At 31.0% G+C, this 57,671-nt stretch carries 48 protein-coding genes, 2 tRNA genes and 1 riboswitch (1 of these 51 running past the window's edge); of the genes, 27 read left to right on the top strand and 23 right to left on the bottom strand.

The window, feature by feature from the left end:
* The 5 genes from V9L04_RS01765 to V9L04_RS01785 form a co-directional block, all read left to right on the top strand.
* Positions 1-539, top strand: partial view of a DUF502 domain-containing protein gene (locus V9L04_RS01765; RefSeq protein ID WP_338792343.1) — the 3' portion only. It extends 64 nt beyond the left edge of the window; 539 of the gene's 603 nt are visible here — the last part of the coding sequence; the start codon falls outside the window, past its left edge; it ends in the stop codon at positions 537-539.
* A 93-nt stretch (positions 540-632) separates the two neighbouring features.
* Positions 633-1,208, top strand: a complete 576-nt coding sequence (locus V9L04_RS01770; protein WP_338792344.1) for a MarC family protein — start codon at positions 633-635, stop codon at positions 1,206-1,208.
* Between the two features lie 21 nt (positions 1,209-1,229).
* Complete coding sequence (locus tag V9L04_RS01775; protein WP_338792345.1) at positions 1,230-1,844, top strand: DUF3575 domain-containing protein; 615 nt, start codon at positions 1,230-1,232, stop codon at positions 1,842-1,844.
* Positions 1,845-2,195: 351 nt separating this feature from the next.
* Entirely contained in the window at positions 2,196-2,819 is a 624-nt protein-coding gene (locus V9L04_RS01780) for a hypothetical protein (protein WP_338792346.1), read from the top strand.
* Between the two features lie 115 nt (positions 2,820-2,934).
* Positions 2,935-4,587 (top strand): hypothetical protein, encoded by a 1,653-nt coding sequence (locus V9L04_RS01785; RefSeq protein WP_338792347.1) that lies wholly within the window; start codon positions 2,935-2,937, stop codon positions 4,585-4,587.
* A gap of 61 nt (positions 4,588-4,648) precedes the next feature.
* Here V9L04_RS01785 and V9L04_RS01790 read toward each other — a convergent pair whose 3' ends face one another.
* The 3 genes from V9L04_RS01790 to V9L04_RS01800 form a co-directional block, all read right to left on the bottom strand.
* Complete coding sequence (locus V9L04_RS01790; protein WP_338791486.1) at positions 4,649-5,737, bottom strand: IS4 family transposase; 1,089 nt, start codon at positions 5,735-5,737, stop codon at positions 4,649-4,651.
* Between the two features lie 112 nt (positions 5,738-5,849).
* A complete protein-coding gene (locus V9L04_RS01795) occupies positions 5,850-6,251 on the bottom strand; it encodes a thioredoxin family protein (protein ID WP_338792348.1) in 402 nt (133 codons plus the stop codon).
* Positions 6,252-6,382: 131 nt separating this feature from the next.
* Entirely contained in the window at positions 6,383-7,036 is a 654-nt protein-coding gene (locus tag V9L04_RS01800) for a phosphoribosylanthranilate isomerase (RefSeq protein WP_338792349.1), read from the bottom strand.
* A 240-nt stretch (positions 7,037-7,276) separates the two neighbouring features.
* Positions 7,277-7,414, top strand: a riboswitch (TPP riboswitch).
* A 111-nt stretch (positions 7,415-7,525) separates the two neighbouring features.
* Here V9L04_RS01800 and V9L04_RS01805 point away from each other — a divergent pair.
* The 4 genes from V9L04_RS01805 to V9L04_RS01820 all read left to right on the top strand — a co-directional run bounded on the left by V9L04_RS01805 (position 7,526) and on the right by V9L04_RS01820 (position 11,943).
* On the top strand, positions 7,526-9,955 hold the full coding sequence (locus V9L04_RS01805; RefSeq protein ID WP_338792350.1) for a TonB-dependent receptor: 2,430 nt from the start codon (positions 7,526-7,528) through the stop codon (positions 9,953-9,955).
* 248 nt (positions 9,956-10,203) lie between these two features.
* Positions 10,204-10,728 (top strand): hypothetical protein, encoded by a 525-nt coding sequence (locus V9L04_RS01810; protein WP_338792351.1) that lies wholly within the window; start codon positions 10,204-10,206, stop codon positions 10,726-10,728.
* Positions 10,729-10,743: 15 nt separating this feature from the next.
* Complete coding sequence (locus tag V9L04_RS01815; protein WP_338792352.1) at positions 10,744-11,481, top strand: metallophosphoesterase family protein; 738 nt, start codon at positions 10,744-10,746, stop codon at positions 11,479-11,481.
* A 6-nt stretch (positions 11,482-11,487) separates the two neighbouring features.
* A complete protein-coding gene (locus V9L04_RS01820; protein WP_338792353.1) occupies positions 11,488-11,943 on the top strand; it encodes a GNAT family N-acetyltransferase in 456 nt (151 codons plus the stop codon).
* 2 nt (positions 11,944-11,945) lie between these two features.
* On the opposite strand, the gene V9L04_RS01825 is transcribed toward V9L04_RS01820, so the two are convergent.
* Positions 11,946-13,004, bottom strand: a complete 1,059-nt coding sequence (locus tag V9L04_RS01825; protein WP_338792354.1) for a glycosyltransferase family 2 protein — start codon at positions 13,002-13,004, stop codon at positions 11,946-11,948.
* Positions 13,005-13,179: 175 nt separating this feature from the next.
* Here V9L04_RS01825 and V9L04_RS01830 point away from each other — a divergent pair, with 175 nt between their 5' ends.
* The 3 genes from V9L04_RS01830 (at position 13,180) to V9L04_RS01840 (ending at position 18,138) form a co-directional block, all read left to right on the top strand.
* Positions 13,180-15,078: a tetratricopeptide repeat protein gene (locus V9L04_RS01830; protein ID WP_338792355.1), complete on the top strand. Its 1,899-nt coding sequence runs from the start codon at positions 13,180-13,182 to the stop codon at positions 15,076-15,078.
* Between the two features lie 67 nt (positions 15,079-15,145).
* Entirely contained in the window at positions 15,146-16,480 is a 1,335-nt protein-coding gene (locus V9L04_RS01835; protein ID WP_338792356.1) for a DUF58 domain-containing protein, read from the top strand.
* 203 nt (positions 16,481-16,683) lie between these two features.
* Positions 16,684-18,138, top strand: a complete 1,455-nt coding sequence (locus tag V9L04_RS01840) for a sodium:solute symporter family protein (protein WP_338792357.1) — start codon at positions 16,684-16,686, stop codon at positions 18,136-18,138.
* A gap of 65 nt (positions 18,139-18,203) precedes the next feature.
* Here V9L04_RS01840 and V9L04_RS01845 read toward each other — a convergent pair whose 3' ends face one another.
* The 8 genes from V9L04_RS01845 to V9L04_RS01880 form a co-directional block, all read right to left on the bottom strand.
* A complete protein-coding gene (locus tag V9L04_RS01845) occupies positions 18,204-18,620 on the bottom strand; it encodes a hypothetical protein (RefSeq protein WP_338792358.1) in 417 nt (138 codons plus the stop codon).
* Between the two features lie 36 nt (positions 18,621-18,656).
* Positions 18,657-19,175, bottom strand: a complete 519-nt coding sequence (locus V9L04_RS01850) for a hypothetical protein (protein WP_338792359.1) — start codon at positions 19,173-19,175, stop codon at positions 18,657-18,659.
* Between the two features lie 3 nt (positions 19,176-19,178).
* Positions 19,179-19,664, bottom strand: a complete 486-nt coding sequence (locus tag V9L04_RS01855; RefSeq protein WP_338792360.1) for a hypothetical protein — start codon at positions 19,662-19,664, stop codon at positions 19,179-19,181.
* A 156-nt stretch (positions 19,665-19,820) separates the two neighbouring features.
* Positions 19,821-22,280, bottom strand: coding sequence for a thiamine pyrophosphate-dependent enzyme (locus V9L04_RS01860; RefSeq protein ID WP_338792361.1), 2,460 nt, complete (start codon positions 22,278-22,280; stop codon positions 19,821-19,823).
* 633 nt (positions 22,281-22,913) lie between these two features.
* Positions 22,914-24,935, bottom strand: coding sequence for a DUF3857 domain-containing protein (locus V9L04_RS01865; RefSeq protein ID WP_338792362.1), 2,022 nt, complete (start codon positions 24,933-24,935; stop codon positions 22,914-22,916).
* A gap of 155 nt (positions 24,936-25,090) precedes the next feature.
* Complete coding sequence (locus V9L04_RS01870) at positions 25,091-25,789, bottom strand: CBS domain-containing protein (protein WP_338792363.1); 699 nt, start codon at positions 25,787-25,789, stop codon at positions 25,091-25,093.
* A 310-nt stretch (positions 25,790-26,099) separates the two neighbouring features.
* Positions 26,100-26,882 carry an alpha/beta hydrolase gene (locus tag V9L04_RS01875; protein ID WP_338794181.1) on the bottom strand — a complete coding sequence of 261 codons (783 nt, stop codon included), beginning with the start codon at positions 26,880-26,882 and terminating at the stop codon, positions 26,100-26,102.
* A 211-nt stretch (positions 26,883-27,093) separates the two neighbouring features.
* Positions 27,094-27,780, bottom strand: coding sequence for a zinc metallopeptidase (locus V9L04_RS01880; protein ID WP_338792364.1), 687 nt, complete (start codon positions 27,778-27,780; stop codon positions 27,094-27,096).
* A 314-nt stretch (positions 27,781-28,094) separates the two neighbouring features.
* Here V9L04_RS01880 and kbl point away from each other — a divergent pair, with 314 nt between their 5' ends.
* The 10 genes from kbl to V9L04_RS01930 all read left to right on the top strand — a co-directional run bounded on the left by kbl (position 28,095) and on the right by V9L04_RS01930 (position 44,496).
* Positions 28,095-29,291: a glycine C-acetyltransferase gene (gene kbl, locus V9L04_RS01885; protein WP_338792365.1), complete on the top strand. Its 1,197-nt coding sequence runs from the start codon at positions 28,095-28,097 to the stop codon at positions 29,289-29,291.
* 251 nt (positions 29,292-29,542) lie between these two features.
* Positions 29,543-32,617 carry a COR domain-containing protein gene (locus V9L04_RS01890; protein ID WP_338792366.1) on the top strand — a complete coding sequence of 1,025 codons (3,075 nt, stop codon included), beginning with the start codon at positions 29,543-29,545 and terminating at the stop codon, positions 32,615-32,617.
* 538 nt (positions 32,618-33,155) lie between these two features.
* Positions 33,156-35,009: a fasciclin domain-containing protein gene (locus V9L04_RS01895; protein WP_338792367.1), complete on the top strand. Its 1,854-nt coding sequence runs from the start codon at positions 33,156-33,158 to the stop codon at positions 35,007-35,009.
* Positions 35,010-35,242: 233 nt separating this feature from the next.
* Complete coding sequence (locus V9L04_RS01900; RefSeq protein ID WP_338792368.1) at positions 35,243-36,274, top strand: DNA cytosine methyltransferase; 1,032 nt, start codon at positions 35,243-35,245, stop codon at positions 36,272-36,274.
* Positions 36,271-37,113: an NgoPII family restriction endonuclease gene (locus V9L04_RS01905; protein ID WP_338792369.1), complete on the top strand. Its 843-nt coding sequence runs from the start codon at positions 36,271-36,273 to the stop codon at positions 37,111-37,113. Before V9L04_RS01900 ends, V9L04_RS01905 begins: the two co-directional genes overlap by 4 nt.
* Before the next feature lie 237 nt (positions 37,114-37,350).
* A complete protein-coding gene (locus V9L04_RS01910) occupies positions 37,351-38,466 on the top strand; it encodes a DUF4837 family protein (RefSeq protein WP_338792370.1) in 1,116 nt (371 codons plus the stop codon).
* 378 nt (positions 38,467-38,844) lie between these two features.
* Positions 38,845-39,597 carry a DUF434 domain-containing protein gene (locus V9L04_RS01915; protein ID WP_338792371.1) on the top strand — a complete coding sequence of 251 codons (753 nt, stop codon included), beginning with the start codon at positions 38,845-38,847 and terminating at the stop codon, positions 39,595-39,597.
* A gap of 254 nt (positions 39,598-39,851) precedes the next feature.
* On the top strand, positions 39,852-41,135 hold the full coding sequence (locus tag V9L04_RS01920; protein WP_338792372.1) for a GlmU family protein: 1,284 nt from the start codon (positions 39,852-39,854) through the stop codon (positions 41,133-41,135).
* 103 nt (positions 41,136-41,238) lie between these two features.
* Positions 41,239-42,549 (top strand): DEAD/DEAH box helicase, encoded by a 1,311-nt coding sequence (locus V9L04_RS01925; protein ID WP_338792373.1) that lies wholly within the window; start codon positions 41,239-41,241, stop codon positions 42,547-42,549.
* A gap of 372 nt (positions 42,550-42,921) precedes the next feature.
* Positions 42,922-44,496 (top strand): PglZ domain-containing protein, encoded by a 1,575-nt coding sequence (locus V9L04_RS01930; protein WP_338792374.1) that lies wholly within the window; start codon positions 42,922-42,924, stop codon positions 44,494-44,496.
* Positions 44,497-44,762: 266 nt separating this feature from the next.
* Here V9L04_RS01930 and V9L04_RS01935 read toward each other — a convergent pair.
* Positions 44,763-44,835, bottom strand: a tRNA-Gly gene (locus V9L04_RS01935).
* 225 nt (positions 44,836-45,060) lie between these two features.
* Between V9L04_RS01935 and V9L04_RS01940 the strand changes: the two genes are divergently transcribed.
* Entirely contained in the window at positions 45,061-45,681 is a 621-nt protein-coding gene (locus V9L04_RS01940; protein WP_338792375.1) for a hypothetical protein, read from the top strand.
* Positions 45,682-45,691: 10 nt separating this feature from the next.
* Here the strand turns inward: V9L04_RS01940 and V9L04_RS01945 are convergent, their stop codons facing one another.
* From V9L04_RS01945 to pyrH, 6 genes are all read right to left on the bottom strand, one after another.
* Entirely contained in the window at positions 45,692-46,198 is a 507-nt protein-coding gene (locus V9L04_RS01945; RefSeq protein WP_338792376.1) for a GNAT family N-acetyltransferase, read from the bottom strand.
* A 100-nt stretch (positions 46,199-46,298) separates the two neighbouring features.
* Positions 46,299-47,039 (bottom strand): protein-tyrosine-phosphatase, encoded by a 741-nt coding sequence (locus V9L04_RS01950; RefSeq protein WP_338792377.1) that lies wholly within the window; start codon positions 47,037-47,039, stop codon positions 46,299-46,301.
* Positions 47,040-47,127: 88 nt separating this feature from the next.
* Positions 47,128-48,039 (bottom strand): arsenite methyltransferase, encoded by a 912-nt coding sequence (locus V9L04_RS01955; protein WP_338792378.1) that lies wholly within the window; start codon positions 48,037-48,039, stop codon positions 47,128-47,130.
* 101 nt (positions 48,040-48,140) lie between these two features.
* Entirely contained in the window at positions 48,141-48,479 is a 339-nt protein-coding gene (locus V9L04_RS01960) for a metalloregulator ArsR/SmtB family transcription factor (RefSeq protein ID WP_338792379.1), read from the bottom strand.
* Positions 48,480-48,583: 104 nt separating this feature from the next.
* On the bottom strand, positions 48,584-48,940 hold the full coding sequence (locus V9L04_RS01965; protein ID WP_338792380.1) for a hypothetical protein: 357 nt from the start codon (positions 48,938-48,940) through the stop codon (positions 48,584-48,586).
* A 96-nt stretch (positions 48,941-49,036) separates the two neighbouring features.
* Positions 49,037-49,774, bottom strand: coding sequence for a UMP kinase (gene pyrH, locus V9L04_RS01970; RefSeq protein ID WP_338792381.1), 738 nt, complete (start codon positions 49,772-49,774; stop codon positions 49,037-49,039).
* Positions 49,775-50,216: 442 nt separating this feature from the next.
* Between pyrH and V9L04_RS01975 the strand changes: the two genes are divergently transcribed.
* Positions 50,217-50,852, top strand: coding sequence for a methyltransferase domain-containing protein (locus tag V9L04_RS01975; RefSeq protein WP_338792382.1), 636 nt, complete (start codon positions 50,217-50,219; stop codon positions 50,850-50,852).
* Positions 50,853-50,994: 142 nt separating this feature from the next.
* Positions 50,995-51,144, top strand: coding sequence for a hypothetical protein (locus V9L04_RS01980; RefSeq protein ID WP_338792384.1), 150 nt, complete (start codon positions 50,995-50,997; stop codon positions 51,142-51,144).
* Between the two features lie 237 nt (positions 51,145-51,381).
* Here the strand turns inward: V9L04_RS01980 and V9L04_RS01985 are convergent, their stop codons facing one another.
* Positions 51,382-52,323, bottom strand: coding sequence for a DUF368 domain-containing protein (locus V9L04_RS01985; RefSeq protein ID WP_338792385.1), 942 nt, complete (start codon positions 52,321-52,323; stop codon positions 51,382-51,384).
* A 217-nt stretch (positions 52,324-52,540) separates the two neighbouring features.
* Entirely contained in the window at positions 52,541-53,737 is a 1,197-nt protein-coding gene (locus V9L04_RS01990) for a peptidoglycan DD-metalloendopeptidase family protein (RefSeq protein WP_338792386.1), read from the bottom strand.
* A 662-nt stretch (positions 53,738-54,399) separates the two neighbouring features.
* Between V9L04_RS01990 and V9L04_RS01995 the strand changes: the two genes are divergently transcribed.
* Positions 54,400-55,776: a tetratricopeptide repeat protein gene (locus V9L04_RS01995; RefSeq protein WP_338792387.1), complete on the top strand. Its 1,377-nt coding sequence runs from the start codon at positions 54,400-54,402 to the stop codon at positions 55,774-55,776.
* Positions 55,777-55,888: 112 nt separating this feature from the next.
* Here V9L04_RS01995 and V9L04_RS02000 read toward each other — a convergent pair whose 3' ends face one another.
* Positions 55,889-56,497, bottom strand: coding sequence for a GNAT family N-acetyltransferase (locus V9L04_RS02000; protein WP_338792388.1), 609 nt, complete (start codon positions 56,495-56,497; stop codon positions 55,889-55,891).
* A gap of 131 nt (positions 56,498-56,628) precedes the next feature.
* Positions 56,629-57,045, bottom strand: a complete 417-nt coding sequence (locus tag V9L04_RS02005) for a response regulator (protein ID WP_338792389.1) — start codon at positions 57,043-57,045, stop codon at positions 56,629-56,631.
* 460 nt (positions 57,046-57,505) lie between these two features.
* Between V9L04_RS02005 and V9L04_RS02010 the strand changes: the two genes are divergently transcribed.
* Positions 57,506-57,579, top strand: a tRNA-Ile gene (locus V9L04_RS02010).
* Positions 57,580-57,671: the final 92 nt, after the last annotated feature.

The raw sequence follows: 57,671 nt of genomic DNA on the forward strand, positions 1-57,671 counted from the left end.
TAGCAGGAACAATATATGTCGTAATTTCTTTTTTAGAGTGGGTAGATTCTCTACTCACTTTTAGTACTTGGGGAGTGGGTATTATAGTTATTTTAGTAACTCTTACTTTTATTGGTTACCTGACCTCTCTTTTTATAGCAAAATCATTTTTTGAGTGGTTCGAAAGAATACTTTTGCGCCTTCCTATGGTTGGACTTATTTATACTTCTATTAAAGATTTGATGGCTGCCTTTGTAGGAGAAGAGAAAAAATTTAGTAAATCAGTATTAGTAAAGCTCAATGCTGAAAATGAAATTTATAGACTTGGTTTTATTACAGCAGAAGATTTATCACTACTCAAAATCAATGATTTAATTGGTGTTTATTTTCCTCACTCTTATAATATTTCAGGTAATTTGTATTTGGTAGCTGCTAAAAACATTACTCCTATTGATTATGATAATTCGGCTGACTTAATGAAATTTATTGCTTCTGGTGGTGTTTCAGAGCTTGCAATAACACAAAACAACGATAAAGAATTTGGAGAAGACCTACTGTAGAACTATAACTTGTCAGTTATGAATTAACTAAATTTTGTTCTTCTTTATCACTACTACTACTTATTTATTTCTCAATTTTCATTTCCCAAAAATATGGAATTCAATTTTAAAGACATTGCTTCTGTGTCTCTTATTTTATTTTCAGTCATCGATATTTTAGGTTCAATTCCTATTATTATTGATTTACGTCAGAAAAACGGTGGAGAACTAAGAGCCTTACAAGCAACAGTGGTTTCAGGTATTTTGATGGTTGCTTTTTTGTTTGTTGGACAAGAAATTTTACAACTTTTTGGTCTTGATGTGGCATCTTTTGCTATTGCAGGTGGTCTAATCATGTTTCTAATTGGTTTGGAAATGGTATTAGGAGTTGATTTTTTTAAAACTGACCCAGAAGTAAGTCATTCTACTGTTGTTCCATTGGCTTTTCCACTTATTGCAGGTGCAGGAACAATGACAACACTAATTTCACTACGTGCCGAATATTCACAAGCAAGTGTTTTGATTAGTATTATGATTAATCTGATTGTTATTTATGCTGTTTTACGTGGCTCTAAATGGATTGATAAAAAGTTAGGAGCAACAGGAAAAGCAGTTTTGCGAAAAGTTTTTGGCATTATTCTTCTAGCTATTGCGATAAAACTTATCAAAACCAATATTGTAATTGGATAATTCCATTCTAAAACAAATAATATGAAAAAACTATTTTTTCTAACTCTGCTTTGCTTTTCATTTTTTGAAATGAGCTTTGCACAACAAGCTATCATAAAGACAAATCCATTTAATCCCATCTTGGGACGTTATACGCTGGGTTTAGAAGTAGCTATTACAGAACACTCTTCGTTGAGTTTGTTGGTAAGTCGTTCGAATCTAAGTTTTAATAAATTTAAATATGAGACAAGCAATGGTTCAGAAGTAGGAGGAGATTTAGAACTTACAAGTTGGGGATTTATGCCTGAATATAGATATTATTTTAGTGAGCAAGCATTAAAGGGATTCTATGTAGGTTCGTATGCTAATTATGCTCGTATGAATTTGGATATTTCAGTCAATGGTGGCACAGCAGAAACAAGTGGAAGTGCCAATGGAAAATTTAATAATTATGGCTTGGGAATTATGACAGGCTATAATTTTTTGATACAAGACCATTTTTCAATTGATGTTTTTGGTGGTTTGGGAGGCTTTTGGTATAACCTAAGTAAAATCAATATACGATATCAAAATGATGATGTAGTAGAAGAAAAAATACCTGTTCCTATTGCTGGACTTTTTCCACGTATAGGTGTGAATTTGGGTTATGCTTTCTAAATCTATCTACTTCACTACTTTAATAGATTAATTAATAATCAGCCTATCTTCTTCTTTTTTAACAAAAGTTATTGTTTTTTTTCGTAATTTTCGGCTGTTATTAAGTTTTTCCTTAAAAAACTACTAAGTAATAAATCATTATAAAGCCAAATCTTTTAATTCAGAATCAAGCAATAAAAAACATAGGAATAATGAAGACCTGTTAAAGCAGTGAAGCTAATTAAAAATTATAACTATCATTGCAATTTATTAGCTATCAATAAATTGCAAATTTGAAAGTAGTAGTTTATTTAATTTCTATTCCATATCTTTTCAAAAATTAATTTACCCTCAAACGAAATTCCCTATTTTATGAAATTAAATTCTTTATACTCGTATTTTCTTGTTTTTTCTCTACTCTTATCTATCGGAATGTTTTCTTCTTGTGCTAGTACAGAAACTACGACAGAAGAAAATACCGAAGAAACTACTACTGATGAAACAGTAAACACTGACCAAGAATCTCCAACAAAATTTGCTAATCTTGATGAAATGATTATGGATTTAGGAGACTATAGTACAGACAATAATACTTACGAGAAAATGTCGGATACACAAATTCGTATTTCTCCTGCAGTTCCTGCCAGTGCTGATGATGCTCAGATTCAAGATATTGTAAAAGCAAGTATGGTTTCTATGGCAATGCGTGCTTTCATCCACACTGATGTAACAGAAGTAAGTATTAAAGTTATTCCTCAAAAAGCATCTATGAATCCTGAAGATGCAAAAATGATGGAAAAATATATGCAAGAAGGTACTATCACTCGCCAAAAAGCAGAAGAAGTAGCCAAACAATATGCAGGAACAGATCTAAACTCTCTTGTAGGTAATAAAATTGGAGACCTTTTTCGTGCTGATATGCCGAATGATAATTTAGAGAAACTGAGAGGAAGTGAAAACTTAAATGCTGTATTTTCGGCTCTTACAGGAAAATAAAGCATAAAATAAGTTATAATTTTTTAGCTTATTGAATTACAGACTATTTTAGTAAAAATTAAAAAGCATATTCTATCAAAGGAATATGCTTTTTTGATATACATTTTTTATTTTGATGAATAATTACAAAACTCATTTTTGGCTCATTGCTGCCTTTATTTTTCTATTCTTGCTTCGTTTTTTTCGGTTGTCAGAATTAGGCTTACATGATTATGATGCTGTAACTAATTTTTTAGCTGCAAAACAACTAGTAGAAGGTAATTTTTCGATGCTCTTTCATCACGCAGCACCCTTTTTACACATTTTTGACGCATTCTTTTACTTTGTATTTCAAAACAATTCAACTTCTTTTATTTTTATAGTTTATGGAGAAGCAATTTTACAAATTAGTGCGATTCTGTTTTTGTGTTCGATACTAAAAAAAGACTGGAAATTTTCAGCTACGGCTGCATTTTTCTTAGCTATTTTTGTAGGAAGTTCGCCTTTATTGGTTTACTCTGGTCGTTGTTTGACAATTGATAATGGCAGTTTAGTTTTTTTGGTTCTCACTTTGAATCAACTTCAAAAACTTATCTTTAAAGAAGTAACTAATCTGAAATATACAAAACTAATTCATTTGAGTATTTATTTTGCTATTGCTTTCGGTTTTAATTACAAGTCTATTTTGATTCTGCCTTTCATTTTTGGTTATTTATTCTATCAAAACTCTATTCTTAATTTCATAAAAAAAATAATTGTTTTTGGCGTAATAAATATTCTTTTTGTAGGTTTTTGGACTTTAATTGGACAACTTCTTTTAGGAAAATGGACAGCTTATCTAGGAAACTTATATTACTTAATTTTTGAAGCACACCAACGAGAAGTTACAGGCGAATCTTGGATAGAATTTGATTTGCTTTACTACTTCAAATATACTTTCTTTTTTGAAAATCCTTTAATTTGGATAGGAATGGGAATGGTTATTTTTTCTATCATCAAGAAATTTTTGAAACGAAAAGAAAGCATAACCAAAGAAAACACCAATGCTCTTTCCTTTGATTGGAAAGAATTAATCAATCAAAAAATTATTTTTTGGCTTTTATTTTTGGCTTCTATTGCCCTTCCAACACTATTTTTAGAAAAAGCTCCTCGTATCTGGATTTTGGTTTTGCTGCTTGCTTATGCTCTTTCTGCTTGGGCATTTTTGTTTGGCGAACTTCTCAATAAATCTGGTAAATGGTTACTTTTTTTAGGGATATTTTATAACTGTTGGCTCGTAATGGCTCATATTTACTCCTATTCTGCAACTTCTTATAATGAAGCAACAATGTATATAAAAGAAAATTTGGTTACCAATGAGTTAGATAAAACAGAAAAAATCTACTTGAAAGGAACACTGCAACCTATCCCATTTTTAGAGAAAGCGAAGATTAATTATTTTATCTTACCTCAAGATTTTGATACAGATTCTACCATTAACAATAAAAATATATTAAATAGTATAGATTCTATTTTTTATATCTTGACAGATGATTATTGTGTTTTGGCTAATGATTGTTTGGAAGCAGAAAGCATAATGAAAGATAAAAAAATCAAATATTCAATCAGAAATCAGTATGCTCAAAAATATCAACTTTTGAAAGAATGGAAAGAACCCACCCTTTCAGAACCTTTTTTATACGTCGAACATAGTCAGTATTTAGGTTTGAATTTTTCTGAAAGTTATGATTTGTGGCAAAAACAAGCACAAGACACTACTACCATTCGATTGTATAAAATCTTTAGATAGATTTTTCAATTTGCATAAAAAAAGTATTCATCATAAAGATGAATACTTTTAGTAAGGAGACTCACTCCATTGACAAAACTTTAATTTTCTGATTGAATTTAGTTTCTTTACTCATTGGATTATTGAGTATTTTTTTGATTTCTAGTAATCCATATCGGAAAAAAGAGTATTCATTATATCCATTTGAACAGACTCTTATTTTCGTTTTTTTATGTTTCCACTCCCCTACTTTGTAACACCAAACAAATGCAATAGAACAAAGAGCAAGTAATTTAGCTATTTTCTCTGGTTCTGTCAATTTTGTATTTTCTAGCTTAAAACCTTGTGTTTTTAGTGCTTTAAACAGCGTTTCTATTTCCCAACGTTGTTTATAAATTTCAAAAGCGTTTTCTAAAAAAACAGGTGAAGCTAGATAAATATATCCTTTTTGTGTTCTGCTTACAGATAAATATACTTCTACACCATTGACTATAAAAACACCCTCTAAATGATACGTTTCTGAAATAGCCAGTCCTCTACACCATGCTGCAATTGACTTTGTTTTACCTTTTCTAGTCGCTTTAAAATTAGACTTTAGTCGCATTACAAAATCAAAGTTTTTTCCTGATAAATAAGTAAACCATTTTTGACCTACAAACTCTCTATCTGCTACAATAGAAGAAATAGATAGGTTAGGAAAAATAGATAAAAAACGTTCTATTAATTCGATGCGTTCTTCAGTAGAAGAGTTTCCTTTTTTTGGAAAAACAGACCAAATAAGAGGCACTGAAACATTCTTATAAGCTGCTGAAAGTAACAAAATATTTATATTTTTTTTACCCACTTTCCAATTGGAACGGTCAAGACATAAAACAATATCCTTCCACTTATCAATACCTTGTAAAGAAACAATTAAACGAGTAATTGCCTTAAAATCAAGGTTATAGTGATTTAAAAAGCGTTCAATACGACGTAAAGAGGAGCTGCATTCTACATTCCGTTCAAAAGCTGTAGCAATTTGAATCAACCCTCCTAATCCTACTTTTATAACAGCTATTACAAAAAGACCTATAAATTGAACTCGTGCAAAATGAAACTCTGTTAAATGAGAAGATAAAACAGTAACTAATTTTGTAACTTTACCACTAGAAGCATACTTTGCTTTTGCCATAATTGAGAAAATTTTGTGAGAAAAATTTTGTAAGAAACTCAATTATGGCTTTTTTTTATCTCGTTTCAAAATCTTTTGTCAGAGGACTGAGGTAAGGAGAATAGATTTTTTTTTAGTTTAGATATTTTTCAAAAGAAGCTTTTATTTCTTCTTCGCTATCTTTTCCACTAATTTTAACTAATTCTTCTTTTGTTTCAGCATCAATTAATACTAAAAAGCCTGTGCCTTTATTTTTTTCTAATACAGATTTTACTTCTTTTTCAACTGCAAAAGCTTCAGTAGCTTTTTTAGTTTCTTTGTCTGTAAAATCAAATTCAATAAATTCTACATTTGACAAATCTACATCACCTTTTATACTTTCTATTTTATCAGAAAGCTTGACACAATACGGACACCAATCAGCATGAAATACAACAGCAATTACTTTTTTAGATGAGGCTGCTTCTGTACTTTGAGCATTAGCCAAAAAAGTTACAAAAAATAAAGCGATAAGGGTTAAAAAATACTTTTTCATAGTTGGTTTGAAATTTAAATAAATAATTAGAACACATTGATTATCTATTTATACCCAAATCAAAAAAATATCACCCAAGTATTTCTTATTTCTTTATTAAAAAACATTAATTAAAATCTGTTCTGTAAAATCTACTTTCTCATTGAGGTTATAAACTCTTCCAATAGAGCAGCATTCTTTTGAGCAGGAGCAGTTTCGAACTTGCTATTTACATCAAAACCAATACATTTATGATGAATATAGCCTTTTAGTTTTTCGACATCTTGTAGAGAAATTCCACCACTAAGCATAAAAGGAGTTTCTAAGTCATACATTTTGAGCGCATCCCAGTCAAATTTATGTCCACTTCCACCATAATTTGGCGTTTGAGTATCAAATAAAAAATAATCTACAAATTCTTCATACAGACTCATATAAGCCAACGAAATTCCTTCTTTTCCTACTGAAAAAACTTTAATAATTTTGAATCCTTTTTCTTTTAATTTTTGACAAAAAGCAGGAGATTCATTTCCATGGAGTTGTACAAAATCTAATTTCCAATTCTGAGCAATTCTTTCAACTTCAGCATCAGGAGACTCAACAAAAACACCTACTCGTTTGATAGAAGTAGGTAAATTTTTTGGAAGTAATTTATCTACTTGTTCTGTACTCAAATCTGATTGACGTACGTAACGCTTCGAACGAGGATAAAAAATGAATCCTAAAAAATCAGGACAAAGAGAAGCTATTTGCTCAATATTTTGAGCATCACGCATTCCACAAACTTTTATGAGAGGAAAAGACATTTTTTAATAATTAAAACTGTATAGTGTGAGTAGGCAATTTTTTATTTTGTTAGACAAACTAACAGCGTATTTTGTTTGACTAGTATTGGAAAAATGCTATAAAAAAGTTACATACTACTAAACTACAAATTTTTGATGGAAAAATAAAATATTTTCTATAAGCTAACCCATTATAAAATAACATACAAGAGACTCTACAAGTATTTTATTTGCAATACTAAAAAAAAATCGCTTACCTTTGCGCTGCGAAAGGGGTGCTAACAATTTTTCCAAAATAAAAAATAGGAAAATTAGAAGCTGAGATTATACCCTATACAAAATTTTGTAGATGAACCTGAACTTGGTAATGCAAGCGTAGGGATTCGCTCCTCCATTTTATATTTTGGTCTTCGAAACCCTAAGGGTCTTTGAAGTCCCTTAGGGTTTATTCTCCTATCTCCTTTCCGTTTTAATTTTTCTACCAAAAAACACTAAAACAAAACGGAAATTATGAAAAATCTATATTTGATTTTTTCTCTTCTCATTTCTTTATCACTTTCTAATTTTTCTTTTGGTCAATCTGCTAAAAATACAGATACATATTCTATTACAGGAACTGTAAAAGATACAAAAGGAGAAAATCTTATTGGTGCAACTGTATTATTAAATTTCAATAATGGAAGTTTCAGCAAAGGAACAATTACCAATCTGAATGGAGAGTTTATTCTTACAAACCTGTCTTCTGAAATAGGAGAATACACATTAAAAGTTTCTTATATCGGTTATCAAACCATAGAAAAAACAATTGACCTCAATGCAAATACAGTGTTTGATATTGTCTTACTAGATGGAAACACACTTTCCCAAATCATCATTAAATCCTACAGAGAATACCCTGTAACACTTACAGAACTTAATGAAGAACAATTAGAAAAACGTAATTTAGGACAAGACTTGCCAATTTTATTACAATATACACCTTCGGTTGTCAGTACGTCTGATGCTGGTGCAGGTGTGGGGTATACAGGAATGCGAGTTCGTGGAAGTGATGCCACTCGTACGAACGTAACTGTAAACGGAATTCCTTTGAATGATGCAGAATCACAAGGAACTTTTTGGGTAAATATGCCTGATTTTGCTAGTTCTGCTAGTTCAGTTCAGATTCAAAGAGGTGTCGGAACTTCTGTAAATGGCGCAGGTGCTTTTGGTGCATCTGTAAATATTGCAACACAAGAACCACAAGACGAAGCAGGAGCAGAAATTAGTAATTCTTTCGGTTCTTTTAATACTTTTCGTCATAATGTTCAGTTTCACACAGGACTTTTAAAAGACAGAATCAAATTTTCGGGTCGTCTTTCAAAAATTACTTCTGATGGATTTATCGATAAAGCGTTTTCAGATTTAAAATCGTTTTTTGTTTCTGGAGTTTATCAAAATAAAGTAGGAACAAGTATTAAACTCAATATTTTTGGAGGAAGAGAACAAACTTTTCAAGCATGGAATGGCGTTCCTCAAGAAATTTTAGAAGAAGGAAATCGTACTTACAATGAATTGGCTGGTTATGATAACGAAACGGATAATTATGGACAAGACCATTACCAATTTATTTTTGACCAAAAAATTAATAAAAATTTGACGGCAAATGTAGCACTTCACTACACTAAAGGAAAAGGATATTATGAGCAATTCAAATCTAATGAAGATTTTTCTGATTATGGTTTAGAAGAGATTGTAATTAATGATTCTGTTACAATAAATACTACGGATTTGATTCGTCGTCGTTGGTTAGATAACGATTTTTATGGAACTGTTTTCAATCTAAACTATGAAAGTAGTGCAACAAAAGGAAATGAATCGGTTTTGACTGCCATTGTTGGAGGTGGATATAATGTATATGAAGGTGGGCATTTTGGAGAAATTATTTGGGCAAAATATGCTTCAAATAGCAGTATTAGAGATAGATATTATGAAAATGATGCTACTAAAAAAGATTTTAATCTTTTCGGAAAAGTAAATTATCAAGCCTTTGAAAATCTTTTTGTTTTTGCTGACCTTCAAATCAGAACTATTGATTACGACTTTTTAGGTTTTGATAATGATTTGAGTAATGTAGAACAAAATGCTAATCTTTCGTTTTTCAATCCAAAGTTTGGCTTGACTTACAAACTAGACAATCATCGTTTTTATGGTTCTTGGGCAAGGGCTAATCGTGAGCCAAATCGTGATGATTTTACAGAATCTACGCCTGCTACTCGTCCGAAAGCTGAGCGTTTGGATAATATAGAAATTGGTTGGAATGGTCGTTTTGAGAAACTTTCTTTGTCAGCCAATTATTACTTAATGAATTATACTGACCAACTTATCTTAACTGGTCAAGTAAATGATGTCGGTTCTTATACTCGTCAAAATGTAGATAAAAGTTATCGTACAGGAGTGGAAATTGTGGCAGATTATCAGTTTAGTCAAAAATTTTCTTGGTCGGCAAATGCTACTTTTAGTCAAAATAAAATCAAGGATTTTACAGAATATTTAGATGATTATGACAATGGAGGACAGCAGGAAAACAAATATGGAGAAACAGATATTGCTTTTTCGCCTTCAGTTATTGCTGCAAATACGTTCTCTTTCCGTCCTTCGACTGGTTTTTCAATTAATCTTTTGTCAAAATATGTAGGTGAGCAATTTTTGGATAACACAAGTACAAACACAAGAAAACTAGATGCTTATTTTGTAAATGATTTACAACTGATTTATAATTTTTCTTATAAATTCTTCAAAAATATAGAATTGAATTTACTTGTAAATAATATTTTGAGTGAAGAATACGAAAGCAATGGTTATACGTTTGGGTACATTGCAGGAGGTGAAACTACTCGTCAGAATTATTTTTATCCACAAGCTGGACGTAATTTCTTGGTGGGCTTGAAACTTAATTTCTAAATAAGTCATTGTTTTTTGTCGTTGGTGAGATACCGACAAAGGCAGAGGTACAAGTAGTTTAAGGAAATACGGTTTGTTCGATTTTTTGGTCGGATAAATCGTATTTTTGTTTTTATTCAACTTTTTTCCCTCAAAGACGGTGAAACCTCGTTGACGGTTGAAAAATAGAACAAAATAAACCGTCGTTGAGACTCAAATGAAATCGTCAACGAGGGTTTATAAAATTGTTTTCATATTAAAACCAAAACATGAAAAACCAAATTCTAGCATTTTGTATACTTCTTCTATTTGTTTCTTGCACTGAAAAGTCACAAGAAAGTCAATCTGAAGTGAGTTTGACAGACATAAATCAAGTAAAAAACGAGGAAGAAAAATCTGACTCGCTCAGTTTGACAGGAATAAAAGAGATTCCTATTGAAGTTTTTGAAAAAACTTGGCTCACTTATCTGTCTGTTATTGGACAAGATTGTTGTTTAGCAGGAGTTGAATGTCTAGCTATTAGAGAAATTCCAAAAGAAATTGAAAATTTAAAAAACTTAGAAACTCTATCATTAACTTTGAATTATATTAGAGAACTTCCAACAGAAATTTTAGAACTAAAAAGCCTTAAAACTCTTGATTTAACAGATAATACTAATTTTTCTGATATAGAAACAGTTAGTAAAATGAAATGGCTAGAAGAATTTTACTGTTATGGTTGTCATCTTTCTAAAGAGGAAGTTGAATATCTAAAAGAACAACTTCCTAATTGTAAAATTGGAGCTAATTATTAGAACTACATTCAAAATATGCCACTATTCCCAATAAAAATATTCAACAATACAAATCAAACTAAAGGAAGAAGATTAGTCATTCCAGATATTCATGGTTGTTCTCTTACTTTTAGAGCTTTACTTCAAAAAATCAATCTTACAAAGGATGATTTGTTGTTTTTCTTGGGAGATTATATCGATAAAGGAATTGATAGTAAGGGAGTGATTGATGAAATTTTGCGCCTTCAATCTGAGAACTATCAAATTTTTGCGCTTAGAGGAAACCACGAACAAACTCTTTTAGAAAGTATAGAAGAATATCCTGAAAATCCTCTTCTTTTTCATAAAGCCTATAAATTAGAAAACTTATTGAATGAAAATGGAAATATGGCAGACAACTACCATTCTTTTCTCAAAAATTTATTTTATTATTTTGAGCTAGAAGATTATTTTTTGGTTCATGCAGGTTTTGATTTTGATGCAGAAAAGCCTTTTCAAGATTTTGATTCTATGCTTTGGATGCGTGATGTATTTTATGATAAAGAAGTGGCAAAATCTAAAATTATTATTTTCGGACACCAACCCACGCCACTCATTGACATTCATTATTCTATTCAAAATAATTCGCCTTTGATTTGCCTTGATAATGGAGCAGTATTTTATGATTTCAAAAATCAAGGTTTTGGCAAATTAATCTGTTTTGATTTGGACACAAAAAAACTTATTATTCAGAAAAATTTAGAACAAAAAAGATTAGAATCTAATTTGATTTAAAAAACTATGATTACTATAAAAAAAGCTACTCTCAATGATTTAGAAAACCTAAATCTACTTTTTGATGCCTACCGAGTTTTCTATAAAAAAGAATCTGACTTAGAAGCATCAAAGGAATTTTTGAGAAAAAGAATCCAAAATAATGAATCGGAAATTTTTGTTGCTCAATTTTCTGAAAATAACTCTGAAAAACTTGTTGGTTTTGTACAGCTCTTTCCTATTTTTTCTTCTACTCGTTTAAAACGTTTTTGGCTTTTAAATGATTTGTTTGTAGATATAAACTTTAGAGGAAGAGGAATTTCTATTTTATTAATTGAGGAAGCAAAAAAATTAGCTGTGCAGACAGAGTCAGCAGGTTTGATGTTAGAAACTGACAAAAATAATATAGAAGGAAATCAACTTTACCCTAAAACTGGTTTTGAGTTAGACACAGAACATAATTTTTATTATTGGAGTGAGTAAAATCATAGTAGTTTCTTAAATTTCCAACCCAACTTTCCAAAAGAAGACAATGAATTATACTTACTCGTCTGATACATAGAATCCAGCTTCATAGATTTATAGAAATTAGGATATTTTTTCTGTAAAGCATCACAATACAAAACAACCGTTTCATATTCTTTAGCTTCAAACAAAACAGGAATTTTTCTATATAAAAACATCTGAATTATTCTGTCTAAATCTATTTTACTAACTATCTGATTATCAAAATTATAGATTCCATTTGATTCTGAATTTTCTTTAGATTCAATGCCCAATTCTTTTAAAAACTCTATTCCTTCTCTAGCTTCTTTTTTTGTATTGAGTGTATTGAGTAATCTCAAAAAAACACTGTCTTTTTCTACCTCAAATTTACTCCAATCACTAACCGTTTTGCTGGCTGGGTGCAAGCGATAAGCAGAAAAAAGCTCATCTACTTTCAGAATTTCATAATTTAATGCTGTTCGTAATAATAAGTCATAATCCATACAATAATGCAAAGATTCATCTACCAAATTCTTTTGAGCAGTACCTTGATTATATATAACGTAACTTTGACTTTCAAATATCTCTCTCTTAAAAAAACTTGAAGGTTGAGGAAAAGCCATGTGGGTAAAATAATCGATGTCCAAATCGGAATGAAACCCTGCTGTTATTTTGTCATCATATCCTTCTCCAAATGTTTTTGTTTTTCCATGAATAAGTGAAACAGTTGGATTTTCTAAAAAATGATTGGCTGCTGTTTCTAAAGAATTTTCTAACAATAAATCATCACTACAAATCCAAGTCAGAATATCTCCTGTTGCTTTTCGCATCCCTTTATTTATCGCTTCACTTTGTCCTTTATCTTTTTCTGATTCCCAGTAAGTAATATATTTTTCATATTTTTTTATAATTTCTACAGTATTGTCTGTACTTTTTCCATCTATAATAATGTATTCTAAACTCGGATAATTTTGTGATAAGATAGAATTTATTGTTTCTTCTATAAAACTTCCTTGATTAAAAGAAGGCGTAATTATCGTAATTTTGGGTAAACTCATCGTTTTCTTATTCTTTTTATGCTAAAAAAAGTTGTTTAAGAATCAAAATTACGTAAATTTAGGTAGTTATACTTAAAAAAATAATTTCAAAAAAAATCATAAAAAACAGTTAAAATCATATTCAGAATTTATTCCAACTCGTACACCTATAAATTCACGATTATAAATTTAGCAAATGAAAAAAATAGACCAACTATATATTGAATTAGCGACTACTAAAGAACCTGAGCAAATTGTTAAATTGGCTGTTAGTTTTGTAGAAGAATTATTTTTTAGAGGAAAGATAGATGAATCTTTTGAAGCTGGTAAACTAATTGAAGAAAATATAGAAAAAGTACAGGATGAGAAAGAGAATTATCAAGTAAAAGGTATCGGATATTCAAGTATAGGTTTTCTTCAAAGTTCTATTGGAGATAGCAAAAAAGCAATAGAATATTTAACCAAAGCAAAACATTATTTAGAAACTATTCAAAGTAACTATTTAGCTGACCTTTATATGCGTTTGGGCAGTACTTATTGGAATATAGGAAACTACGATGAGGGCTTAAAACTTACTAGAGAAGGGTTTTTATTAGCCCAAAAATTCGAAATGGATAGAACAGTTGGTTTTAGTGCGTATCTTTTAGGAGGTTTTTTTATTGATTTGAAAGATTATGAACAAGCTGAAAAGTATTATAATCGTGCTTATATAGCTTTCGAAAAAATAGAGGAAAATAATGGAAAAGGAAGAATTATAAATGGACTTGCCAATGTACACTACCTTAAAGGAGAGTATGAATTAGCTTTAGAAAAGGCTCATAAAGCATTAGAATTGCATATAGAAGAAAACAATCAAAGTAGTATTTCTAGAGATTATAATGATTTAGGAAAAATCTATGCTGCTAAAAAAGACTATAAAAAAGCATTTAATTACTATGGAGAAGCTCTCAAAATACGACTAGACAATAACTTTTATACGGCTGCTGTTACCACTCTTTCCGAAATTGGAAGTCTGCACTTAGAACTAAGTAATACAAAAGAAGCTATCACTTTTCTCAAAAAAGCCATTGAAGAAGCTGAAAAGTTAGATGCTAAAGCAAAATTATTCCGAATTCATTTACTAATTAGTAATGCCTATAAAGAAAATAAGAACTATGAAAAGGCTTTTTTTCATTTAGAAAAATACAATGAGATAAAAGAGTTGGCTTTAGGAGATGAAAATTCAGTTCGTATAAGAAATTTAGAAACTCAGTTTGAAGCCGAAAAAGCACAACAAGAATCAGAAATCTATCGTCTGAGAAATGTAGAGCTAAAAGAAGCCTACGATCTTATCGAAGAAAAAAATAAAGACATTACGGCAAGTATAAATTATGCACAGCGCATTCAGAATGCTTTTTCCAGTAAAGAATATTTCAATGAGATGTTTCCAGAATCATTTATCATTTACATGCCTCGTGATATTGTGAGTGGAGATTTTATGTGGACAACAAAAATTGAGAATAAAAAAATAGTGGTTGTTGCTGATTGTACAGGACATGGTGTACCAGGAGCAATTATGACTGTTTTGGGACGTACACTTTTGAATTCCATTGTAGAAGATCAGAAACTAACTGAGCCATCTCAAATTTTGTATGCTTTGGATAAGAGTATCAGAGAATCATTGCATCAAGAAACTTCAAATACCAATGATGGAATGGATGCAACTATTTTAGTAATTGATGAAGAAAGCAAAAAAATAGAATTTTCGGGTGCAAAACTGCCTTTAGTTTTTGTAAGAAATGGAAAAGCAGAGCGTATAAAAGGTTCTTCTTCTGCTATTGGAGGGAAAACCTATAAAAAAGAAAAACAATTTCAAACACATTATTTAGACTTTCAAGAAAAAGACCGTTTCTTTTTGTTTTCTGATGGCTATCAAGACCAATTTGGAGGAGAAAACAATCGTAAGTTTATGTCAAAAAATCTGATTACTCATATTGAAGAGAGTTCAAAACTATGTTGCTCTGAACAATATGACTTTTTGAAAAATAATTTCCTAAATTGGAAAGGAGAAAACAAACAAACTGATGATGTGATTTTGGTTACAATAGAATTATAAAATAATAAGTATTTCTAGTTCAAGCGTTTGAACTAGAAAAGAAAAAATAACAAAACCCTATTCAAAAATGTGGTCAATCATAAAAAACACCTTTCTTACTAATCGCTTTTTTTATGCCATTACGGCTTGTATTTGTCTTTTTATTAGTGCTTTTTGGTTTCCTCCTTTGTTATGGATTGCCAAAATTGCGTTAGCAGCCTTGGCTGTCTTGGCAACTGCTGAAGGAATTATGCTTTTTCATCCAAAAATGAAACTAAAAGCCGAACGCCTTTTGAATCCAAAACTTTCTTTAGGAGATGCAAATCCTGTTCGTTTAATTGTAAAAAGTGAATATCCTTTGCCTGTTGAGATAGAAATTTATGATGAATTGCCTTTTCAGCTTCAAGTACGAGATTTTGGTATTACAACAAAGCTACAACAAGAAAAGCCAGAGGAAATATTATATCACGTAAAACCCACTGAAAGAGGAATTTTTAATTTTGGAGATATAAATCTCATTGCCAAAACTCAAATTGGACTTTTAAAACGACGTGTCCAAGTTCCTGCTCAATACGATACGGCTGTTTATCCGTCGGTTATGCAGATGAAAAAATATGAATTGATGATGTTTTCGAATCTGAGTATGCAAAATGGAGTTCGCAAACTTCGCAGAATTGGACATAGTTATGAGTTTGACCAAGTAAAAAATTATGTTCGTGGCGATGATTTTAGAAGTATCAACTGGAAAGCAACAAGTCGTAGAAATGAACTGATGGTAAATCAATATGAAGACGAACGCTCACAACCTATTTATTTGATTTTGGATAAAAGTCGTGTTATGAAAATGCCTTTTGAAGAAATGACTTTGTTAGATTATGCCATTAATTCTACGTTAGTAATGTCAAATATTATCCTTCAAAAAGGAGATAGAGTAGGATTGATTAGTTTTTCCAATACGCTAGATTCAAGAATAAAAGCAGAACAGCGTTCGGGACAGTTAGGTAAAATAATGGAATCATTATATCGTCAAAAAACGGAATTTTTAGAAGCTGATTATGATTTGATGTATGATGGAGTTCGTCGTCTGACAAATGGTAGAAGTCTCTTGATTTTCTTTACCAATTTTGAGAGTATGAGCGCACTCAAACGCAACTTACCAACACTTAGAAGACTTAATAAACTACATCTTTTAGTTGTTGTCTTTTTCCAAAACACCGAACTTACTGATTATTCAAACCTTCCCACAACTGAGTTAGAAGATATTTATAGCCAAACTCTAGCACAAAAATTCTTAGTAGAAAAACGTAGAATGGTAGATGAACTCAAAAAATATGGTATTCAGTCGGTTCTCACTCGTCCAGAAGATTTATCGGTCAATACAGTGAATAAATATATGGAATTGAAGGCTAGAGGGATGATTTAGAATGAGTTTATCTTACAAGTTTTGAGTATCATAGATATATAGACTTTGTAAGAAGTATAGTATGAAAAATAAAAGAGCTAAATAGTTATTCAAAAGATAGTTATATAAGCTATCTATCCAAATCTTCTAAAACTAGCATTTCCCTTCTATTTTTGTTATCTTTAAAATTTTGCATTTTATAGACTTATCAAAAACAGGTTTTAATGGATTTACATTGGATAGATATTAGTATTTTTATTGTTTACTTTATTGCTCTTTTAGCTATTGGTTTCTATTTTTATCGTACCAACAAATCAGACGAAGATTATTATGTAGGTGGGCGAGGACTTTCAGCAGGACATATTGGACTTTCCGTAGTAGCAACAGATGTAGGTGGAGGTTTTTCAATTGGACTAGGTGGACTAGGTTTTTCCATAGGAATTGCAGGAAGTTGGATGTTATTTACAGGTCTTTTGGGGGCATGGTTAAGTGCTGTTTATTTAATTCCAAAAATTTACCCTATTGCTAGAAAGAAAAAACTGCTTAGTTTTCCACAAGCTGTCGAACATTATTATACAAGAGATGTGGCACTGGCTGCAGGAATTATCTCTCTCATTGGTTATGTAGGTTTTTCTAGTAGTCAGATTTTGGCTGGTGCAAAACTGGCTTCAGCTACTTTTCCAACAGCTATTACATTAGAACAAGCTGTTTGGGCAATGGGCGTTGTGGCTGTTCTTTATACAGTATTTGGTGGAATAAAAGCTGTAATTTATACCGATACAGTGCAATGGATTATCTTACTTACTGGACTTGTCGGAATTGGTCTTCCAATGGGTTATTTTTTCGTTGGTGGAATGGAAGGAATAAGAGAATATTTACCTGCTCAAATGTTATCTTTCGGAAATATTACGGTTTCTCAAGTCATAAATTGGTTTATTACGATTGTACCGATTTGGTTTGTCGGAATGACACTTTATCAACGAATTTATGCAGCAAAAGATGAAAAAACAGCGATTCGTGCTTGGCGAATTGCAGGTATTTTCGAATATCCGTTTATGGCTTTTATGGGTGTTTTGTTAGGAATGTTTGCTAAAGTAGCTTATTTACAAGGAGCTTTTGCTGATGCAGGTTTTTCGGTGGCGACGGCTGCAACTAATCCGTTAGATGCTGAAATGGGATTGCCTCTTTTGCTTCGCACTATGCTTCCTGTTGGTTTGATGGGACTTATGCTTTCAGCTTATTTTTCTGCGATTATGTCGACGGCAGATAGCTGTTTGATGGCTGCTTCTGGAAACTTAATGACAGATATTATTGGTCGTTTCAAAAAGAAAATGGCAAGTAATTTAGTTCTTTCTCAACTCCTTACTTTTGTAATTGGTGCTTTTGCAATTGTACTTGCATTGCACATGCAAAACGTTTTAGAATTGATGCTTTATTCGTATGCTTTTATGGTTTCAGGTTTGTTTGTACCTGTTTTGGCTATGCTTTTTATCAAAAATCCAAGTCCTACTGCTGCCTTAGTAGCAATGATTGGAGGAGGAACAACAACCCTAATTTTGATTTTAATGCAGAAGTTAGAAAACTTGAAATTACCTTATGATTTGGATGCAAATCTTTTTGGAATAACTATTTCTATTATACTTTTTGCAATTGTTCATATATCAGTTTCTAAGAAGTAGAACATATTTTTTCTAGTTCAAGTTTCAATGCTTGAACTAGAAAAATAGTATGAGTATACAAATTATTAAGCATTCATATTTTTCCATTCCAAAAAACGCATATCTAGTATTTTGGCTACTTTTTCATAATTTTGCCACGTGTCTTCTACTAGATACATGCAATCGTGTTGAGGAAAAATTTTTCTATAATCTTCAATATATTTTCCAGTTGCATAATAGGCATCCGTAAATTTTTTGGCTTTTGGATTGAGCATATCATCAGAAATAACACCATCCCAAAGTTCACTAAAAATACAGCAAGAAATAGTACGTTGCATAAGATGTCTGATTTGCAAACCTGCTTCATCTTCAAAATCTTCACTGGCAAGGTCATTTTGAACTATCCATCCTAAAAACATGCCGATGTGTGTATGTGCATGAGTAAGAGAAAGATCCATAAATTCTTCTTTCTTTTGGTGGTCGTTGGCTTTATCGTATAGCATTTTTTTTTATTTTGTTCGTTTGGAGAATAAGTGGTTTTATAAAGACATATCGTAGTATTTTATGAAGAGTTCTTTTATAGTTTGTTCTAGATTTTCCTCTGTTTCTAAATGCTTATTGTTAAGCAAAAGATAAGCACTATTTGATGAAGATCTTCTATGAGAAAAATACTTAGGGGAAAAACATCGAAGCATAATTTTACTATATACTTTAAATCTTTTAGACATTGCGACTTCTTCATTTTCAGAATTTGCACCAACAAAACCGAATGAAGAAATATCATTTTTGTTAAGTAGCCAAAACATTACTTCAATATTAGTGGCAATTACACGAGCTACATCATTAAAACCACTCAAAAGTTGGTATCTTCGATCTGATTGTTCGTGATTTTTTAGATAAAATTTTACTACAAACATATAGTAATCATACTCTTCTACTCGGATGATATATCGATTATTAAAACGACACTTAAAAGCAAATTTATGTAATTTGTTGTAAGGTTCGGTAGGAGTTTTAGTATGTCCTAAATAATTGAACTTGTAGGGAGTATTAAACATAACTTATATTCTGTATTCATAAGCAGAAGGTCTTTCTTCCCACATTTCCTGTTCTGTAATAGTTTCAAATATATCTCCTTCTTTTGTTGGTCTATCTAATTTTTCGAATTCTTTTTTGACTTTTTTACAGTACCATTTAGAAGGAAAGTAGAACATTACTTTCATAGGATAGAAAATAAAATACCATATTCTATTTTTTCTTTTTATCAAGTTAAAGTTAGCTTCAAATTCTTCAACTCCAATTAATGTTTCATCATAAGCAATTCGACTTTTTCTGTACTCCTCTGCATTTGTAAAGCTAACTTTTTGGGAATAGACTTCACGTATCAAGAAATATACAAATAAAGCAATTATCCAAAAAGCTACATATAAGACAGGAGAGAAGATTATTATCAAAGACTTTTTAAGAAAATTATGTGCATTCTTTTCAGAAAACAAGGCTATGATAGTTCTTGACAAATTATCTAATTCTAATGGTGCAGTATTCATGAGGTATAAGTTTATTTAAAATCTATAACCCTAACCATAATTAAAAAATTAAAGTTTTGCAGTTCAACCTTTGAAAAAATAAGTAGCTCATAAATTTATATAAGCTACTTAGTTTTAAAATTAAAATACACAAAAATCAATCTAAAAAATTAATTCTTAATACAATTCAGGAAACTGTTCTGGATTAAACTCATGCATCAAATTATAAGCAGCTTCTGTAATGTCTTCTGGATTAGGTTTAGAGAAATAATCTCCATCTGTTGCATACGCAGGACGGTGGTCACGAGCTGATATACAAACTGGCTTAGAATCTAAGAAACGATACGCATTTTGTTCATCTAAAACTTTTTGCATCATATAAGCTGTCCCTCCACCTGATACATCTTCATCTGCAAAAATAACACGATTGGTCTTTTTGATAGATTCCAAAATGGCATGATGACGATCAAAAGGAAGTAAAGTCTGAACATCAATAACTTCAATATTTACACCTAATTTTTCTAACTGCTCGGCTGATTCCATCACAATTCTACACATAGAACCATAGGTAACAACAGTAACATCACTACCTTCTCTCAAAATTTCTGGAACACCTAAAGGAACAGTAAATTCTCCTACATTATCAGGTGTTGTTTCCTTCAAACGGTAACCATTCAGACATTCAATAATAAGTGCAGGGTCGTCAGATTTGAGCATCGTATTGTAAAAACCTGCTGCTTGTGTCATATTACGAGGAACTAAAACATAAATTCCACGCAATGCACCCAAGATAGTTCCGATAGGCGAACCTGCATGCCAAACGCCTTCTAAACGATGTCCACGAGTACGAATAATCAATGGTGCTTTTTGTCCTGCTTTTGTACGGTAACGCAAACAAGCCAAATCATCAGACAAAATCTGTAAGCCGTATAGTAAATAATCTAAATACTGAATTTCCGCAATCGGACGCAATCCACGCATTGCCATTCCAATTCCTTGTCCCATAATAGTAGCTTCACGAATACCTGTATCAGTAATTCTGCTTTCTCCAAACTGCTCTTGCAGACCTGCAAAGGCTTGATTTACATCACCAATTCTTCCTACATCTTCTCCAAAAGCAACAACTAAAGGATTATTTTCAAATGCTTTTATAAAACAAGATTGTAAAACTTCTCTACCATCAACTACTGGACTCTCATCGCTATATGTTGGCTTTATTTCTTCTACTTTTAAAGCTGAAAGCTCAGTTTCAGAATGCAAATGAGAATTATAACGGTCGTAATTTTCTTCTTTTGTTCTGTCTAAAAATAATTTTAAATCTACACGAATCGGATTTTCTAATTCATTTTTCAATGTTCTCAAAGCTGCTTTTACGGCTTTGATTGTATCCAAACGCATAGCATTGAGTGTAGTTTTTAATGTCGAATGAATTTCTAATAATTCATTTTTGACAGTATTATTTAAAGACTGATTTGCGCCTTTTTCTAATAAATTTAATGCTTCATCTTGGTCTGCTTTCATAGCTTCATTGAAGGCTTTCCAAGCATAATTTCTTGCATCTCTAGCTCTAGCAAATGATGTTTTTTCTATTTCATCTAATTCTTCTTCGTTTGCAATGCCTTCTTCTAAAATCCATTTACGCATTTGCACCAAACAATCAAATTCTTTTTCAAACTCTAAGCGTTCTTTTGGCTTATAACGAGTATGCGAACCCGAAGTAGAGTGTCCTTGTGGTTGTGTAACTTCTTCTACATGAATCAAAACAGGCTGATGTTCAGTTCGACAAAGATGAGCTGCTTTTGCATAAACTCTACACAATTCTGCATAATCCCACGCTTTTACTTTAATAATTTCGTAACCTTTGTTATTTTCATCTCTTTGAAAACCTGCCAAGACATCCGAAATACTTTCCTTTGTAGTTTGATATTTTTTAGGAACAGAAATTCCATATCCGTCATCCCAAACAGACATTAAAACAGGAACTTGCAAAACACCCATTGCATTAATAGCTTCCCAAAAAAGACCTTCTGAGGTAGAAGCATCGCCAATTGTTCCAAAGGCAATTTCATTTCCATTTTTAGAGAAGTTTGTATATTCTGATAAAATATCAGCATTTTGACGATATGTTTTTGAAGCCAAAGCCAAACCAACCAAACGAGGCATTTGTCCTGCTGTTGGAGAAATATCTGCACTAGAGTTGTATTGCTCAGTTAAGTTTTTCCAATTACCATTTTCATCTATTGAACGAGTAGCAAAGTGTCCGTTCATTTGTCTTCCTGCTGATGCAGGCTCTACTTCTAGGTCTGTGTGAGCATAAAGCTGTGCAAAATATTGCTCTAAAGTAATTTCTTCTAATGCCAACATAAAGGTTTGGTCACGGTAATATCCCGAACGAAAATCTCCTTTTTGAAACGCTTTTGCCATTGCAATCTGTGGAACTTCTTTTCCATCTCCAAAAATTCCGAACTTGGCTTTTCCTGCAAAAACTTCCTTTCGTCCTAATAAACTGGCATTTCGGCTTTCCCACCCAATTCGATAATATTTTAAAACATCGTTAGGGTCAAAACTTGTATTTTGGTTTGTAGACGAGTTTGTATTTTTAGGAGTCGATTCTTTCAGCGTTTCTTTTGTTTGCATAACTTTAGGTGGCTTATTTTTTATAGATTTTATATGTGTGTTTATTTTTTTGTATTCTTATCTTAACCGTCGTTGAGTTTCAAATGAAACCGTCAACGAGGAAAATAGTATTTTGTGTTCTTACAAATTTAACAAACCAAACGCAGATTTGGAAATTTGAGAATTTAATAAAATTAAGAGTTCATAAGACATTCATTTTGAGGTATTTATATTTTACAATAGCTTTTATAAGCTCTTAATGCTATTTTCTTGGTTTTTGTTTTGGAGAATTTGGAAAATTCAGAAGAGATTTTAGAAATTTTAGAAATTATAAAAAAGATAAAATTTATTTTACTTTAAATTTACAATACTACATATAGACATCATTAGGAAGTGATTTAGCTTCGCTGAGGGTTACACCGTTCTCAAAAACGAACGAAACGCTTCCTCAGAAGCGTGATATTGCTTAAATCACGCTTCTGAGGAAGCGTTTCGTTCAACTCTAGGGAGTTGAACACACTATGTTTCGCTAAAAAGTCGGAAGAGCCATATATTTTATAAATTGCATCAAAAAAGCCTTCATTTCTATAAATTAGAAACGAAGGCTTTTGCTTTTTTGGATTCAACTGATAAATCACAACGTTTAGGAAATACTTATGCTTTCTCTAAAACCAATACAATTTTATTAAAATCGGCTGCTGCATTGATTACTTTTCTATAATCTTCAAAGTCCTCTAAAGGAAGATAAATTTCATAATAGTATTCAAAAATATCAACTGTTATGGTATTTCCTTCTTGTTTGTAATTAGAAATAAAACCACAGTTTTTCTTATCTCCTTCTTGATTTGGCTTATCAAAAACAACGTTTAACTTCAAATCATCTATATTTTTGACTTTGTAACCTTCTGGAACTTCAAAAGTTAGTTTTCTTTTGTAGATTCTGTTGTGTCCATTTTCTACAGCTAGTTTTCTTTCTTTTTCTTGATAAAGTTCTGATTGAGGTCCTATACATTTTCCAATGGTGAAAAGATATTTATTACCTGCTTTTTCTATCCATGATTTAGACGAAAAATTGGTTTTGATAGCAAACTCGTTTTCTAAAAGGTCTGTATTCATTAATTCATTTTCTAATTTAATATCTTCAAACTCTGCATCTGCTGAAAGCCCTCTCAAAACATTTTCTATCATTTCAGTACGTTTTTCTTCTGATAGATAAGGAATAATTGGTTGAAGCCCCACAGCCGAAAGTCCACCAAAGCCATATTTAAGTTTAGCTTCTACGGCATCCATATCTTCATTAAATTTCATTTTAAGATTGATATTACTGAAATTTTGGTCGCCTTCTAGGGGTTCTATTTCTCTGACTGTTCCCAATCCAAATACTTCATCTCCTACTTTCATTTTACGAATAAAAAGTCCGTCAGTAGCTGTCCATGTATCAGGTACAATTCCATAACGATATAAAGGAACAGCAGGTACAAGGTATTTTTTTGTATTTGGAAAATAAATCAAAAACTCTCGCATATTTCCCCAATAATCAAAATCGCCATCAAATCTGACTTCACTTCTATCAGAAGTCAAAACAAGTTCATAAGGCACTTCAGCCAATTCTAACATTGTAGTAAAAAGACGAACTAAACCTCGTTCATTAGCAATTTTTGTTTTCTCAATTTCTTCTATATTCGAAAAATCAGCAGCAGGAGATTCTGTTCCTTGAATCTTTACTTTCAAGTAATTTTCAATCTTGCGAATACGTGTTTCTTCTGTATCTTTATCCTTTATTTCTACTTCTTTGTAGATTTTTTTGAGTGATTTTAGTTCTTTTTTATCTCTTGTTTGACAAAAGACACTATAAATTTGTCTAGCTGCGTCCGTAAAAGTATAAAAGCGTTGGCGAGAACTAGTAGCCAAATTATAAGCTAATTTATAATCTACTCTCATTTTATTTGGATCTGCATACGCAAAAGGTTCTCCATTCAGAGGTGCAATGCTATCTACTTCTATACGTTGAATTCGCTTTTCATTTTTGGTATCTTCTATAAGTTCTGCATCAGCTAAACCGTTATAACTTTTTACTTCAAAATCTAAAAAAGAAGGACTGATAAGTTCAAAAGAAATATTTTTAGTAGGTGTACTACTTTGCATATATTCTCTTCCTTCTTGATTTCCACCAAAAATAGGTTCTTTAGTTGTATAAAAATATTCAATTTCGCTTCCCTTTTCTATTCCTTCGATGGCAAACATTTTATAACCACGCCCAGATTCTTCATCTTTTATTTCTTTCAAATTATTTTGGTCAGAAATAACTACTTTACCATCTGGAGAAATAGAACGCACTTTTAGTTTTTCTAGTGTTCCTTCTCCCAACGGAATGAAGATAGCATTATAACGTTCAACAGCATCTGTACTTCCGAGCCAACGAATTACGTGATGTGTTTTATACAGAATTACTTTTTCTTCGTCTGCTAAATAAAAATATTCTATCATATTTTTATCTAAAAAAACAACTGAACCTCCGTTTTCTAAGTGTGAAGGAACTTCATTTCTCTTTCTGTTTTCTTCCCAGTCATAATCTGCGTATTGGTGTTTGTCATTGTCTGCAAAAACTGACAAAGTAGAAAAAAAAGTAAAGGTAAATAAGACTACAAAGAGTAGATTTGATTTAATTAAATTCATAGAATAAATAAAGGAATGATTGGTATAATGAATAATTCAGTACAGTTTTTTAAAACAAGAAAAGCATTTTTCTTTTTTCGAAAAATGCTTTTTATAATTAAAACAATAAACCTATAAGGTTTTCAGAAACCTTATAGGTTTTATAGCTTTGAAAATTAAATATCAAAATATCTAAAGAACATATCTAAACGTTCTTTTTGAATATCTGCATCTGGATTTTCTTGGAACTTAGCAATAACACGATATTCGAAACGCTCTAAAGTTGCTAAAATAGGTGTAAGCTCCGTTTTATCTAATTTTAGAGTAAGTTTGATAAGGTTGCTATCATAGGGATCTGTGTCTACATAACTACTCAAAATTTTGGTGTTATTTTCTTCTATCAATCGACTAATATGCGCCAAAGAATAATCTCTGTAATTCATTGACATAACAAGTATTGCACCTGCACTTTGGTTAGCAAAAGTACGTGCAAAGGCTGCTAGGGTATCTCTTACCGTAATCACACCTACAAAAATGTTACTTAAGTCTACAACAGCAATAATGCGTAAATTATGGTCAGTTGCTAGTCGCATAACATCATAAAAATGTTGGTCTTCTCCTACAAAAACATCTTCATATAAAGGTTCGATAGCATCAATAGTTGCATCTGGATTGTTGATTTCGTAGAGCATATCTTCTGTAATAATGCCTTTATAAACATTATTTTCAACGATAGGTAGCTGCGTAATTCTGAACGCATCCATCCAATTAAGAGCCTTTTTGACACTGTCCTGACTTTTTAATGGAGGAATCATTTCATTTATAAGGTCAGCAGCGACCATAATAGAAGTAGTAGTATTATATGTATCGGTCATAGTGGTTGTTTTTTGAATAAGGCAATACTAGCAAAAATGGCTTTTTATTAATTTTACTTCAATTTATTTGGAAATTGAAAGTTTATAAAAAACAAAACACAACTATTTTGCTACTATATAGAATAACAATTTGTATGCTAATTTATTTAGAAAAGCTATTATTTTTAGTTAAATAGCTTATTCAAATTATTTTTAGTAAAAAAATGTTCACTTTTTATGTTTCGTTTTATATTGATTTTTATTTTTTAGTCTATTTCAAATCCATCCACTATTTTTATTCTTAACTCTATGCAATTATTTTAACGAAAAATTAAACTAATGTAGCTGTTTTTTCTAATGGATTTTTTCTTAAAAACTCATCAAAGTACGCATTGAAAATAGCTGAATGTTCCATCATAGGTGCATGTCCACATTTATCAATAAAACGAAGTTCACTATTTCTTAAAAGCCTATGAAATTCATGAGCTACTAAAGGTGGTGTAATTGTATCATTGAGTCCCCAAACCAAAAGAGTAGGAATATTTATTTGTGGAATTTCTTTAGCCATGTTGTTGCGTTGTGCCGAACGAGCAATCGTAATCATTCGTAAGCATTTTGCATTATTGTTTGTTACTTCAAATACGTCATCTACTAGCTCTTTCGTTGCAACTTTTGGGTCGTGGAAGGTATATTGTACTTTTTCTTTGATATACTCGTAGCTTCCACGCTTAGGAAAAGAGCCTCCCATACCATTTTCAAAAAGTCCTGAACTACCTGTCAAGACCATTCTTTTAGATATTTCTTTGTTGCGAAGCATAAAAATAAGAGCCAAATGTCCTCCTAAAGAATTTCCTACCAAAGTCATATCTTTTAAGTCTTCCATTTGTACAAAACCTTCTACAAAATCTATAAGTCCTTCTAAATGCGCCTTTCGCAAAGAAATAGTATAAATAGGCATCATCGGAATCAAGACTCTGTAATTTTTGGAAAAATGAGCTACTACGCCCTCCCAATTACTCATCTCACCAAAAAGTCCATGTAGAAGCAAAAGCACTTCTCCTTCTCCTTCATCTATATATTGATAGCCTCCTTTTTCTTTTATCGTCATGCCTATGAAATTAAATGTATAATGAGTTTAGATATATTAAACGACAAATTTACAAAAATTATATATTCTAAAAGTCGCTATCTACAAACATAGCATAATTCTATTCATTATTCAACCTGTTTTTTTTTGTTTAGTTAGAATTTTTGAAAAAACAAAACCCTAAGAATCATTGAGAAATTTAGGGCTTTAAATAATGATTAAAGTAGTGTAAACCAAATTAGTCTCTTCTTCCCATCAGCATTGAACCATAATAAAGTAATGTTGCTAAAGAACTTAGTGCAGCTACTACATACGTCATGGCAGCCCAAGAGAGTGCGCCTTTTGCCATCGAATATTCTTGTGGATTGACTATATTTTCATCTTTTATCCATTTTAAAGCTCTTCTACTAGCATCAAATTCAACTGGTAAAGTAATAAAACTAAAAAGTGTAGAAACAGCTAAAGCTAAAACACCAGCAGCCAAAACATAGGGGATATTAGCAAAAAATAAAAGACCAATTCCAATCATTAATAAAAAAGGAGTAAACCGATTTGTTATATTCAGAACTGGAACCATCGCCGAACGAAAACCTAAAAAAGCATACGCTTTTGCATCCTGAACAGCATGTCCACATTCGTGAGCAGCTACAGCAACAGCAGCAGCATTACGACCATGATAAACAGCTTCACTTAAATTTACTGTTTTATCACTTGGATTATAGTGGTCAGTAAGTCTACCAGCTACAGAAAGAATTTTTACGCCTCTTATTCCATTGTCGTTTAGCATTCTTTGAGCTACTTCTGCTCCACTCATATTGGAAGCTAAAGGAGTTTGAGAATATTTTTTAAAGCGATTTCTAAACATATATTGTACGCCCATGCTTATCAGACCTACAACAATTATTAATATATAACCTCCAGTCATTTTATCTAAAAGATTTAGTTTAAAAAATAATGTATAACAGACATCCCTGTCTGTTGCATTGTAAAATACTGTTTTTTAACAGACTAGGAAGTCTGTTATACTTTCTAACCTTAAACGAAAATAAGTAAAAGTTGTTTCTCTTTTTATAAAAAATATAATTTGAAAATTGATACACAAAAAAACTCCAAAAATCACTAAATTTGAATCAAAAGTAGCTGACAGCTTCCAAAGTATCATAAAAAAAATTCAATAAATTATTTTCTTACAATACTTAGAAAGCATTAGCTACTTCACTTTAACCCAACTAAAAACTCATGTACGACACACTTCAACCTTTTTTAGAAAAGGAATTACAAGAAATAAAAGATGCAGGACTTTATAAAAAAGAACGCATCATCACAACGCCACAATCAGCAGCCATCAAAACGCAAAGCACAGGCGAGGTAATCAATTTTTGTGCAAATAATTATTTAGGACTTTCTTCAAACCCTCGTGTTTTGGAAGCTGCAAAAAAAGCTATTGATACACATGGCTTTGGACTTTCATCGGTTCGTTTTATTTGTGGAACACAAGATTTACACAAAGAATTAGAACGCAAAACAGCCGAATTTTTGGGAACAGAAGACTGTATCTTGTATGCAGCAGCTTTTGATGCAAACGGTGGAGTTTTTGAGCCTCTTTTGGGAGCAGACGATGCTATTATTTCAGATGCCTTGAATCACGCTTCTATTATTGATGGCGTTCGTTTGTGTAAAGCAAAGCGTTTTCGTTACGAACATAATAACATGGCAGACCTTGAAAAACAACTTCAAGATGCCGATGCAGCAGGCGCAGTTCAAAAAATGATTGTTACAGATGGTGTTTTTTCAATGGACGGAACAATTGCACAACTAGATAAAATCTGTGATTTGGCTGATAAATATAAGGCTCTAGTTATGGTAGATGAATGTCATTCGTCTGGTTTTATTGGAAAAACAGGACGAGGAACACACGAGTACAGAAATGTAATGGGTAGAATTGACATCATTACAGGAACATATGGAAAAGCTCTTGGAGGTGCTTCAGGTGGATTTACGGCAGCCAAAAAGGAAATTGTAGAAATGCTTCGCCAACGTTCTCGTCCTTATTTATTTTCAAATACGGTTGCACCACCGATTGTGGGTGCTTCTATTGAAGTTTTGAATGTCTTGATGGAATCTACGCAGCTTAGAGATAAGCTAGAAGAAAGTACAAAATATTTTAGAGAAAAAATGAGTGCAGCAGGTTTTGATATTGTAAAAGGCGAACATCCAATTGTTCCTGTGATGCTTTATGATGCGCCACTTTCTCAAAAATTTGCCGAACGACTTTTGGAAGAAGGAATTTATGTAATTGGTTTTTATTATCCCGTTGTTCCTAAAGGAAAAGCTCGTATTCGTGTTCAGATTTCAGCTCTGCATGAGCGTGAGCATTTGGATAAAGCTATCGCAGCTTTTACGAAAGTAGGAAAAGAATTGGGAGTGATTTCGTAAAGCAGAATTACGGATTAAAAATTAAAAATTACGAACGGTTTACTTTTATATAAGCCGTTCGTTTTTTTTATTAAATCCTCGTTGACGACACCGCCTCAACGACGGTTAATTTTTACTATTCCTCCAACCGTCAACGAGCTTAAAAGCGTCGTTGAGGATAAAAAACCACAAAAAATAGTTCCTTCTTCCATTACCAAAAAAGAAAAAATAACTATATTCGGTTTTACTTAACTACTTAAAGGAATAAGAAAATGGATGATAATATAAAAGAAGTTGAAAGACGTATTGAAGAGAATTTGACAAACAAAAAGGTTGAATTAGATTTGTCTGGGTTTGGACTCAAAGGGACAGAAAGTATTTTACACGAACTATGTAATGCTAAACATTTGAAATTCATTGATATATCAGAAAATGAACTATCAGATATTTCATTTATTCAAAATCTTAATTGGTTAGAACAAATTAATTTTGAATCAAATAGAATAAAAGATTTTTCAGCCTTATCCAATATCAATGGATTGAAAGGTCTAGACATCAGTTCTAACCCTGTGTTGAACTACTCTTTTTTAAAAAAACATTCAGGATTAGAACAATTGTATTGTACCAATAATAAAGTATTAAATATTCGTTTCTTAGAAGGTTTAAAAAAAATTGAAGTTCTTTCTTTAGGTTGTAGTATTGGATTTAACGGAAGGATTATTAATTATGAAGTAATAGAATGTTTGAATGAACTAAAGAACCTTTCTCTAATTATTGGAAGCATTGAAGATATTAATTTCTTAAAAGGGTTAACAAAATTAGAAGAAATTGATCTAACATTAAATAATATATGCGATATTTCTCCTTTAAGCAATTTAAAATTATTGAGAAAAGTCCATATGGCTCACAACCAAATAAATAATATTGCTCCATTAGAAGAATTAAAAAATATAGAAGATCTCAATTTAGCAGTTAATAGCATAAAGAATATTTTTCCTCTGCAAAAATTAATCAAAATCAAGTTATTAGATTTAGGTTTGAATGAAATTGAGGATATATCTGTATTAAAAGGGTTAAGCAACATAAAACAATTAAATATTGCTCATAATCCTGTAAATAATATTGCAGTCCTATCTAATTTACATACTTTAAAAGTTCTTGATATTACAGAAAACGATATAAAAGATAGCATGTTCTTGAGTAAATTAAAAAAAATAGAAGAACTTAGTATTGGTAAAAATGCTAGTACAATATCTCTTTTTATAAGAAAAAATAAAAACCTTAAAAAACTTAAAATAAGCTTTACAAATATAGAAGATGTTGAATTCATCAAAAATCATGATAAATTAGAAAGTATAAGCTTGGAGCTTAACAATTTAAAAGACATCTCTTTTTTAGAAGATCTAAAATATTTAAAAAATGTAAGTTTAGCTTATAATGAAATAGATAAAGTAGATTCTCTACTTAAACTATCTAGCATTTCAAAATTAGATTTATCAAGCAACAGAATAGATTATATTCCTATTTCTTTTCTAGATAATTTTGATAATCTAAAAGAATTATATTTGAAAGATAACCCAATAAAAAATATCCCAAAAGAAATATTTGATAAAGATGAAAATGTATTAGAAGAAGTAAAAAACTACCTAAAATCTATAGAAAAAGAAGAAGACCGAAAAGAACTCAATGAAGCCAAACTAATTTTTGTAGGAGTAGGAGAAGTAGGAAAAACAGAGCTTTCAGAAGCATTAAGTGAAACAGAATATAAATTTGAAGGAGGTAGAAAGTTTACAAAAGGTATTCGTATAAAACCTTGGCAGTTAGTAGATTGTAAGCGAGAAGAACAAAAAATAGATTTTATAGCTCATATTTGGGATTTTGCAGGACAGGAAATAAACTATGGCACACATCAGTTTTTTCTTACCAAAAATTCAATTTATGTTTTTGTATGGGAAACTCGTAAGGGAGAAGATCAATCAAAATTTGCGTATTGGCTGCGTATTGTATCGCTACTTTCCAAAAATGCGCCTATTTTGGTCGTTCAAAATAAAATAGATGAAATAGTAAGCGAAGTAAATCAAAAACAATGGAAAGAACAGTTTCCTAATATTGTGGGTTTTTATAAAACGTCTTGTAAGGAAGGTACAGGCATTGATGCGCTACGAACAGAGATACAAAACCAGCTTTTGCAGCTTCCACACACTAGAGAAATTTGGAATAAATACAGAGTTGCTGTACGTGATGAGCTTGTAGAAATGAGTAAAGAAACTGATTATATTAGCTACAAAGACTATTTGAAAGTCTGTGAAAAACATACAGTTTCAAAAGAAGATGCGTCATTTTTGAGCGACCAACTTCATAACATTGGTTCTGTACTTCATTTCTCGGAAGAAGCAAGATTAAAAAATACTGTTGTTCTCAATTCAGAATGGGTAACTGATGCAGCTTATTTGCTTTTAGACACCAAAAAAGTAACAAACGGACGTTTTGATTTTGATAATTTGGATACGATTTGGAGTGATGAGCGTTTTGATGAAAAGCATGAGTTTTTGATAAATCTAATAGAGAAGTTCGAACTCATTTTTAAGCTCAATGAAGCCGATGTATATATCGTTCCTGAAGGTTTGCCAGTAGAAGAACCAATAGGTGTAGCAGAAATAAAACCTACTTTTGAAAACGAAAAAACTAAATATTTGCGTTTTGAATATCATTATCCTTTTATGCCAAAGGGAATTTTGAGTCGTTTTATTTGTCGTCTGCACGAAAATATTTTTAAAGAGTATTTTTGGAAAAATGGCGTTGTGCTTGTTTTGGAAGCTAATAAAAAAGAAACGTTTGCAAAAGTAATTTTGAATGAAGTAGAAAATCCAAAAACAATAAAAATAGAAGTTTGGGGAAAACAAGCTGATAAACTTTTAGCTATCATTCGCAGAAATATAGACCATATTCATAGCAAGTTTGAAGAGCTAGAGATTTTTCAGAAAATTCCTTGTGTTTGTGTGGATTGTAAAGATGCTTCAAAACCTCATTTTTTCAACTATGATAAATTGAAAAAATCACAAGAACGAGGAACAAAACTAAAGCAATGTGTCAATAGTGATGAAAATATAGAAATTGTTATGCTTTTAGATGGAATTGTAGAAACCATTAAAATAGGAGAAAACGAAAAAAGTAAACTTCGCTATTTTATAGAACAAGCAGATTATAGAGATTTCTTTGAATATTTGGACAATATAAAAGTTTCAAATCACGAAATTTCAAAGCTAAAAAAGGAAATGATAGGAGGACAATCAAAATATGATTCTGATTTTCATAATCGTTTGCATGTGTTAATTTCTACTTTGTAAGTAGTTTTTCGGTAGTCCAAAATAGTTCTGAAAATGCCTACTCAACCTTCTTGAGAAGTAGAATTGATAAATGAGCGAAGTTATAATTCAACTGATTAATAAACCTCCAATTATCGGACAGTTCAATAGATATACTTCTAAAACTGATTCTGATTGACTGATTTCTTATGTTATTTCATTTGTAGTATATTTTTCCTAATTATTTTCTTTGTTAGACCAAATATCATTTTTTGATTATCAAAACAAAAGATTTCAACAAAATTTTCTTGTCTTTGTGACAGAATTTTTTCTTGAGTAATTACACTAACAACAACAACCTAGCAAAATTTAACAAAATAAAGAAAACAATTAAATTAATATACTGTTAGTAATAGTGAATTTTATAAATTATATACTTCCGAATGTTATAATTAATTAATTTAAATATTTATTTTATATGTTTTCTTATAAATAATTATCTACAGATAATATAATTATTTATAAATTTTATTGCAACTAAGTTGCATAAACAAAACATTTATTTTTTAAACCTTATTTTATGAAAAAGTCAATTTTAAACTCGTTTAATGACACTTTTCGTATTTTTATTCTGTGCTTGACAATTGGATTGTCATTTAGCATTGTACTTAGTTCTTGTTCTGACGATGATGACGATCCTGATCCTGATCCTACTCCAACTAATACCATTGCTCAAGTGGTAGCTGCTGAGTCCGATTTCTCTTCACTTTTAGCAGCTCTTCAAAAAGCTGAACTTGTATCTACTTTTGAAGGAACAACAGAATATACTGTTTTTGCTCCTACAAATACAGCCTTTAGTGCTTTTCTTGTTGAGCAAGGAGTTACTTTAGAAGAACTGACAAAAGAGCAACTAACTGAAATTTTGACCTATCATGTTGTATCAGGCGATAGAAAGAGCAGTACTTTTACAGATGGTGCTACTCTTCCAACTCTAAATTCAGGTGAATCACTAAGTATTTCGGTAAATGGAAATGCTATTATGGTAAATGATGCCAACGTGACTGCTGCTGATACTGATACAAAAAACGGTGTTATTCATACGATTGATAAAGTTCTTGTTCCTAGTGATTTTACTTTAGAACCTGAAACACCTTCTATTGTAGGAATTGCTACTGGAAATCCAGATTTTAGTATTTTGGTAGAAGCTCTTCAAAAAGCAGATTTGGTTTCTACGTTAGACGGAACAACAGCATATACTGTTTTTGCGCCTACTAATGCTGCTTTTGAGGCTCTTTTTACTGAACTTGGTGTGGATGGAATTGCTGATATTGATGTAGCAACCCTAACTCCTATTTTGCTTTATCATGTAGCAAATGGAACACTTACATCTTCACAAATCAATGCTGGTACGTTAGCTACTCTTAATACAGATGCTTCTATTGAAGTAACTGTAGATGGAAGTACCATTACATTGAATGAAGATACACAGGTTACACAAGCTGACATTTCGGCTTCAAATGGAGTAGTTCATGTAATCAATAAAGTTTTAGTTCCTCCAACTGAAGAAACTAATACAATTGCTGACATTGTAACAGCAGATACAAACTTTAGTATTTTGTTGCAGGCTTTACAAGCTGCCAATCTTACGAGCGCAGTAGCTAATGCAGATGCAAATCTTACTGTTTTTGCGCCTACTAATGCTGCTTTTGAGGCTTTTATTGCTGCAAATGCTGATATTAATTCGACAGAAGATTTATTGAATAGCCCTAATCTTTCAAATATCTTGTTGTATCACGTACTTGGAACTAAACAAATGGCTGCTGATTTATCTCAAAGTCCTTTTTATGTTTCTACATTAAGTCCTGCAACTTTTGAGGGAAGAACTGATGAAACAGTTTCTTTGCTTGTAGATGGAACAGATGGTGTGAAACTAAATGGAACACAAAATATTAGTGTTACACAAGCTGATATGGATGCTGATAATGGTGTTATTCACGTTATTGATAATGTACTTATGCCTCCAAATGTAGTAGAATTAGCTCAACAAAATGGTGGATTTACCGAATTGGTAGCTGCTGTTTTGCGTGCAGATTTGGCGACAACTGTAGCAACAGCTAATCCAATTACTGTTTTTGCACCGACTAACGCAGCTTTTGATTCTTTATACATTGCTTTGGGTATAAATGGAATAGATGAGATTGATGTGCCGACCCTTACAGGTATATTACAACATCATGTAGCCAGTGAAAACTTAGCTGCAAGTGATTTATCAGACGCACAAACTATTACTACACTGAATGGTAACGTAGAAGTAAGTATTGCTGAGGGAGTAGTAACTTTAGTGGGAGCAAATTCTTCTGCAAAAGTTGTTCTGACTGATGTACAAGGTACAAATGGTATCGTTCACGTAATTAATAAAGTGCTATTACCCTAACTAAATAACAGAAACCTAAAAATTAAATGAGAATTTAAAATTTAGGACAAATTAGAAATACTAAAAGGCATTTTCTTCTTTTGAGGAAAATGCCTTTTTTTATGGTCAGAGTTACTAGTTTGAGATATTGAGAATGGGAAAGAGTAAAAATTGTCTTTAATTTCCCTCACAAAAATCTTATATTTGTATAAAAATTACTTTTTATTAGTTTAGATAAAGAAAAATAATATACAATGAAAATAGTTTCATTTTTTGCAGGTGCAGGAGGGTTAGATTTAGGGTTTCAAAAAGCAGGTTTTGATGTAATTTGGGCAAATGAATATGATAAAGAAATTTGGGAAACCTATCAAAAAAATCATTCTAACACTTTTCTTGACAAGAGAAGTATTGTAGATATTCCTGCTAATGAAGTTCCTGATTGTGATGGGATTATTGGAGGACCTCCTTGTCAGAGTTGGAGTGAAGCAGGAAAAGCAAGAGGAATAAAAGATAAAAGAGGACAATTATTTTATGATTTTATCCAAATATTAGAAGAAAAGCAACCCAAGTTTTTCTTAGCTGAAAATGTTAGTGGAATGCTTATTTCAAAACATAACCAAGCCTTAGAAGGAATTAAAGAATTATTTAGAAATGCTGGTTTGGGTTATGAGTTATCTTTCAAAATGCTCAACGCTTCTGATTATAATGTTCCACAGGATAGAAAACGAGTTTTTTTTATTGGTATAAGAAAAGACTTAAATTTTAAGTATAAATTTCCGAATGAAAATTTTGAAAAAGTAACTTTAGAAACGGCTATTTCAGATTTGCAAAGCAATGTTTTACCAGCTTTAGAGTTCAATAATACAAATGGTGATAGCTGCAAAATTCCGAACCACGAATATATGATAGGAGGCTTTTCAACTATGTTTATGTCAAGAAACCGAGTGCGAGATTGGAGTGAACAATCTTTTACCATTCAAGCAGGAGGACGACATGCGCCTATTCACCCACAAGCTCCAAAAATGGAATTGGTAGAAAAAGATGTGCGTATTTTTGTTCCCAACTACGAACATTTATACAGAAGATTAAGTGTTAGAGAATGTGCAAGAATTCAGACCTTTCCAGATGATTTTGTCTTTTATTATAAAAAAGTAGCAGCAGGTTATAAAATGATTGGAAATGCTGTTCCTGTGAATTTAGCTTATTTTTTGGCTAAGAGCATAAAAGAACAAATACTGAGTAATCAGAAAAATAATTTTATTCAACAAGAAAAACTAACAGCATGACAAATATTTTAGAGGCAATTTATACTATTGTTCAAAATCCTATTTTTGAAATCAAATCATTTTATACAGGTAGAAACAGAGCAAATAGTGTAGGAGATGCTTTGGAAAACTATATCAAAGATGCGTTTGCAAACTCTTTTCATATAAATGATGAAAAAGAGCGAATGAAATTATTTAATGAAAAATTTTCATGGCTTGGTAGTCAAAATAATCCACCTGATATTATGATAAAAGGAGGAGATGCCATTGAAGTTAAGAAAACACAAAGCGCAAATAGTGATTTGGCTTTAAATAGTTCTTATCCAAAGTCAAATATTAATTCTTTAAGTCCAATGATTACACAAAATTGCAAAAACTGTGAAGACTGGACTGAAAAAGATTTAATTTATTGTGTTGGACATACAACAGATACCACTTTAAAATCTCTCTGGTTTGTTTATGGAAATATTTATGCAGCAAGTCACGAAACGTATCAGAGAATAAAAAATACGATTTCGGCAGGAATAGGCACGATTCCCAATGTAGAGTTTGCAGAAACTAAAGAATTGGGAAGGGTAAATAAAGTAGATTCTTTAGGGATTACAAATTTGAGAATTAGAGGAATGTGGCAGATTCAAAATCCTAGAAAGGTATTTAGTTACTTACATATTCCAACCCAAAAAGAATTTGAATTAGTTTGTATTATGCCAACAGAAAAGTATAATTCTTTTAATGAATCTAGTAGAACAAAAATTGAATCAATTAATAAGATAGAATTTAGCATTGAAAATCAGCAAGTACAAGACCCAAATAACCCTGCAAAATTGATTGATTGTAAATTGATAAAATACATAGTTTAATAAAATGCAAAAAAAGCTTTATTGATTATTACTGGCACTTTAACACAACCACAAAATCAACATATTCCACCAAATTCAAAAAACACAAAACCTCTACTTCACTTCTGATGTTAATTTGTCTGAAAACTCTCTATATTTTTGTTACTTTCGTGGTATAATAGTGTTTCCTTTAAACAAACCGTTAGGTGTTTGACAAAGAACAAAATCAAGACTTTAAAAATCAATTCAATATATTCAATGAAATTTCAGACGATAACCAAATTTGCCTTTTTAGCCTTTTTTCTACTGACAGGAGTTTTTTTATTTTCCTGTTCAAGTGATAATAAAGATGAAAAAGTATTTTCATATAAAGATTTTTTACCTCCTTCAAAGGGTGGACGTGGCGAAATATTACTTCAAATGGATTCTAGTAAATGGGAAGGAGATTTGGGAGCTGCTGTTCGTGAACTTTATATGGCACCTATGCCAGGTTTTCCACAACCTGCCGAGCCAATTTTCAAAATCTATCATGCTGCACCAAAGAAAGTAAATGATTTGTTGGAAGAATATCATTCTATTTTTGTGGTTTTGTCGTTGGACAGCAAATCAACAGATAGCGACCTTTTACGCAAAAAATTTGCAAAAGAAAGTTTGGACAGAATAGAAGCCGATACAACGCCCTATTTGATTGTAAAACAAAACGAACATGCAAAAGACCAGCAAGTTGTTTATCTGATTGGTAAAAATGACGAGCAACTTATCAAACACATGAAGGCAAATGAAGAAAAATTGCGTGAGATTTTTTATAAAACAGAGCGTGAACGTTCTCGTTTAGTAGCCTTTAGAGGTGGAACACAAACAGGGAAAATGGAACGCTACAAAAAAGAACATGGTTTCATGATAGGAATTCCAGATGGTTATCAAGAAGCAAAAGATATAAATGAACAAGATTCAGGTTTTGTATTCATGCGTTTGATAGATAATGCCAACGGAAGAGATAGAAATGTTTTTGTGGCTTACAAACCTTATTCTTCACAAGGACAATTAAATGCAGACAGTGTTTTGGCTTGGCGAAGAGAGCTAGGAGAAAAGTATATGAAAGACCCAGATAGAGGCTCTTATGTAACAGATCAAACTGATGTAGTTCCTTATTTTTCACAAGAAATTAATTTTAAAGGTCATTATGCAATTGAAATTCGTGCGCTTTGGAAACTCACTTCACTTACTTCTGGAGGTCCTTTCTTAGGATATTTGATTGTTGATGAAGAGAAAAATAGATTATATTATATTGAAGGATTTATTTTTGCACCTACTTCAAAAAAGCGTGATTATATTCGTGAAGTAGAAAGCATTTTATGGACATTTGAACCGTAGGTTTTGGAATGATAAATTATTAATGGTAAGTGGTAAATGAAAGTATATTAAGAAATTGTTTAAGAATAGTAAAATTCTGTTCTGTGTGCCACAGAACAGGGATAAAAGTTTTATTTTTCCATAAAGTAGGATTTGCAACCCTAGTTTATATAAAAACTATTGTTTTTGTTGGTGTTTTAGCGTAGCGACACCAACAAAAACACACAAATCTATTCTTAAACAACTTCTAAGTATAATTCAAGTTGTGAGTAATCAATAGACTTCCTATTACACAAGTTGACTTATTATAAGGATAGATTAAATAAATTAGAATCATTATCTATATGTATTCATTGTTACTGTATTGTATTTACCATTTATAATTCACATTTTTTTTAAATGCCCAACTCACAAAAACACAGAGGAGCAAATCCAAAAGATTATGCTGCTTTTACCGACAAAAATATTGATAATCTAAAACAAGCTGTTTCTGATTTGTCTTGGCTTTTATCAAATGGCTATGCACAAAAAGCATCTCTAAAAATTGTAGGTGATAAGTTTTCACTTACAGACCGACAACGAAAAGCCATAAATGCTGCCAGCGCAGAAAGAGAAAGTTTAGAATTAAGAAAAAAAAATGAAATTAGCATTGATTTAGATATTCATTCTGACTTCAAAAAACTAAATTCTACCTTAGTTATTGATGGTTATAATCTGCTTATTACAACGGAATGTGCATTGTCGAATGCCCCTCTTTTTATTGGTTTAGATGGTTGTATGCGTGATATTGCCAGTATTCATTCAACCTATCGAAAAGTAGAAGAAACAATTCCTGCTTTAGAACTTATTGGAAACGTAATTGAAGAACTTGAAATAAAAGAAACCATTTGGGTCTTGGATTCGCCCATTTCAAATAGTGGAAGGCTAAAAAAAATTATGGAAGATTTGGCAGAACAAAAAAAATGGAATTGGAAAGTTCTCTTAGAAAAACATGCTGATAAATCTATTGTAGAATTGAGTCAAAATCAAAATCATATTGTTGCTTCTTGTGATGCTTGGATTACCATTAATGCTTCAAAATGGGTAAATCTATGTAGTTTTATTGTAAAAAATTATGTTCCTTCAGCTTGGATTTTGGACTTTAGGAAATAGAATTATCACGATACTTTAAAGTGTCAGAGAATTAAACAGGAAAAAAATAACAATTCTAACTCACTTTTACGTAAATTTGCAGTATTAAACCTTATCACGGTTTGCATTTATGGTAGTTCAGGCATCTTGTCTGAACATAAAAAGAAGCCTGTTATCCTATTCAAGAGTCTAGAAGATAGTTATATAAAAATAATCGTGATAACCTTTATTAAAAAAATTCAAATTTATATCCATTTTTCTTGTCATTTTCATTCATGAACATCATTTTTTTCGATTCTCCTTCACTTCGCACTCATTTGTTGCCTTTTACTTTTACTCGCCCTGTGGCTGACCTGCGTGTCGGAATTCTGACCATAAAGGAAAAATTCGAAACATATTTCAATGACTTTCTAAAAAATACAGGTCATTTACAAACTGAGAATCATCATTTTTCATTTCTGACACAAGATTATTTACAAGAAAAATTTCCTATTCATTTCCAAGAGAATGAAACTGTAAATCTATATATAAACGGTGCAGTTTTGCCAACTTTAGAGGTTTTTGAAAAACTAGTTTCTCTTCCATTAGAAACAGCTATTTTTTCAGAAACTGGAAACCAGCTCATTGCTTTCAAAACATTTACGCAGTTCAAAAGTGTAGATAAATTTTATGATTTTGCTTTAAAGGTAGCCAAACAGAAAACAGAGAAAATAAATATCCAATTCTTACAAAGAACTTGGGATATTTTCCGTTCAAACAAACAAGAAATTGAACGAGATTTTGATTTGATTACAACAGGACGTAAAAGTGAAGTTGTTACAGACAAACATACAGTTTTATATAATGAAGAACGCATTTTTATAGAAGAAGGAGTAACTATAAAAGCTGCCATTTTAAATGCAGAAAAAGGCTCAATTTATATTGGAAAAAATGCAAGTATCGAAGAAGGTGCAATCATTCGTGGTTCTTTTGCTTTGGGAGAAGGTTCAGTAATCAATACTGGTTCAAATATGCGAGGCGATACAACAATCGGAAAGTTCTGTAAAGTGGGTGGCGAAGTGAGTAACTGTGTATTTTTTGGTTATTCTAATAAAGGACATGATGGATTTTTAGGAAATGCAGTTATTGGCGAATGGTGTAATTTGGGTGCAGCTACCAACTGTTCCAACCTAAAAAATAACTACGGAACGGTCAGAATTTGGAATTATGCAGAAGAAAATTACGAAAAAACAGAATTGCAATTTTGTGGACTTTTAATGGGTGACCATAGTAAATCTGGAATTTGTACGATGTTTAACACAGCAACTGTTGTAGGAACAGGCGCAAACGTTTTTGGAGAAGGTTTTCCACCGAAATTTATTCCTTCTTTTGCGTGGGGAAATGGCAACCACCAAACTAAATTTGTATCGACACACTTAGATGCTCTTTTCAAAACAGCAGAGCGCATGATGAGTCGTAGAGATGTCGCATTTACAGAAACCGAGCGCAAAATAATGAAACACGTTTTTGAAGATACCGATAATTATAGATTTTGGGAATCGAATCCAATGTTTAGTTGATATTGGGGATTAGGGAATGGAGATTGGGAATTACAAATACAAATTAAACACCTCGTTGACGGCTGCATTTGAGCCTCAATGATGGTTAAATAAAGAATAAAAAATGAGTTTTGAAGATTTTAAATTAAACCGTCAATTATTAAATGCCATTGAAGAAGCTGGTTATGAAAAACCGAGTCCGATTCAAGAACAGGCAATTCCGTTGCTTTTGGCAGGACATGATGTAATTGGTGTAGCACAAACAGGAACAGGAAAAACGGCTGCTTTTATGTTGCCTCTTTTGATGAAACTAAAATATGCACAAGGCGAAAATCCTCGTGCTTTGATTCTTGCGCCTACTCGTGAGTTGGTTATTCAAATTCATGAACATTTTGAGGTACTTGGTAAATATACTGATTTGCGTGCCGTTGCTTTGTATGGTGGAAGTGGAAGTATAAAAAGACAGCTTGAACAAGTGAGAGAAGGAATGGATTTGATTATCGCAACACCAGGACGATTATTGGATATTTATGAGCGAAATGAATTGAATTTACGTCAAATCAAAACGATGATAATGGATGAAGCAGACCGTATTTTGGATATGGGTTTTATGCCACAAATCAATCGTTTGTTAGAAATTATTTCTAGCAAAAAACGTCAGAATGCCCTTTTTTCTGCTACAATGCCAGAGAAAGTTGTAAAATTGACAGAGGATTTTTTAGAATCCCCAGAGGAAATAAATATTTCGGCTATTTCGGTTACAGCCGAAACAGTTGAGCAAAAATATTATGAAGTTCCTAATTTCAGAACTAAGATTAATTTATTAGATTATTTACTCAAGGATAAAGAAAAATTTAATAAAGTAATTGTCTTTACAAGAACAAAAGATGTTGCGAATAATGTCTATAAATTTTTGGGTAGAAAGGTAGATGATAGTGTAAGGGTAATTCATAGTAACAAAGATCAAAATACACGAAGTAATGCTTTTAGTGATTTTAAAAATGGAGATATTCGAATACTTGTAGCGACAGATGTAGCTGCACGAGGATTAGATGTAAGTGATGTAAGTCACGTTATTAATTTTGAAGTTCCGAAACAGTACGATGATTATGTACACAGAATTGGGCGTACAGGACGAGCAGAAAAAGAAGGCATTGCCATTACTTTTGCCAATGTTTTGGATGTTCATCATATCAAAAGAATTGAAAAACTGATTGGAAAAAAAATCCCAAATGAAAGAATTCCAACAGATGTAGAGATTACACAAACACCTTTCGAAGAAAATCAGAAACTAATAAAGGCATTAGATTTTATCAAACAGAGAGAAGATCCAACCTATAAAGGAGCTTTTCATCATAAAAAACGCTATCTAAATCCAAAAGATATAGGTAAAAAGAAAAATAGAAGTACATCAAAGAGAAAACCTAAGAAATAATTACGAATTACAAAATTTATTTTTAAAAAAAAGCTCTCCTTTATTTTAATAAATGAGAGCTTTTGATTTAATAGCAAACTGAAAAGTATTTATTTTTTTATCTAGTGCAGAAACTAAAAACCTATTTTAGAGTTCTTTAAATTGTTCTCACTTCAAAAAAGTGTATATTTGTGAGATTTTATAGGAATATAATTGAATAAACAAAACCAGATTATAACGATACGATAAATTTTTACTAGAAAATAAGTCTTATTCTAATACAAGTTTCTATCTTGTACTAATGACTTTGCAAGCATACGCTTGCTCAAAAGAGTGTCCAAGCAAATGCTTGAACAAGAAATAATGTAAATTAAGATCCTTAAACCCTCCTTTATGCAACGATATTCCATTCTTTGGGCAGATGACGAAATTGAATTTCTCAAACCTCATATTTTATTTTTAGAGAAAAAAGGCTACGATGTAAAAGCTGTAAATAGTGGTGCAGATGCCCTTGAAGCCGTTGAAGAACATAATTTTGATATTGTATTTTTAGATGAAAATATGCCAGGAATGTCTGGTTTAGAAACACTTACAGCTATAAAATCTGTTCGTCCTTCTTTGCCTGCCATTATGATAACTAAGAGTGAAGAAGAGCATATTATGGAAGATGCCATCGGTGCAAAGATTGCTGATTACTTAATAAAACCTGTCAATCCGAATCAGATTCTTCTTTCTATCAAAAAGATTTTAGACCAAAAAAGATTGGTTACCGAAAAAACAAATTTGAATTATCAGCAAGATTTTAGAAACCTTTCAATGATTTTTCAAGATGATTTGGATTTTGAACAATGGATAGAAGCCTATAAAAAACTAATTTATTGGGAACTTGAAATTGAAGATACTGAAAATCAAAGCATGCAAGAGATTTTAGAATCTCAAAAAGAAGAAGCTAATATTAGCTTTGCCAAATTTATTCAAAATAACTATGAATACTGGTTGAATGATGCAGGTGATGATGAATATCCGATGATGTCGCACGATATTATGGGAGAATGGGTTTTTCCTCTTTTAGAAGATAAAAAACTAAATGAAGAACGCCCTTTATTTTTTATTTTGATAGATAATTTGCGTTATGATCAATGGAAAGTTGTCGAATCACTTTTAGCAGAATACTTTACAGTTAAAGAAGAAAAGGTATATTGTTCTATTTTACCAACTACTACAGCGTATGCTCGTAATGCTATTTTTTCTGGACTTTTGCCTTCTGAAATGGCAGAAGAACACCCAGATCTTTGGGTAGATGACCAAGATGAAGGAGGAAAAAATAATTTTGAAGATGAATTTTTACGTAGACAGATGAAAGAATTTGGTTTTGGAAATACAAAAACAACATACAATAAAATTCTTCGCAATCATCAAGGTAAACAATTAGTAGAGAATTTTAGTAATCTACAACAAAACGAGTTTAACGTTATCGTTTATAATTTTGTAGATATGCTTTCTCATGCTCGTACGGATACAGCTGTTGTTCGTGAACTTGCACCTGATGAAGCTGCATATCGCTCAGTAACTAAATCTTGGTTTTTACACTCTCCTTTGTGGGATATGTTGAAGAAAATTGCAGAAGTAAATGGTCGTTTGATTATCACCACTGACCACGGAACAATTCGTACAAAACGTCCTTATAAAATTATAGGTGACCGAAATACCAATACAAATTTGCGTTACAAACAAGGAAAAAATTTAAATTATAATCCTAAAAATGTTTTAGTAGCTAAAGACCCTGCAAAATTCTTTTTGCCTCGTCAGAATGTTTCAACTACTTTTGTATTTACAACAGAAGACTACTTTTTTGCTTATCCAAATAATTACAATCACTATGTAAAATATTATAAGGATACATTTCAGCACGGAGGAATTTCAATGGAGGAAATGATAATTCCTTTTATTGAGTTAGAAGCAAAATAGCAATTTTTAGTTACCTTGTTCAAATACTTAAATTAGTTAGATATAAGCTCAGACAGTTACTAAACTGTCTGAGTTTTTTGTTTTTCAGGATAGAATAAGAATGCTCATAAATTCAATAAACTGTACAAAAAAAGTCATACAATTTTAAATAATTGTATGACTTTTTTGATTCTAAAAGAATATTTTCGATTCAAATAGATATTTTATATCGCTTTTTTACGAATGACTTAAAAGAATTACTTCTCCATGTGAAGTCCGTAAACTTGAGCGAAAGACGAGGCTCGAACTCGCGACCTCAACCTTGGCAAGGTTGCGCTCTACCAACTGAGCTACTTTCGCATTTTTAAACTTTAGGTAAGCTAATATTTAGATTTTACCTCTTTATTTAAGATGTAAATCACAGACCTTCCGTCTTTGTGATGACAAAGGTAATACTTTTTTTAAAAACACCAAAACTTATTGATAGATTTTAATAAAAAAATAATTTCAAAGTAATAAATAGGAAAATTCGATTACTTACTCTACAATGTATCATTAATAAAATTATAATCTCAAGATAAATCTATGCAATCAGAACCCAATTCAGAATCTCATATTGAAGTCCAAACTCACAATGAGGGCTTAATTAAAGATAAATATGAGGCTTTATTGAAGGAGGCTCAAAGTATTATTTCCATCTTTTATATTCTTGCTGTGGCTATTGGAATGCTTTTTAATTACCAAAAATATTCTGAGTTTGGAATCAATATCTTTGATTATGCTGATATATTTGAATTTTTAGTAGCTCCTTTTTCTGATATAACTATTTTATTTTTCACTTTTGGCTCTTGTTTAATCGCTTATTTTATTTATAGATTTGATTTATTTATTGAAAAAAAATATCCAAAAATTTACCTCCAACTTGTCTTTGGATTAAACAAAAAGTCATATTATAATCTATATCGTTATCTTTCGTTTATTTTTTTATTTCTCTATTACCTCTATGGTTCAGCAGATTTTTATGGCGAATTAGCAGCAGAAAAAACAAAAGAACAAACTCCTATTTCATTACGGTTTGTAGATAATGAAGTAAAAAAAGGAATTATTATAGGCAATACAAAACAAGTAATATTTTTTTTAGAGGGTAAAAAAGTAAAAGCAATTCCATTTACAGCACTTGTAAAAGAGTTTGAAATCAAAAAATAGACTTCATTGTTTAAAAAATTAACCTATATGTTTCTAACTGAATTTGGTAATCAATATTAAAATTACTTCCTTCAAAATGAAAACCGAGCTTTTTGAGTAGAGTTAGCGAAGCAATATTTCCTTCCATTATTAATCCAAAAATTTGTTGATGTTTTAGTTCATTTTTGACAAAATCAATGACTTTTTTACCTAATTCGGTAGCGAATCCTTTTCCTTGAAAGTCTTTTGAAATACGGAAACCAATATGAAATTCAAAATTAGAACCTAGATAAGGCATTACTCCCATTGTTCCGATATAATTTTGAGTTTCTTTTTCTCTGACAACCCAATAGTAAAGATGTTGATTCTCAGAAAGTATTCTTTTGTTTTCTAAAAAATCTGTATATTCACTATTTGATAAATTTTGAAGGTGTTTTATATATTTTACAGCGTTTTCTTCTCTAAAAGAGGCAATAAGTTCTTTAAAATCTTTTTTCTGAATTAAATTTAATTCTGTTCTTTCTGTGGTAAGTTTCATTATTTGAAATTGATTGTGGTAGTAAAAATATTATTTCATAAAAAAAGCATTTTGCTTTCTAAAAAACAAAATGCTTTCCTAATAATGCTAAAATAAAATATTACTTTCTATTCAATTTGGTTTTGACATAATCCATCACAAAGAAAAACTCTGTTCCTATTTGTTGGCATCTCTCATTATAGACTTGCTCTTCGCTAGGTGTATTATCAGAGTTTTTTGGGTCTTCAAATGGAATTGCAAAGCGAGCATCTGCTCCCATAACTAAAGGACAGTTTTTGTCAGCATCACTACAAACCATAATCGCAGCAAAGCCATTTTGAGGATTCTGTTTGTGTGTATATTTCTTTGAAAACATGATTGTTTTTGAATAATTTTTACCTACTGACATAGAATAAACAGGATTTTCTTCTCCTTCAAAAGCAGTTGTTTTTTCTAGTTTTACACCTACTCTTTCTAATGCTGCAATGGCTCTAGAATTAAAGGCTGTTGCTTCTGTTCCTCCTGAAAAAGTATTTATTCCTTCTACTCCATAATAATAAGCAGCAACTTGTAACCAAATTTGTCCGAAATGACTTCTGCGTGAATTATGGGTGCAGATTACAGTAATATCTACTTTTTCTGATGATTCTTTTTGCTTAATTATGTAGTCTCCAATTTCTTGTAATTTCAATTTACGTTCCTCATCAATAGTTTCAAAATTAGAAGCTAAGTTTTCAGAGTAAATTTGAAGTTTAGGATACAACTTATTTTTTCCCATTTTAGATAAAGAAGTAAAAGATGAAAAATTAAAAATCAAGAAAGGAATAATACATAAAGAAAGAAATACATTTGAAGTTTTCATTTTTGTAATGTTTAATGAAAAGTGATTAAAATAAATATTTAAAGCTTTGAAAAACGAAACCCATAACTTTAGTTATGGGTAAAAAAAATTAACAACAGCCACTATTTGGGCTACACACATTTTTTTGTTCTTGAATAATTTCTTTTTTTATAGACTCAGAAGAAGGATTTTTTTGAGCAAAAACAGTAATACTAAAAATTCCTGTACTTCCATTTCTAAATTCTTTTATTTCGCCTTCAGAAAGGTATTTTTGAAGAATATCATCAGGAATAAAAATGGCTTTTTCCTTTTGTAAAGTAATATTCTCAAAACCAACTTCTTTGATAAAATTGAGATAATCTTCTTTCTGAATTGCTCCTGAAACACACCCTGCATACATTTCTGCATCTTCTTGTAAAGCTTTTGGAAGACTACCCAAAAGCACAATATCAGAAATGCTAAAATGTCCATCATCTTTCAAAGTTCTGTACATTTCTGCAAAAACAGCTTTTTTATTGGGTACAAGATTTAATACACAATTACTAACAATTACATCCACAGAATTATCAGAAATAGGCATTGTTTCGATATCTCCTTCTCTAAATTCAACATTATTGTAGCCTAATTTATCAGCATTCTGACGAGCTTTTTTGAGCATTGTAGGAGAAAAATCTATTCCAATTACTTTTCCTGTTTCGCCTGTTTCTGCTCGTGCTACAAAACAATCATTTCCTGCTCCTGAACCCAAATCAAGCACTACATCACCCTTTGTGATTTGAGCAAATTGTGTAGGAAGTCCACAACCTAAGCCCAAATCTGCATCAGAATTATAGCCATTTAGATTATCATATTTTTCTGACATAATATTGTAAACTTCTGTTGAAGAATCTGTAGTTCCACAACAAGAAGAAGCATTAAGAGCTTTGTCTTGTAAAGCTACTTTTTCGTAACGCTCACGAACCATATCTTTGATTTGTTGTTCAGTTTTGTTTTCGGTTTGATTTAGATTTTGAGTTTTCATTTGTTTATTGCAATTTAACGATGAATAATGATTTAAAAATAACAATGAACGAAGGCTGAAGCCTACGCTACAGTTTTTCTCACGCTAAAGCGTAAGCTACATTAACAGCACGAATCAGAATCAATTTTTGAAGTAAAATCAGTAAAGAAAGTATCAAAAAGAGCTTGTATAGTTTTCCAATTTTCAGGGTCAATACAATAACAAACACTTGTTCCTTCGATAGTTCCTTGTATAATTCCTACTTTTTTGAGTTCTCTAAGATGTTGTGAAATAGTGGGTTGTGCCAATCCAATTTCGTTTACCAAATCTCCCCCAATACATGCATTTACTTTTATCAAGTGTTGCAAAATTGCTATTCGTGCAGGATGTCCCAATACTTTTGCAAGGTTTGCAAGTTCGTTTTGTTTTTCAGTAAAAATATCAGATTTGGTAAGTCCCATTTTGAGTAAAATTGATTTTTGGTTAATCTTTATATTGCAATATTACGATAAATAAATTTATTAGTTTGGTTGGATTAGTTTATTTAACCTTTTTTAAAAGAAATTCATAAAAATAATTTTTGTCTAAGATAAACTAAAACTTCCCAAAACATAGCCGAAAGAACAATCAAAACAAAAGCATTATTTCCTATAGAAAATTGAGTTGAGCCAAAACGCAAACAACCATATACTTGTTGTATGTCATTAACACAATACATTTGAAAAATGGCTAGTAAAGTTATGAAGGTAGTTATTATAAAAAACTGTAGCTTTGCTTTTTTGAAATCTTCCAGTATTCTCAAATTAAAAAGAAAAGGCAAGAAAATAAATAATGCACCTGCTGAAATATAAACAAGTAAATAAGCCAAAAAACCATTATAAAAATAGCTGTTTAAACGAGAGTTAATATTTGGTGGATTCATATTATATCAAATTACGAATTACGAATGTATTTTAAGGAAGTTATTTTTGATAAAATTTCCGTAATTTTTAATTCGTAATCCGTAATTAAGAAATTTCTAATATTCTGTTATCAATGTTCCAATTTCGTCTCCGTGTAATACTTTCAATAAATTCCCTTCTTCATTCATATCAAAAACTATAATTGGTAAATTATTTTCTCTACAAAGCGTAAATGCTGTCATATCCATAATATTTAAACCTTTGTTATAGACTTCTTGGAAAGAAAGATTTGAGTAACGAACAGCATCTGGATTTTTTTCTGGGTCTTCTGAATAAACTCCATCTACTCGTGTTCCTTTCAAGACTACATCAGCACCAATTTCAATAGCACGAAGCGAGGCAGCCGAATCTGTTGTGAAATAAGGGCTTCCCAAACCTGCTACAAAAATAACTACACGTCCTTTTTCCAAATGTCGGATAGCACGACGACGCACATACGGCTCACAAATTTGTTCCATTTTTATACCTGAAAGCAAGCGAGTATAAACGCCAACTTGTTCAAGAGCAGATTGTAAAGCCATTCCATTGATAGAAGTGGCAAGCATTCCCATATAATCGCCCTGTACTCTATCAATTCCAATTTTAGGAGACTGCATTCCTCTAAAAATATTTCCTCCTCCAATTACAATAGCTACTTGCAGACCTTCATCAACTGCTTTTTTGACTTCTAGTGCATATTGTTCTAATCTTTCGGCATCAATTCCGAACTGTTGGTTTCCCATAAGAGCCTCGCCACTTAGTTTTAATAAAATGCGACGATAACGATAATTTGAAGCGTTGTTTGAGTTATACATAAGGATTTATAATATGAATTTGGAGAATTAAAATCTATAAAATTATTGGGTAATTGTATTTTTTGCGTTTTTTAAGAGTTTTATTTTGATAATTTGAAAAAACACCAAATCAAATTCCATAAAAAAACCGTTTATCTTTAAAAAAGTAAACGGTTAGTAAATATTTCTAGTGAAAATAGAAAAAGTAGAAACTACGAAAGTTTCATATTTTAATGTTTTGTGCTTTAAGCTAATTAGATGTGTTTTTGAAATTTTCATAAACGACAATTTATTAGGGTTGTTTTTTTTTAGGTGCATTGCTACAAAAATACGATATTTTTGTCAGAATTCTATAATTTAAAAATGGAAAGTTGTAATTATTCTACTGCGCATAAAATCTGTGCTACTTTTCACTGATAAATTTGTAATTTTGCATCACAAACACACAAATAATTTTCATTTTATGAATACTTCTTCTACTTCTTTTGACACTGCTTATTGGCAAAATCGTTACAAAGATTCAGATACGCCTTGGGATATTGGTTATGCTAGTCCTCCTTTGGTAGCTTATTTTGACAAATTACTTGAAAAGTCAGAAGAAAATAAAAATTTAAGAATTCTTATTCCTGGTGGTGGGAGTAGCCATGAAGCTGAATATTTACATAAAAAAGGTTTTTCTAATGTTTTTGTAATTGACTTGGCTGCTGCACCTTTAGAGAAATTTTCACAACGCTGTCCTGATTTCCCAAAAGAACATCTGATTCAAGATGATTTTTTTAAATTTGAAGGAGAAAACTCTGAATACTTTAATTTCTTTGATGTAATTGTCGAACAAACTTTTTTTTGTGCTTTAGACCCACGTTTAAGAACAGATTACGCAAAAAAAATGAATGAGCTTCTGAAAAAAGACGGAAAATTAATCGGACTTTTATTTGATTTTCCAATTAGAGAAGAACAAGATAGCCCACCTTTTGGAGGGAATGCAAACGAGTACAGAGAAATTTTTGAACCTTATTTTGAAATAAAGAACTTAAAAAGATGTTACAATAGCATCAAACCAAGACAAGGAACAGAACTCTTCTTTGAAATGATTAAGTAGGGATAAGTTGTAAGTGATAAATGGTAAGAGAAATACCATTTGAATAATTAGTTACAAAACTATTTTACATAACAATCACTTAAAATCTTATTGTATTTCACTAATAATTTACCATTAAAAAAATATAGTTATGAGCAGCAAAATGGCATTAATCGTATTTATCCTAGTAATGTCTGTGCTTTTCCCAGCAGCAGGTTATTTTATGGATTATATGCGCCACCGAAAATACAGAACACTTGACAAAGATGATATAAGAAATAATTTTGTTAGTAGTGATGCTGATAAAAAATAGTAAATACAAAAACCGTTTTTAGATTTCTATTCTAGAAACGTTTTTTTATATAGAAGTTGTTTAAGAATAGATTTAGTGTATATTTGTTGGTGTCGCTACGCTAAAACACCAACAAAGGCTATGTTCTTTTTCCTTAGCACTAGGTTTGCAAACCTAGTGCTAAGGAAAAAGAGTATTCTTAAACAACTTCATAATAAAGCGACAAAACTTAAACTTACTATTGTAATAAATTAATCTCTATCTTAATTCTTTATTCCCGAAATATTCGATAGAAGCTACCAAGATAGCACCAATAAGCATAAGTCCAAGAGCCATAAAGAAATGTGTATCTATTTCTGGAATATAGCGCATTGTTTCCAACACTTTTTCTTTTCCATGTATTATTTCACTTCTCAAAACCTTTTTCCAAGGATAAATAATTGAAAGCGAACCCAAAACAAAGCCTGTCAAAATAGCTAAAAGAGAGTTTTCATAATTATCAAAAAGCCAAGAAAGCACTTTTGCAAAAGTCAGAATCCCAGTAATAGCACCTAATGCAAAAGGAACAATTATCCAAAGACCTGCAATAATTCCATCTACATCAAAAGCTATAATAGCAGAAGGTAAATCGCTAATAGCACCAATAATAAGAGCATAGTTTCCTAATAGTAAAAGCACAAAAGAACCTGAAACTCCAGGTAAAATCATACTACAAATAGCAATAAAACCACACAGAAATAAATAAAAAGGATTAGAGCTCCCTTCTACCTGTCCACTAAAAGATATTCCGATTGCCAAAGCTGCGCCAATCAAAAACCAAATAATAGCTGAAATATTCCATTCTTTTATTCTTCTTCCAACTACCCAAACAGTTGCTATGATAAGTCCAAAGAAAAACGACATTGTCAGTATTTCATAATTGGCTAATAAATATTTGAATAATTTAGCAAAACTAATAATGCTGGTTGCTATTCCTGCAAAAAGACAAATCAAAAAAACTAAATCTGTTTGCTGTGCAAACTCTTTAAATTTTCCTTTAAAAAGTAAACGCAAAGTAGGAATAGAAAAACTCCCAATCGCTTCCAAAAGGCGTTCATAAATCCCCATCAAAAAAGCAATTGTTCCCCCAGAAACTCCTGGAACTACATCGGCTGCACCCATTGCCATTCCTTTCAAATACCATAAAATTGGATTTTTCATAAATCAGTTATCAGTAAGTAGTTACCAGTAATCAGTTAAATTCAATTTCACTTTACAAAAAAAGTAATTTTATTCTCTGTGTTATCTGTAACTCTGTGTTTTAAAAAATAAAATTAGAAGTTAGATTTTAGATGTTAGAAATAGAACAAAAATTACAAACATTGCAATTCTAAATTAGCTTCGCTGCTTTTGCAGGTCAGAATTCTAAAATCTAAATTTATTTACTAATCCATTGTTCAGGATTGAGCTTTTCTTGATGTCTCCAAATTTGAAATTCAATTTCATAGGTATCATCTTTATAACTACCTGCTGTGCCTATTGGCTGTTTTGCACTTATTTTATCGCCATTTTTTATTTTGACAGACTTCAAACGAGAATAAACAGTAAAATAATCTCCATGTTGGATAATGACTAAGTAACCTCGCCCAGCAATTTCACTTACATCAACTACTTTTCCTGCAAAAACAGAACGTACAGGTTCGTTGGGTTGTGTTTGAATATCAATTCCTAGTTTTTCTATTTTCACGATAGGCTTTCCTTGTTCTTCTGGTAAATAGGGCTGAATGCCAAAATGAGCTGAAATAAAGCCATTTTTGACAGGCCAAACGATTCTTCCTTTAGATTTAGCAAAAGAAGTAGAAGTCATTTTCTCACTTGATGAAAGACTCGCCGAAAATTCAGAATTATTGATAGTTTTACTAATCAAATTATCAACTTCTTTTAAGATTTTTCGTTCTTTGCTCAAATCTGCTAATAGTTTAGATTCTTTTACTTTAAAGGTAGTAAGAATTTGTTTTTGCTTCTCTTTTAAAGTTGCGAGTTCTTTTTCTTCTTTTGTTTGAACTTTTAAAAGTGATTGTTTTTCTGTTTTGTTTTCTTGAAGCTGAGAGGTTCGTTTACTCAAATTTTGTCTAACATATTCTATCTGTTTTATTTGTTCTCTGCGAAGTAAATTATATTTTTGAAAATAACGCAAACGAGCTAAGAGTTCATTTATAGAATTAGAAGCTAAAAGAAGAGAAAGTTTTTCGTAACGACTATTATTTTTATATGCTAAATAAAGCATAATGCCGTATTCGTGCTTTAGTTCTGCTAAATCTTTTTCTAATGATTCTACAATATTTTGATTTTCTCTTATTGACTCATCTAATAGTTTGAGTTCTTTTCCAATAACACGAACAAGTTGTTTACGCTGATTTATTTGTCCATTTATTGCAGAAAGTGAACTAATAGTAGTTTTCTTTTCTTTTTGTGTTCTTTTTAAGATTCGATTTGTATTAGTAATTCGATTCAAAATAGTAGAACGTTCCTTTTCAAGTTGTTTTTTGCGTTGAGAAAAACTCTCATTGATATTCACAAACAACAGAAATAAAGAAAATAGGGCTACAAAAAATGGTTTGAGTAAATTTGTCAAGTTAAAAAGGTATTTATTATATAATGAATGAGCTTATACACTTGTCAGTGTTTTATTTTTACAGAACCAACTAAAGGTTTAGACAAATATGTTTTAGTACAAAAAGTCTTGTTTATGATAAAATTTTATTAACTTTACTACAAAGTTACACATTTTTCTGTTTGGACAATTGCATTTGCTTGAGTTTTATTCATTTCTTAAATAAGAAAAACAGAAGTATGTCGTTTTAATAGAAGACCAATCTTATAAAGCCAATAGAATTTTATAATCTTTTTGTGTATAGTTGAATTATACTCTATTATAACTTTCATGGCACATGGTTTGCAAAACATTATTTGACTAGATAATATTAGTAAAATTATGTTAGTTTCTAAGAAACTTTAATTTTTAGGCTTTTATTCTAGCAATAATGTTGTGTTCAAAAAATAATTATTAAATAATTTTCAAATAAAAGGTTTTGTATTTGTCTAATTTACAACCCTTTACTATATTGGTAAGAAATTTAATCACTTTGAAATAAGTCAATATAAGTTTTAATTCTTATTTGTATTTAATTAATAACTAGTTATTTTTTGTAAAAATACAAAAGAATATTATATGATTTATTAATTTTATTAAAAAAATCTTACCTATTCTATTTCGTTACATAAAACGGTGTCAATATGAAATTTAAATTACTCTTAATTCCTATCTTTTGTATAGGTTTATTATTTACAAATGGTGTTCAGGCGCAAGCGCAGCCAACTGGTGAGGCACTAGATGCTTTTGTGAAAGGCGAAAACTTTCGAAAGCAAAAACAATGGAAAACTGCCCTTGAGCAGTTTGATATTGCAGTAACAAAAGACCCTACTGTTTATAAATATCATTACAACAAAGCACTTTGTCATTTAGTGCTTCGTGAAGCTGATCCTGCAATTGCTTCTTTAGAAAAAACTGTTTCTATCAAGAAAGATTTTGTAGATGCTCATGAACGTTTAGCTCGTCTTTACAAAATCACAGGCAAATACGATCAATCGATAGCTTCTTATCAAAATGCGTTCAAATATGATACTGATTCTAAAAGAAAGACTGATTATAAACTTAATATTGTTTTGATTTTAGACAGAACAAAGCGTTTGGAAGAAGCTGGAGCGCATATTGCAGACCTCAAAAAACTAGCTCCAGATGATTTGAATGTTCTTTACTACGAAGCAAAATATAGCAATTCAGTAGGAAAATACGAACAAGCAAAAACAGCTATGTTAAAAGCTACTGAAATGCTTGCGACTGATAATCCAAAAGAAATTGCTCGTTATTATTTTGAACTTGGTTTTGCTTATCATAATCTAAAAATGTATGATGAGAAAGAAAAAGCTCTTAATAATGCTAAAGTAGGTCCTTTTATGGCTCGTATAACTAAACTAATGCCTCAGTATTATCACGCAATTGCTCTTTCTTATTTCAAAGTATATGACTTAGAAAAAAGTAAAGAATTAGTAGAAAAAGCGTTAGAAATGCGTAAGGATTTTCCTCAAGCACATGACCTTTTGGTAAAAATTGCTGCTTCTGCGACAGATAAATCGGCTGTTATCGAACACCAATCATCTTCTATTCAGACAGAACCTAATGCAGTAAAACGTTCTCAGAAATTTGCAGATCTTGCAGAACTTCAATTAGAATCTCGTAAGTATGAAGATGCTATTAAATCTGCTGACGAATGTTTGGCTTCTCAACCAAAAAATTATGCTGTTGTATTTATCAAAGCTATTTCACAGCATAAAATGGGAAGTACACAGGATGCTATCAAAACATTAGAAGATTTACTTCAATTTCCAGGCATAGATGCAGAAACGAAAGCACAATATAACTTTGCTCTTGGTATGTTTTACCAAAAGTTAGATCAAGCAGAAGCTGCTGCTGGTGCTTTTACTCGTGCAAAATATGGTTCTTATAAGTATGCTGCTTATGAAGAACTAGAAAAATTCAAGAAAAATGACGAGGAAGTAGAAGAAGAAAAATTAGAAGATGTTGTAGAAGGTGCAGACACTGATGGAGAATAGTTTCTCTTAACATCTAATTATTCTAGTACAATAATAAAAAGAAAACCCTTTCTAAAATATTTTTTAGAAAGGGTTTTTGAATACTATAAGTTTTTATGCTTATTCTCTTAACTTACTTGTCCCACTCTCTTAGCCAAAATGTTAAGTTATGAAACTCTTCTTGTTCTGTTTCTATGTCCTTCCAAGCAATTTGAGTTTGTAAGTTTGGTTGTTTCTCATACTTCCTATGTTTCCAAAATTCTTCTAAGGTTTGGTAATTTTTAGGACGTAAAGGATGGTCATCTGGACGATTAATTCCACAAAAAGTAGTAAATCTTCCTTCAACTATATTCTTCTTTTTGAAGTAATTAGCAGCCCACTTTTCTCGTTCTTCAAAAAAACGAACTCCTATTCCTTGATTTCTGTATTTTTTTTGTAGGACAGATTCTTCAAAATAAACTCCTTTACTTATATCATAACCTTTTGCAATGAAAGGAAACTGAATAAATGTATCTGATTCTTCTAAAGCAATACAGGTAGAAGCTCCAACAACCTCTTTTCCATCAAAAGCTAACACTACAGCTGCATGCTTTGCATGAATATAAGAATATAAATATACTTGTTCGTAATCAAAATCGCCATCGTATAAATAAGGATATTCTTTAAATATTTCGATTCTAAGTCCTGCTAAATTTCGAATATAGGGTTGTATAGCATCTCCTGTGAATAATTGTATATGCATGAAAAAAGTAGGAAGATTTATTGTTTGATGAACATAGATAAATAACAAAAACTGTTTTTTTAATTACATTTTCATATAATTAAAAAAACAGTTTATTGAATCAATGAAATAATTTGAGTAGTCTTATTAGATTATACTTCTAATTCTCTCAATGTTTCGTGTGTTAAAGGTTTATTGATGTACTTACGTACAAAATTATAATTTTTCGCCTTGCTCATATCTTTCGGATTGATAGAAGAAGTAAGCATTACAATTTTACAATAATTTTGAGTAAAATCAGAAAGTGTATTGAATTGATCTAAAAACTGAAATCCATCCATAAGAGGCATATCAATATCTAAGAATATAATTTGTGGAAGAACCTTATTATTAGGCATGTCTTGTGCAATCTTTTCTACATTACGTAAAAACTCAATCGCACTTTTTGCACCTGAATGTGTGTAAATTTTATCACAAATTTCTGCTGTCTGAATCATTTTTTGATTAATAAGATTGTCGATTTCATTATCGTCAATCAGCATTACTGCATAATATTTTTTATCTGCCATACGAATAAATTTAATTCTGAGTTAAAGTGCAAACTAATTAAATGAGCAAAAATGACTATTAAATAAATTGAATAAGTTCTGCTCGCTAAATAATGATGTGTAAAAATAAATTAACTTAAATAATAATTGATAATAAATTATTCAATAAGTTGATTTAAAATAAATTTTATTTCCTTGTATTGAAATTTCTTAATAGAATAGAAGCAATAAACATAAGCATTTATCATACAATCTATATAAATTTACTCAAAGAAAAAAATAATCTTTTGTTATAGCAAATCTATACGCAAAATAGATTCTATTTTCTACAGCAATTTTTCTCTAATTTGATATTTTTATAAAAAAACCCTTTTTTGAACTATTTTTTTATCTTTTTACTTGTATATCTACAAATCTTTTCTTAGATTTGCATTCCCTTTCAGACAAAGGGAGTTCTTTTATTTAAAAATAAATAGAGAATGGGTCTATAGCTCAGTTGGTTAGAGCACCTGACTCATAATCAGGTGGTCCCAGGTTCGAGCCCTGGTGGACCCACAACCTAAGTCGTAACAGGCAAAATAAGAAGGCAATTTCTAAAGTAATTTGGAAATTGCCTTTTTTTATTTGTTTTATTTTGTCAGATTTAT

Source organism: Bernardetia sp. MNP-M8 (assembly GCF_037126285.1).
Classification (GTDB): Bacteria; Bacteroidota; Bacteroidia; order Cytophagales; family Bernardetiaceae; genus Bernardetia.

Coding starts and splice junctions, on each gene's coding strand:
- pyrH (WP_338792381.1), bottom strand. CDS start 49,774: ATGTATAACTCAAACAACGCTTCAAATTATCGTTATCGTCGCATTTTA.
- V9L04_RS01890 (WP_338792366.1), top strand. CDS start 29,543: ATGGATGATAATATAAAAGAAGTTGAAAGACGTATTGAAGAGAATTTG.
- V9L04_RS01790 (WP_338791486.1), bottom strand. CDS start 5,737: ATGGCAAAAGCAAAGTATGCTTCTAGTGGTAAAGTTACAAAATTAGTT.
- V9L04_RS01870 (WP_338792363.1), bottom strand. CDS start 25,789: ATGACCGATACATATAATACTACTACTTCTATTATGGTCGCTGCTGAC.
- V9L04_RS01800 (WP_338792349.1), bottom strand. CDS start 7,036: ATGTCTTTTCCTCTCATAAAAGTTTGTGGAATGCGTGATGCTCAAAAT.
- V9L04_RS01915 (WP_338792371.1), top strand. CDS start 38,845: ATGCCCAACTCACAAAAACACAGAGGAGCAAATCCAAAAGATTATGCT.
- kbl (WP_338792365.1), top strand. CDS start 28,095: ATGTACGACACACTTCAACCTTTTTTAGAAAAGGAATTACAAGAAATA.
- V9L04_RS01780 (WP_338792346.1), top strand. CDS start 2,196: ATGAAATTAAATTCTTTATACTCGTATTTTCTTGTTTTTTCTCTACTC.
- V9L04_RS01855 (WP_338792360.1), bottom strand. CDS start 19,664: ATGAATACTGCACCATTAGAATTAGATAATTTGTCAAGAACTATCATA.
- V9L04_RS01910 (WP_338792370.1), top strand. CDS start 37,351: ATGAAATTTCAGACGATAACCAAATTTGCCTTTTTAGCCTTTTTTCTA.
- V9L04_RS01805 (WP_338792350.1), top strand. CDS start 7,526: ATGAAAAATCTATATTTGATTTTTTCTCTTCTCATTTCTTTATCACTT.
- V9L04_RS01945 (WP_338792376.1), bottom strand. CDS start 46,198: ATGAAACTTACCACAGAAAGAACAGAATTAAATTTAATTCAGAAAAAA.
- V9L04_RS01775 (WP_338792345.1), top strand. CDS start 1,230: ATGAAAAAACTATTTTTTCTAACTCTGCTTTGCTTTTCATTTTTTGAA.
- V9L04_RS01920 (WP_338792372.1), top strand. CDS start 39,852: ATGAACATCATTTTTTTCGATTCTCCTTCACTTCGCACTCATTTGTTG.
- V9L04_RS01995 (WP_338792387.1), top strand. CDS start 54,400: ATGAAATTTAAATTACTCTTAATTCCTATCTTTTGTATAGGTTTATTA.
- V9L04_RS01975 (WP_338792382.1), top strand. CDS start 50,217: ATGAATACTTCTTCTACTTCTTTTGACACTGCTTATTGGCAAAATCGT.
- V9L04_RS01980 (WP_338792384.1), top strand. CDS start 50,995: ATGGCATTAATCGTATTTATCCTAGTAATGTCTGTGCTTTTCCCAGCA.
- V9L04_RS01845 (WP_338792358.1), bottom strand. CDS start 18,620: ATGCTATACGATAAAGCCAACGACCACCAAAAGAAAGAAGAATTTATG.
- V9L04_RS01985 (WP_338792385.1), bottom strand. CDS start 52,323: ATGAAAAATCCAATTTTATGGTATTTGAAAGGAATGGCAATGGGTGCA.
- V9L04_RS01810 (WP_338792351.1), top strand. CDS start 10,204: ATGAAAAACCAAATTCTAGCATTTTGTATACTTCTTCTATTTGTTTCT.
- V9L04_RS01950 (WP_338792377.1), bottom strand. CDS start 47,039: ATGAAAACTTCAAATGTATTTCTTTCTTTATGTATTATTCCTTTCTTG.
- V9L04_RS01785 (WP_338792347.1), top strand. CDS start 2,935: ATGAATAATTACAAAACTCATTTTTGGCTCATTGCTGCCTTTATTTTT.
- V9L04_RS01795 (WP_338792348.1), bottom strand. CDS start 6,251: ATGAAAAAGTATTTTTTAACCCTTATCGCTTTATTTTTTGTAACTTTT.
- V9L04_RS01930 (WP_338792374.1), top strand. CDS start 42,922: ATGCAACGATATTCCATTCTTTGGGCAGATGACGAAATTGAATTTCTC.
- V9L04_RS01925 (WP_338792373.1), top strand. CDS start 41,239: ATGAGTTTTGAAGATTTTAAATTAAACCGTCAATTATTAAATGCCATT.
- V9L04_RS01880 (WP_338792364.1), bottom strand. CDS start 27,780: ATGACTGGAGGTTATATATTAATAATTGTTGTAGGTCTGATAAGCATG.
- V9L04_RS01955 (WP_338792378.1), bottom strand. CDS start 48,039: ATGAAAACTCAAAATCTAAATCAAACCGAAAACAAAACTGAACAACAA.
- V9L04_RS01825 (WP_338792354.1), bottom strand. CDS start 13,004: ATGAGTTTACCCAAAATTACGATAATTACGCCTTCTTTTAATCAAGGA.
- V9L04_RS02005 (WP_338792389.1), bottom strand. CDS start 57,045: ATGGCAGATAAAAAATATTATGCAGTAATGCTGATTGACGATAATGAA.
- V9L04_RS01895 (WP_338792367.1), top strand. CDS start 33,156: ATGAAAAAGTCAATTTTAAACTCGTTTAATGACACTTTTCGTATTTTT.
- V9L04_RS01850 (WP_338792359.1), bottom strand. CDS start 19,175: ATGTTTAATACTCCCTACAAGTTCAATTATTTAGGACATACTAAAACT.
- V9L04_RS01770 (WP_338792344.1), top strand. CDS start 633: ATGGAATTCAATTTTAAAGACATTGCTTCTGTGTCTCTTATTTTATTT.
- V9L04_RS01820 (WP_338792353.1), top strand. CDS start 11,488: ATGATTACTATAAAAAAAGCTACTCTCAATGATTTAGAAAACCTAAAT.
- V9L04_RS01940 (WP_338792375.1), top strand. CDS start 45,061: ATGCAATCAGAACCCAATTCAGAATCTCATATTGAAGTCCAAACTCAC.
- V9L04_RS01900 (WP_338792368.1), top strand. CDS start 35,243: ATGAAAATAGTTTCATTTTTTGCAGGTGCAGGAGGGTTAGATTTAGGG.
- V9L04_RS01830 (WP_338792355.1), top strand. CDS start 13,180: ATGAAAAAAATAGACCAACTATATATTGAATTAGCGACTACTAAAGAA.
- V9L04_RS01860 (WP_338792361.1), bottom strand. CDS start 22,280: ATGCAAACAAAAGAAACGCTGAAAGAATCGACTCCTAAAAATACAAAC.
- V9L04_RS01965 (WP_338792380.1), bottom strand. CDS start 48,940: ATGAATCCACCAAATATTAACTCTCGTTTAAACAGCTATTTTTATAAT.
- V9L04_RS01835 (WP_338792356.1), top strand. CDS start 15,146: ATGTGGTCAATCATAAAAAACACCTTTCTTACTAATCGCTTTTTTTAT.
- V9L04_RS01905 (WP_338792369.1), top strand. CDS start 36,271: ATGACAAATATTTTAGAGGCAATTTATACTATTGTTCAAAATCCTATT.
- V9L04_RS01960 (WP_338792379.1), bottom strand. CDS start 48,479: ATGGGACTTACCAAATCTGATATTTTTACTGAAAAACAAAACGAACTT.
- V9L04_RS01815 (WP_338792352.1), top strand. CDS start 10,744: ATGCCACTATTCCCAATAAAAATATTCAACAATACAAATCAAACTAAA.
- V9L04_RS01865 (WP_338792362.1), bottom strand. CDS start 24,935: ATGAATTTAATTAAATCAAATCTACTCTTTGTAGTCTTATTTACCTTT.
- V9L04_RS01840 (WP_338792357.1), top strand. CDS start 16,684: ATGGATTTACATTGGATAGATATTAGTATTTTTATTGTTTACTTTATT.
- V9L04_RS02000 (WP_338792388.1), bottom strand. CDS start 56,497: ATGCATATACAATTATTCACAGGAGATGCTATACAACCCTATATTCGA.